Source organism: Rhizobium ruizarguesonis (assembly GCF_012349115.1).
Classification (GTDB): domain Bacteria; phylum Pseudomonadota; class Alphaproteobacteria; order Rhizobiales; family Rhizobiaceae; genus Rhizobium; species Rhizobium ruizarguesonis.
Genome location: NZ_PQIG01000093.1, coordinates 1 through 57671, shown reverse-complemented (window position 1 = coordinate 57671; position 57671 = coordinate 1). Strand labels below are relative to the sequence as shown.

50 protein-coding genes and 5 pseudogenes (1 of these 55 running past the window's edge) are annotated in these 57671 nt (G+C 59.4%); 27 read left to right on the top strand and 28 right to left on the bottom strand.

The window, feature by feature from the left end:
• From C3Y91_RS24140 to C3Y91_RS24095, 10 genes and pseudogenes are all read left to right on the top strand, one after another.
• On the top strand, positions 1-251 hold the end of the coding sequence (locus C3Y91_RS24140; protein WP_027689898.1) for a VOC family protein. It extends 682 nt beyond the left edge of the window; only the last 251 of its 933 coding nucleotides appear in the window; the start codon falls outside the window, past its left edge; the stop codon is at positions 249-251.
• Between the two features lie 95 nt (positions 252-346).
• Positions 347-1036 (top strand): hydrolase, encoded by a 690-nt coding sequence (locus C3Y91_RS24135; protein ID WP_024319941.1) that lies wholly within the window; start codon positions 347-349, stop codon positions 1034-1036.
• A gap of 67 nt (positions 1037-1103) precedes the next feature.
• Entirely contained in the window at positions 1104-1394 is a 291-nt protein-coding gene (locus C3Y91_RS24130; RefSeq protein WP_024319940.1) for a XapX domain-containing protein, read from the top strand.
• Positions 1394-3376 (top strand): amidohydrolase, encoded by a 1983-nt coding sequence (locus C3Y91_RS24125; RefSeq protein ID WP_168575884.1) that lies wholly within the window; start codon positions 1394-1396, stop codon positions 3374-3376. The genes C3Y91_RS24130 and C3Y91_RS24125 overlap by 1 nt, the downstream gene beginning before the upstream one ends.
• A gap of 103 nt (positions 3377-3479) precedes the next feature.
• Positions 3480-4106: a hydrolase gene (locus C3Y91_RS24120; RefSeq protein WP_024319938.1), complete on the top strand. Its 627-nt coding sequence runs from the start codon at positions 3480-3482 to the stop codon at positions 4104-4106.
• Between the two features lie 26 nt (positions 4107-4132).
• A complete protein-coding gene (locus C3Y91_RS24115; protein WP_027689901.1) occupies positions 4133-4564 on the top strand; it encodes a DoxX family protein in 432 nt (143 codons plus the stop codon).
• A gap of 342 nt (positions 4565-4906) precedes the next feature.
• Entirely contained in the window at positions 4907-5815 is a 909-nt protein-coding gene (locus tag C3Y91_RS24110; RefSeq protein ID WP_168575883.1) for a glyoxalase, read from the top strand.
• Between the two features lie 55 nt (positions 5816-5870).
• Positions 5871-5972, top strand: a pseudogene (locus tag C3Y91_RS38735) (alginate export family protein); the annotation flags it as partial.
• 176 nt (positions 5973-6148) lie between these two features.
• Positions 6149-6835 carry a YoaK family protein gene (locus C3Y91_RS24100; RefSeq protein ID WP_168575882.1) on the top strand — a complete coding sequence of 229 codons (687 nt, stop codon included), beginning with the start codon at positions 6149-6151 and terminating at the stop codon, positions 6833-6835.
• A 62-nt stretch (positions 6836-6897) separates the two neighbouring features.
• Positions 6898-7734 (top strand): alpha/beta fold hydrolase, encoded by an 837-nt coding sequence (locus C3Y91_RS24095; protein ID WP_024319934.1) that lies wholly within the window; start codon positions 6898-6900, stop codon positions 7732-7734.
• Positions 7735-7883: 149 nt separating this feature from the next.
• Here C3Y91_RS24095 and C3Y91_RS24090 read toward each other — a convergent pair whose 3' ends face one another.
• Positions 7884-8777 carry a helix-turn-helix domain-containing protein gene (locus C3Y91_RS24090; protein WP_168575890.1) on the bottom strand — a complete coding sequence of 298 codons (894 nt, stop codon included), beginning with the start codon at positions 8775-8777 and terminating at the stop codon, positions 7884-7886.
• 286 nt (positions 8778-9063) lie between these two features.
• On the opposite strand from C3Y91_RS24090, the gene C3Y91_RS24085 reads away from it, so the two are divergent.
• Positions 9064-9897 (top strand): helix-turn-helix domain-containing protein, encoded by an 834-nt coding sequence (locus C3Y91_RS24085; RefSeq protein ID WP_168575889.1) that lies wholly within the window; start codon positions 9064-9066, stop codon positions 9895-9897.
• Positions 9898-10173: 276 nt separating this feature from the next.
• Positions 10174-10965 carry an SDR family NAD(P)-dependent oxidoreductase gene (locus C3Y91_RS24080; protein ID WP_024319931.1) on the top strand — a complete coding sequence of 264 codons (792 nt, stop codon included), beginning with the start codon at positions 10174-10176 and terminating at the stop codon, positions 10963-10965.
• Between the two features lie 673 nt (positions 10966-11638).
• Here C3Y91_RS24080 and C3Y91_RS24075 read toward each other — a convergent pair.
• The 5 genes and pseudogenes from C3Y91_RS24075 to C3Y91_RS24055 form a co-directional block, all read right to left on the bottom strand.
• The gene (locus C3Y91_RS24075) at positions 11639-13933 is read right to left on the bottom strand and encodes a PBP1A family penicillin-binding protein (protein ID WP_168575881.1); all 2295 of its coding nucleotides are present in this window, start codon (positions 13931-13933) and stop codon (positions 11639-11641) included.
• Positions 13934-14825: 892 nt separating this feature from the next.
• Positions 14826-15064: pseudogene (locus C3Y91_RS38080) on the bottom strand (BON domain-containing protein).
• A gap of 230 nt (positions 15065-15294) precedes the next feature.
• Entirely contained in the window at positions 15295-17469 is a 2175-nt protein-coding gene (locus tag C3Y91_RS24060) for a putative bifunctional diguanylate cyclase/phosphodiesterase (RefSeq protein WP_168575880.1), read from the bottom strand.
• Between the two features lie 308 nt (positions 17470-17777).
• A pseudogene (locus C3Y91_RS38075) lies at positions 17778-17992 on the bottom strand (hypothetical protein).
• A 74-nt stretch (positions 17993-18066) separates the two neighbouring features.
• On the bottom strand, positions 18067-18315 hold the full coding sequence (locus tag C3Y91_RS24055; RefSeq protein WP_168575879.1) for a hypothetical protein: 249 nt from the start codon (positions 18313-18315) through the stop codon (positions 18067-18069).
• Positions 18316-18532: 217 nt separating this feature from the next.
• Here C3Y91_RS24055 and C3Y91_RS24050 point away from each other — a divergent pair, with 217 nt between their 5' ends.
• Entirely contained in the window at positions 18533-18772 is a 240-nt protein-coding gene (locus C3Y91_RS24050) for a DUF6894 family protein (RefSeq protein WP_168575888.1), read from the top strand.
• Position 18773: 1 nt separating this feature from the next.
• Here C3Y91_RS24050 and C3Y91_RS24045 read toward each other — a convergent pair whose 3' ends face one another.
• Positions 18774-19499: a Crp/Fnr family transcriptional regulator gene (locus C3Y91_RS24045; RefSeq protein WP_168575878.1), complete on the bottom strand. Its 726-nt coding sequence runs from the start codon at positions 19497-19499 to the stop codon at positions 18774-18776.
• Between the two features lie 1551 nt (positions 19500-21050).
• On the opposite strand from C3Y91_RS24045, the gene C3Y91_RS24035 reads away from it, so the two are divergent.
• A complete protein-coding gene (locus tag C3Y91_RS24035) occupies positions 21051-22952 on the top strand; it encodes a potassium transporter Kup (protein ID WP_168575877.1) in 1902 nt (633 codons plus the stop codon).
• A 227-nt stretch (positions 22953-23179) separates the two neighbouring features.
• Positions 23180-24271: a nucleotidyltransferase family protein gene (locus C3Y91_RS24030; protein ID WP_168575876.1), complete on the top strand. Its 1092-nt coding sequence runs from the start codon at positions 23180-23182 to the stop codon at positions 24269-24271.
• Between the two features lie 356 nt (positions 24272-24627).
• Here C3Y91_RS24030 and C3Y91_RS24025 read toward each other — a convergent pair.
• Positions 24628-24876: pseudogene (locus C3Y91_RS24025) on the bottom strand (SDR family oxidoreductase); the annotation flags it as partial.
• A gap of 230 nt (positions 24877-25106) precedes the next feature.
• Here C3Y91_RS24025 and C3Y91_RS24020 point away from each other — a divergent pair.
• Entirely contained in the window at positions 25107-25718 is a 612-nt protein-coding gene (locus C3Y91_RS24020; RefSeq protein ID WP_168575875.1) for a L,D-transpeptidase, read from the top strand.
• 265 nt (positions 25719-25983) lie between these two features.
• Here the strand turns inward: C3Y91_RS24020 and C3Y91_RS38890 are convergent, their stop codons facing one another.
• Positions 25984-26352 (bottom strand): hypothetical protein, encoded by a 369-nt coding sequence (locus C3Y91_RS38890; RefSeq protein ID WP_502362294.1) that lies wholly within the window; start codon positions 26350-26352, stop codon positions 25984-25986.
• A gap of 187 nt (positions 26353-26539) precedes the next feature.
• Here C3Y91_RS38890 and C3Y91_RS24015 point away from each other — a divergent pair, with 187 nt between their 5' ends.
• Complete coding sequence (locus C3Y91_RS24015) at positions 26540-27028, top strand: cupin (protein ID WP_168575874.1); 489 nt, start codon at positions 26540-26542, stop codon at positions 27026-27028.
• A gap of 671 nt (positions 27029-27699) precedes the next feature.
• Here C3Y91_RS24015 and C3Y91_RS24005 read toward each other — a convergent pair.
• On the bottom strand, positions 27700-28368 hold the full coding sequence (locus C3Y91_RS24005) for a hypothetical protein (RefSeq protein ID WP_130655404.1): 669 nt from the start codon (positions 28366-28368) through the stop codon (positions 27700-27702).
• Positions 28369-28879: 511 nt separating this feature from the next.
• Between C3Y91_RS24005 and C3Y91_RS24000 the strand changes: the two genes are divergently transcribed.
• Positions 28880-29176, top strand: a complete 297-nt coding sequence (locus tag C3Y91_RS24000) for a PRC-barrel domain-containing protein (RefSeq protein ID WP_168575873.1) — start codon at positions 28880-28882, stop codon at positions 29174-29176.
• A 638-nt stretch (positions 29177-29814) separates the two neighbouring features.
• Here the strand turns inward: C3Y91_RS24000 and C3Y91_RS23995 are convergent.
• The 9 genes from C3Y91_RS23995 to C3Y91_RS23955 form a co-directional block, all read right to left on the bottom strand.
• Complete coding sequence (locus tag C3Y91_RS23995; RefSeq protein WP_130655403.1) at positions 29815-30036, bottom strand: hypothetical protein; 222 nt, start codon at positions 30034-30036, stop codon at positions 29815-29817.
• A gap of 212 nt (positions 30037-30248) precedes the next feature.
• Entirely contained in the window at positions 30249-30455 is a 207-nt protein-coding gene (locus tag C3Y91_RS23990; protein WP_130666251.1) for a hypothetical protein, read from the bottom strand.
• 185 nt (positions 30456-30640) lie between these two features.
• Positions 30641-30880, bottom strand: a complete 240-nt coding sequence (locus C3Y91_RS23985; protein WP_017992211.1) for a DUF982 domain-containing protein — start codon at positions 30878-30880, stop codon at positions 30641-30643.
• Between the two features lie 357 nt (positions 30881-31237).
• The gene (locus tag C3Y91_RS23980; protein WP_128409943.1) at positions 31238-32608 is read right to left on the bottom strand and encodes an alpha-glucosidase/alpha-galactosidase; all 1371 of its coding nucleotides are present in this window, start codon (positions 32606-32608) and stop codon (positions 31238-31240) included.
• Positions 32609-32630: 22 nt separating this feature from the next.
• Positions 32631-34298 carry an ABC transporter ATP-binding protein gene (locus C3Y91_RS23975; RefSeq protein WP_130655402.1) on the bottom strand — a complete coding sequence of 556 codons (1668 nt, stop codon included), beginning with the start codon at positions 34296-34298 and terminating at the stop codon, positions 32631-32633.
• 10 nt (positions 34299-34308) lie between these two features.
• Positions 34309-35445, bottom strand: coding sequence for an ABC transporter permease (locus tag C3Y91_RS23970; RefSeq protein WP_168575872.1), 1137 nt, complete (start codon positions 35443-35445; stop codon positions 34309-34311).
• 1 nt (position 35446) lies between these two features.
• Positions 35447-36454, bottom strand: coding sequence for an ABC transporter permease (locus tag C3Y91_RS23965; RefSeq protein WP_024319918.1), 1008 nt, complete (start codon positions 36452-36454; stop codon positions 35447-35449).
• A gap of 117 nt (positions 36455-36571) precedes the next feature.
• Entirely contained in the window at positions 36572-38659 is a 2088-nt protein-coding gene (locus tag C3Y91_RS23960) for an ABC transporter substrate-binding protein (protein ID WP_027689924.1), read from the bottom strand.
• 122 nt (positions 38660-38781) lie between these two features.
• Complete coding sequence (locus C3Y91_RS23955) at positions 38782-40248, bottom strand: alpha-glucosidase/alpha-galactosidase (protein WP_130687842.1); 1467 nt, start codon at positions 40246-40248, stop codon at positions 38782-38784.
• A gap of 59 nt (positions 40249-40307) precedes the next feature.
• On the opposite strand from C3Y91_RS23955, the gene C3Y91_RS23950 reads away from it, so the two are divergent.
• Positions 40308-41333, top strand: a complete 1026-nt coding sequence (locus tag C3Y91_RS23950) for an AraC family transcriptional regulator (protein ID WP_018069891.1) — start codon at positions 40308-40310, stop codon at positions 41331-41333.
• A 77-nt stretch (positions 41334-41410) separates the two neighbouring features.
• On the opposite strand, the gene C3Y91_RS23945 is transcribed toward C3Y91_RS23950, so the two are convergent.
• From C3Y91_RS23945 to C3Y91_RS23915, 7 genes are all read right to left on the bottom strand, one after another.
• Positions 41411-41953, bottom strand: a complete 543-nt coding sequence (locus C3Y91_RS23945) for a two pore domain potassium channel family protein (protein ID WP_168575871.1) — start codon at positions 41951-41953, stop codon at positions 41411-41413.
• A 95-nt stretch (positions 41954-42048) separates the two neighbouring features.
• Positions 42049-42741 (bottom strand): hypothetical protein, encoded by a 693-nt coding sequence (locus C3Y91_RS23940; RefSeq protein ID WP_168575870.1) that lies wholly within the window; start codon positions 42739-42741, stop codon positions 42049-42051.
• 32 nt (positions 42742-42773) lie between these two features.
• A complete protein-coding gene (locus C3Y91_RS23935) occupies positions 42774-43343 on the bottom strand; it encodes an OmpA family protein (protein ID WP_130737211.1) in 570 nt (189 codons plus the stop codon).
• Between the two features lie 27 nt (positions 43344-43370).
• A complete protein-coding gene (locus tag C3Y91_RS23930; protein ID WP_168575869.1) occupies positions 43371-43799 on the bottom strand; it encodes a cysteine rich repeat-containing protein in 429 nt (142 codons plus the stop codon).
• Positions 43800-43850: 51 nt separating this feature from the next.
• Complete coding sequence (locus C3Y91_RS23925; RefSeq protein WP_018069886.1) at positions 43851-44120, bottom strand: hypothetical protein; 270 nt, start codon at positions 44118-44120, stop codon at positions 43851-43853.
• Positions 44121-44456: 336 nt separating this feature from the next.
• Complete coding sequence (locus tag C3Y91_RS23920) at positions 44457-45968, bottom strand: DUF1254 domain-containing protein (RefSeq protein WP_168575868.1); 1512 nt, start codon at positions 45966-45968, stop codon at positions 44457-44459.
• Positions 45969-46033: 65 nt separating this feature from the next.
• Positions 46034-47467 carry a DUF1254 domain-containing protein gene (locus tag C3Y91_RS23915; RefSeq protein WP_018069884.1) on the bottom strand — a complete coding sequence of 478 codons (1434 nt, stop codon included), beginning with the start codon at positions 47465-47467 and terminating at the stop codon, positions 46034-46036.
• 358 nt (positions 47468-47825) lie between these two features.
• Here C3Y91_RS23915 and C3Y91_RS23910 point away from each other — a divergent pair, with 358 nt between their 5' ends.
• Positions 47826-49634, top strand: coding sequence for an adenylate cyclase (locus C3Y91_RS23910; RefSeq protein WP_130655396.1), 1809 nt, complete (start codon positions 47826-47828; stop codon positions 49632-49634).
• 306 nt (positions 49635-49940) lie between these two features.
• A complete protein-coding gene (locus C3Y91_RS23905) occupies positions 49941-51176 on the top strand; it encodes an alpha/beta hydrolase (RefSeq protein WP_130769368.1) in 1236 nt (411 codons plus the stop codon).
• Between the two features lie 16 nt (positions 51177-51192).
• Here the strand turns inward: C3Y91_RS23905 and C3Y91_RS23900 are convergent.
• Positions 51193-51479 (bottom strand): annotated as a pseudogene (locus C3Y91_RS23900) (integrase core domain-containing protein); the annotation flags it as partial.
• Between the two features lie 157 nt (positions 51480-51636).
• Between C3Y91_RS23900 and C3Y91_RS23895 the strand changes: the two are divergent.
• Positions 51637-51975 (top strand): DUF2147 domain-containing protein, encoded by a 339-nt coding sequence (locus tag C3Y91_RS23895; protein ID WP_130688788.1) that lies wholly within the window; start codon positions 51637-51639, stop codon positions 51973-51975.
• A 492-nt stretch (positions 51976-52467) separates the two neighbouring features.
• Here the strand turns inward: C3Y91_RS23895 and C3Y91_RS23890 are convergent, their stop codons facing one another.
• The gene (locus tag C3Y91_RS23890) at positions 52468-53529 is read right to left on the bottom strand and encodes a class I SAM-dependent methyltransferase (protein WP_130690532.1); all 1062 of its coding nucleotides are present in this window, start codon (positions 53527-53529) and stop codon (positions 52468-52470) included.
• Between the two features lie 281 nt (positions 53530-53810).
• Here C3Y91_RS23890 and C3Y91_RS23885 point away from each other — a divergent pair, with 281 nt between their 5' ends.
• From C3Y91_RS23885 to C3Y91_RS23865, 5 genes are all read left to right on the top strand, one after another.
• Positions 53811-54131: a helix-turn-helix domain-containing protein gene (locus C3Y91_RS23885; RefSeq protein WP_018069877.1), complete on the top strand. Its 321-nt coding sequence runs from the start codon at positions 53811-53813 to the stop codon at positions 54129-54131.
• A gap of 3 nt (positions 54132-54134) precedes the next feature.
• The gene (locus tag C3Y91_RS23880; protein WP_025397793.1) at positions 54135-54395 is read left to right on the top strand and encodes a hypothetical protein; all 261 of its coding nucleotides are present in this window, start codon (positions 54135-54137) and stop codon (positions 54393-54395) included.
• Positions 54396-54404: 9 nt separating this feature from the next.
• Positions 54405-54644, top strand: coding sequence for a hypothetical protein (locus C3Y91_RS23875; RefSeq protein WP_168575867.1), 240 nt, complete (start codon positions 54405-54407; stop codon positions 54642-54644).
• A gap of 87 nt (positions 54645-54731) precedes the next feature.
• Positions 54732-54899 carry a hypothetical protein gene (locus C3Y91_RS38730; RefSeq protein ID WP_225510740.1) on the top strand — a complete coding sequence of 56 codons (168 nt, stop codon included), beginning with the start codon at positions 54732-54734 and terminating at the stop codon, positions 54897-54899.
• A gap of 103 nt (positions 54900-55002) precedes the next feature.
• Complete coding sequence (locus C3Y91_RS23865) at positions 55003-57564, top strand: GcvT family protein (RefSeq protein WP_168575866.1); 2562 nt, start codon at positions 55003-55005, stop codon at positions 57562-57564.
• Positions 57565-57671 lie beyond the last annotated feature (107 nt).

Sequence of the window (57671 nt, the reverse complement as noted above, 5' to 3'; positions counted from 1 at the left end):
CAAAGCAGCTCGAAGTCCGCAAGGCGCTGATGGATACGGGCTACCAGGTAACACCTGTCATCGACCGTGACTACTTCTGGGCCATCTACTTCCGGACACCCGGCGGCGTCCTGTTCGAAATCGCCACGAACGAGCCCGGTTTCGACCGCGACGAAGATACGGCACATCTCGGCGAGGTTTTGAAGCTGCCGGCACGCTACGAGCCCTATCGTGACCAGATCGAAGCCGGGCTGACACCGCTCGCCGCCTGACGTCGCTTTCCAACAATAAGGCGGCATAACTTTCAAGACGTGCCGCCTTCCCTGCCTCATTACCTACCTTCAACCTAGTCAAAGGAAGACACGAGATGTCCAGCAAGCTTCAGGTCCTCACCCCGCAGAACAGTCAGATCATCTTCATCGACCAGCAGCCGCAGATGGCCTTCGGTGTTCAGTCGATCGACCGCCAGGTCTTGAAGAACAACGTCGTCGGTCTTGCCAAGGCGGCGAGGATCTTCAACATCCCGACCACCATCACCACCGTCGAGACCGACAGCTTTTCGGGCAACACTTTCCCGGAACTGCTCGCTGTCGTCCCGGACAACGATATCCTTGAGCGCACGTCGATGAATTCCTGGGACGACCAGAACGTCCGCGACGCGCTTGCCAAGCACGCTGCCGATGGCCGCAAGAAGATTGTCGTCGCCGGCCTCTGGACGGAGGTATGCAACACGACCTTCGCGCTCTCCTGCATGAACGATACCGACTACGAAATCTACATGGTTGCGGATGCTTCCGGCGGCACGTCCGTCGATGCGCACAAATATGCGATGGACCGCATGGTGCAGGCCGGCGTCGTTCCTGTCACCTGGCAGCAGGTCCTGCTCGAATGGCAGCGCGACTGGGCCCGCAAGGAAACCTACGACGCGGTCACGTCGCTGGTGAAGGAGCATTCCGGCGCTTACGGCATGGGCATCGATTATGCTGTTACGCATGTCCACGGCGGCGCCGAACGCGTCGAGCACGGCAAGCGGATCGGCCCGAATCCTGCCAAGTAAACCGTCAATCACTCCGGCCGGCTGCGTCCTGCCGGAGTGATTTTCCTTCACCACGCGAGGTTCCCCCATGAAACTCTATCTTCTTTCACTCGCTGCCGGCCTGCTGGTGGGCGTGATCTACAGCCTGCTCAATGTCCGCTCGCCTGCCCCGCCTGTCGTCGCGCTCATCGGGCTGCTCGGCATTCTTGTCGGCGAGCAGCTTGTGCCACTGGCAAAGAGCATTTGGGCTCGCGAGCCAGCCGCCGTCTCCTGGCTTCATCAGATCAAGCCACACATGTTCGGTCACCTCCCGAAGGGCGGGAAAAACGTGGTGGCGGTGAACCCACCCCATGAAGCTTCAACATCGGGGAAAAGCTGATGACGACGCGCCGCACATTCCTGGGGGCAGCATCGAGCCTCGCCTTTTCAAACTTGTTTTCACCGGCCAATGCCGCCGATCCCAACAAGACCGGAGCCGCTTCCATGCACGCAGACATCGTTCTTCACAATGGATTGATCACGACGCTTGATCGCGCAAATCCGAACGCCACCGCAGTGGCCATCAAGGACGGCCTATTCACCGACGTGGGTACCGACCGCGACGTCATGGCACTCGCCGGACCGGATACAAAGATCATTGATCTCAAGGGCAAACGTGTACTGCCTGGTCTGATCGACAACCATACTCACGTTGTGCGGGGCGGTCTCAACTTCAACATGGAGCTCCGCTGGGACGGCGTCCGGTCGCTCGCCGATGCGATGGACATGCTCAAGCGGCAGGTGGCCATCACACCCGCCCCGCAATGGGTGCGCGTCGTCGGTGGCTTCACCGAGCACCAGTTCGCCGAAAAGCGCCTGCCGACGATCGAGGAGATCAATGCCGTCGCGCCCGACACGCCAGTCTTCCTGCTGCATCTCTACGACCGGGCCTTGCTGAACGGTGCTGCCCTTCGTGCCGTCGGCTATACCAAGGATACGCCGAACCCGCCCGGCGGCGAGATCACGCACGACGCCAACGGCAATCCGACGGGCCTGCTGCTGGCGAAGCCGAATGCGGGTATCCTCTATTCGACGCTTGCCAAGGGTCCGAAACTTCCTTTCGACTATCAGGTCAATTCGACCCGTCACTTCATGCGCGAGCTCAATCGGCTCGGCATCACCGGAGTCATCGATGCCGGCGGCGGATTTCAGAATTACCCGGACGACTATGCTGTGATCCAAAAATTATCGGACGAACATCAGCTGACCGTCCGGCTTGCCTACAATCTCTTCACCCAGAAGCCGAAGGGCGAGAAGGAAGACTTCCTCAACTGGACGCAGTCTGTGAAGTACAAACAGGGCAACGATTATTTCCGTCACAACGGCGCCGGCGAGATGCTGGTGTTTTCCGCCGCCGACTTCGAGGATTTTCGCCAGCCCCGCCCGGACATGCCGCCGGAAATGGAAGGCGAACTGGAAGACGTCGTTCGGGTGCTGGCCGAAAACCGCTGGCCGTGGCGTCTTCACGCCACCTATGACGAAACGATCAGCCGCTCTCTCGACGTTTTCGAGAAGGTCAACAAGGATATCCCGCTCGAGGGCCTGAACTGGTTCTTCGATCATGCCGAGACGATTTCCGATCGGTCGATCGATCGCATCGCAGCACTCGGCGGCGGCATCGCCACGCAGCATCGCATGGCCTATCAGGGCGAATATTTCGTCGAGCGCTATGGCCATGGTGTCGCCGAAGCCACCCCGCCGATCCGGCGCATGCTCGACAAGGGTGTCAACGTCTCGGCCGGCACGGATGCGACCCGCGTTGCCTCCTATAATCCCTGGGTCTCGCTGTCATGGATGGTTACCGGCAAGACTGTCGGCGGCATGCAGCTCTACCCGCGTGCCAATTGTCTCGACCGTGAGACGGCGCTGCGGATGTGGACCGAAAAGGTCACGTGGTTCTCCAACGAGGAGGGCAAGAAGGGACGCATCGAAAAGGGCCAGTTTGCCGATTTGATTGTCCCGGACAAGGACTTCTTCGCCTGCGCCGAGGACGAGATCTCGTTCCTGACGTCGGAACTCACCATGGTGGGCGGCAAGATCGTCTACGCTGCCGACAATTTTGCCACTCTGGATCAGAGCGATATTCCGCCCGCCATGCCGGACTGGTCACCGGTTCGCAAGTTCGGCGGTTATGCCGCCTGGGGCGAGCCCGACGGTGCAGGCAGACACTCGCTGCGCCGTACGGCGATCGCCTCCTGCGGCTGCGCCAGCGATTGCAGTGTCCATGGCCACGATCATGCCGGTGCGTGGACATCGAAGCTGCCTATCGCCGACCTGAAGGGCTTCTTTGGCGCCCTTGGCTGCTCCTGCTGGGCCGTCTGAGAACGCGGTCTATCAATACGAACTCCCTCTTCGGCACAACCTGTAGAGGGGCTTCCCGACGAACGATGAGGCCAGTTGAAAATGGCCGCAGCCCGGAGAAACCATGTCCGCTATTCCACTCCTTGAACCGGCTCAGCCAGCCGTGCTGATGATCGATCAGCAAGCCGGTCTCGCCTTTGGCGTCGGGTCGACGGATCGTCAGGTCCTTCTCAGCAACATGGTCGCGCTGGCAAAGACAGCGAAAGCATTCAAGCTCCCGGTGATCGCTTCGACGTCGGCCTCGAAGGTCTATAGCGGGCCCATGATGCCGGCAATTCAAAGCGTCATGCCCGAGGTGGCATCCATCGAGCGCCGCAACATGAACCTGTGGGAAGACGATGCAGCAAAGGCAGCGGTCGCACGCACTGGCCGCAAGACACTGCTTGTTTCGGGTCTTCTGACCGAAGCCTGCGTCTCGTTCCCCGTGCTTTCGGCACTCGCCGAAGGTTATGCGGTCTCCGTCATCGCCGACGCATGCGGTGGCGTGACATCCGATAGCCATAACCTTGCGTTGCGCAGAATGGAGGCAGCGGGTGCGACGATGACGTCCTGGCTGCAGGTCCTGCTCGAGCTTCAGCGCGATTGGACGAGAAAAGAAACCTACATTGACGCGCGAGCGATCGTCGAAGCGCATGCCGGCGGTTACGGCATTGGTCTTTCCTACGCCCGCGACATGATCCACCCGCTCTGATCACAGGTCTTTTGAGGATACTCATAATGACGTCCATACATACTCAAGATACCGGCAGCTCCGCCGGCAAGGCTTTCGGCGCCGACTTCCTGGCATTGCTCGCGCTCTGCTCCGCCTACATTCAGGGTCCGCTGACGAAGGTTTTCGACTTTCAGGGGGCCGTCGCCGAGATGAACCATTTCGGGCTGGCTCCGGCGCCACTCTTTGCAGTCGGGGTACCGATCTTTGAACTCGCCATGTCTGCCCTCATCCTTTCGGGGCGCTTGCGCTGGCTGGGGGCTCTTGCATTGGCGATATTCACCTTGATGGCGACATACCTTGCCCTGCGGTTCTGGGAGATCCCCGCCGGACCCGAGCATTCGGCCGCCATGAACGGCTTCTTCGAGCACATCGGTCTTAGCGGTGCCTTCGTCTTCGTCGCGCTTGTCGACCTGCGCAAACGCGCGAGCGGAAAATAGAGCGCGTCGTCCGGCGCCTGGGATCATGACATCAAATCCCGACATTTCGGAGCCGTCCTTGCGGCCAACAAAGCCGGTCGGGCTGAGATCTAGAAATCAGCGCTGGCGAGATCCACAGGACCGTCATGCGACAGACCGAGCGTGAACCCGACCTCCAGGAAATGGCGGCCCAAAATCGCCGGCACCAGCCATGTATCCGACCAAACTTCCGTGTCCCAATTATTGCAAAACCGGCAATTCAATCGGCAGTATTATTGCAATTGTTCACCTCTGACGCCTGAGCCACTATCCCTTCATAGACAGATGCCTGCCGGTCCCGACGTAACCATGAGGATTGTATCCATGACCTTTCCATCCGCTGGATTGAAATTCGCCGTCGCCATTGCCGTCGCTATGATCATGGCCTCTTCTGCTACAGCCGCCGGGGCTGCCGGCAATAACATGGCGGTTGGCGCGCAATACGACACCACTCATGTCTATGTTCCGGTGACCGACGTCGATGCCTTTTCGGCGAGTTTCGTCGCCACATTCGGCGGTGCATCGACCAAGCAGATCGTCGCCACGGTGACGCCGACACCGAGCAGCACGACCTCGCAACTGATCCAAACGCCCGCAGGCACGGTCTCGCTCTTCGGCTTCAAGACGCCGATCCCCTATCCCTTCGGCAGGGAACGGACAGGATATCTCGTGACGGACATGGACCGGGCGATCCGCGATGCTCGAAATGCCGGAGCCTCAGTCATCGTCGATGCCTTCGCTGATCCGATCGGGCGCGACGCCGTCATCCAATGGCCAGGCGGCGTCAACATGCAGCTCTACTGGCACACCAAGGCGCCGGACTATCCGAAGTTCGATACGGTCCCTGAAAACAGGATATATGTCTCAAAGGATTCCGTCGGCGCCTTCATTCATGATTTTCTGACCTTCTCAAAGGGCAAGATCGTCTCCGACGACAGAAGGGCGCCCGGCGTCGAGATCGGTCGCCCGAGCGACACCTACCGGCGCGTCCGTATCACGTCCGACTTCGGCAACATGTCGGTCCTCGTGACCGATGGCCACCTTCCTTACCCTTATGGCTATGAGACCACCGGTTATGCGGTGAAGGATCTCAATGCAACCGTCGCAAAGGCCACCGCTTCCGGCGCGACAGTGCTGGTTCAGCCCTACAAGTCGGAGAAGCGTCAGGCAGCCATCGTTCAGTTCCCCGGCGGATACATCGCCGAGATCCACGCACCACTTGTCTCAGAGTGACCACCGCTTGGAGAGCCTGCCATGATGACGCAGAACATCTCACACCCCTCGCCGCAAGGCGTCTTGCGGACGCCAGGACTTTGCCTTCGACTTGCAGCGCTTCGTTTCATCGCGCGACGGACCGAATGTCAGGCAGTCCTTCACCGTCTGGGCCGATTGCGCCTGTTGAGGCGCGCGGACTACGCCTTCAATGCAAACATGACGGGGGGCGCCCTAGCGGCCGTTCACTACCACGTTGGCGAAACGAATCCGCCGGGCCGGCGGCCACAATAGCAACGATCTCGGCGCCGAGCTGAAATTCTCCTGGTAACGCGACGGCAAGGAAAAGCACACATGAAAAAAATCTCTCTCGCAACAGTTTTGAGCTTCGATGCCGGATACGTCGACACAGCAGGCTTTCTGGCGCTTCAGGGACTGTTTACGGCGCATGTGACAGGAAATTTCGTGACATTCGGCGCAGCCGTTGTGCTCGGCACGTCCGGGATCATCGCCAAGCTTCTCGCTCTCCCGGTCTTCTGCGCCGTTATTCTCGTAACCAGACTGGCGAGCTTCTGGCTCGCCGGGCGCAAATACCCGGTTTTGAGCACGATGATGAGGGTGAAGCTCCTGTTGCTGATCGTAGCGGCAACCCTTGCGGTTTCCTATGGTCCTTTCCCGAAGGGGGACGGATGGCCGGCAATTTTGACCGGCATGGTGCTCGTGGCCGCGATGGCGATCCAGAATGCCGCACACAAGATCCATCTCGCGAAGGCACCACCGACGACGATGATGACCGGCAACACCACTCAGATCATGATCGATCTGGCTGATGTCATTCGCGGCGAAAGCCTGGAAGCGAAAAATGCCGCCAAGAAGCGGATGATCAAGATGCTGACCAGTGTCTGCGCATTCGCCATCGGCTGCGGTGCAGCCGCCACGGCCTTCATTTGGCTTGGCATCTGGTGCCTCGCGATCCCGCCGCTGCTCGGTCTCCTGGCCCTGATGGCCGAGGTCGAGACACCGGAAGGCGACGCAAAATAACTGCTCAACCGCGATCTGCGGTTAACATTTTCACCCCCCACTTCAATCAAGGAGACAAGAGAATGGGCTACATCACCACCAAGGACGGCGTCGAGATCTTTTATAAGGATTGGGGGCGCAAGGATGCCCAGCCGATCGTCTTCCACCATGGCTGGCCGCTCTCGTCGGACGATTGGGACGCACAGATGCTGTTCTTCCTGTCGAAGGGTTATCGCGTGGTCGCCCACGACCGTCGTGGTCACGGCCGCTCGGCACAGGTTTCCGACGGACACGACATGGACCACTATGCCGCCGACGCCTTCGCTGTCGTCGAAGCGCTCGATCTGAAGAATGCCGTTCATATCGGCCATTCGACCGGCGGGGGAGAAGTCGCCCGCTACGTCGCAAAATACGGCCAGCCGGCCGGGCGCGTTGCCAAGGCCGTTCTGGTTTCCGCCGTTCCGCCGTTGATGCTGAAGACCGAGACAAATCCGGGCGGCTTGCCGATGGAAGTCTTCGACGGCATCCGCAAGGGCGTCGCCGATAACCGCGCGCAGCTGTTCATCGACTTCCCCACCGGTCCGTTCTATGGCTTCAACCGCTCCGACGCGAAGGTCTATCCAGGCGTCATCCAGAATTGGTGGCGACAGGGAATGATGGGCAGCGCCAAGGCCCATTACGATGGGATCAAGGCCTTCTCCGAGACCGACCAGACCCAAGACCTGAAGGCGATCACCGTTCCGACCCTCGTCATGCACGGCGACGACGATCAGGTCGTGCCGATCGACAATGCCGGCCGGTTGTCCGCAACGCTGGTGCAGAATGGCACTTTGAAAGTCTACAAGGGCTATCCGCACGGCATGCTGACCACCCATGCCGATGTCCTGAACGCCGATCTCCTGGCGTTCGTCGAAGCCTGATTGGTCCGTCCGGGTGGGGCTTTAGTGCCGCATCCGGACCGCGCACAACGCGTCTGAAGCTGTTTTCACCAAGACGTTCTCGGCGCCTTTCCTTGAAACCGAGATCAGGGGAAAGATCGCGGTGCAGCGCGGCTCCAGCTTCAACTCTCCTAGTGCCGATTGCGTGAGCGCCACTCCGCCGGAGCCACTCCCACAGTCTTCGAGAAGGCGTCGATGAACGTGTCCTCATCAGCAAAACCGCACGTCGCAGCCACCTGCGCGATAGGATCACCGGTTCTGCTCAGCTGTGCTTGGGCCCTGGTCATCCGGTACGCCGACATCCATTCGGCGACAGACTGCCCGGTTGTATTCAAGAAGCCTGAACGCAGCTCATCCACTGAAAAACCGGTGGCCTCGGCAATCTGATCGACGGTCATGTTGGCCGACAGGTTTGCGGCCATGTACGTCTTTATGCGCTTTTCCTGCATGGGAGACAGCCGACCGCTGGCCGACAGTCGCTGTGCGGGTGAGCGTCCGTAACGATGCGCGAGATGGGCGTTTAACGCCAGCCCTATATGGGGAAGCAGCTGATCCCTGACTTCGTCCGGCATGTCGAACATCGGCATCAGTGCTCCACCAATATTGCGGATCACCTGATCGTCAATTCCTCGGCAGGTCGCAAGGTCATCGACGCGCGGTTCGCCTGCCTCCTCGGCGAGTTCGGCAAAGTGCGAGCTCGGGATATGAAAGGCAAGTGCTTCGAAATGACCGCCAATCGAGATTGCGGCGCCGTGCCTCAGACTGATGAGACAGACAGAACCTTTGGGATAGGTCTTCAAGGGTGCGACGGTCTGGTCCGGACGGATGTCGCGATGATCGACATCGACGAGATAGAGCATGAGCAGGAAGGCATCATCGGCCGGGAGGAAGACCGGATGCTCCGCATCTCCATAAACGTGGTCAAGATGAACGACAGAGAGCTTCGCCTCGCGAAGAGGCCTGATGACCAAGGCCCTCGCTGCACCGATGCCAAAACATGTTGCAATCCTGTCGCTGACCGCCAACGCTTCACTCAAATGTGTCTCGATCCTCCGGGCTGGGAACGGTATAGCCCGACCGTTGCGATGCCACGATTTGAGAGTTCCTATACATCTTCAAAGCATCTATCTTGCACAAAAGCATCCTCGTCGACGAGATTCGGCGAATTTCCAGAAGGCTGGGCTGAAGGGCTGAGCCGCGAGATTGGTCTTCCAAAAACGAAAGCTGGGCGTCTTGGTTCCTATGTCCGACAGTCACGTGAAATCACTCGGCGCAACGGCAACCGACACCTTCGGATGTCCTCTAAAACAGTTGTCGATCAACCAGGCACTGGCAGGTTTTGATATTGCGGTCTTTCGCAAGGGAACGAGCGTCGTGCGGCTTGATCAGGTCATGACATCGGCTAGCGACCGAGGGTTCGTTGTCGGTGTCTCTTCGATCGGCGGTCACACGCGGCGCATCCATCACCAACATCATGTGACGACCCACGACTTTGCGGAGAACTCGATCTACATTCGCGATCTGTCCGAGGCCTACAAAGCAGATCTCAGCGGTTCTTTCGATTTTCTCCTGTTCGAAATCTCGCCTGCGGCTCTCACCAGGATTGCCGATGGTGCGGAACTTTCGGGCATCACCTCGCTTGCAGCCGAAACCGCCTCGAAAGACATCGTGCTTGCCAACCTCGCTCGGGCGCTGATCCCGGCGCTCGAAAAACCGGAGGAGGCAAGCGCGCTGTTCATCGACCAGATGACCACAGCCATCGGGACTTACCTGGTTCAACGCTATGGCGGCCGATCCGTTGCAACCCCCAACAGATCACGAAGCCTGTCGCGGTCGCACGAGCATCTGGCGAAAGGTCTGCTTCTCGAAAACCTTGAAGGCGACATCTCGATCGAGCAAGTGGCGCAGGCCTGCAATCTGTCTCGCGGCTACTTCATTCGCGCCTTTCGCGAGACGACGGGCATGACGCCTTATCAATGGCTTCTCAGCCAACGAATAGACCGCGCCCGTGCACTGCTGCGCACCTCAAATGCTCCGCTCGCCGAAGTCGCCATCGCCTGCGGCTTCGCCGATCAAAGTCATTTCACAAGGGTTTTCGCAAGTGTCGTTGGCGCAACGCCTGGCAATTGGCGGCGTAACGTGTAGTCCATTTGAAACCGACCCGTCGGCCCGGGGATTACAGCTATCCGGCCAGAGCAGAAGGCAGAACAATCCAGCTTGCGCCCTGTTCGGTCCGCTAAGTCACAAACAAAATCCTTGCTTAGATCCCCACTTGGTCGGCGTCTTGGTGCTTGCAGGCCGATTCAAGGGCCGCGGGCACCCGCCGGGGTGTGACGATGCAAACCGCCTCGGATATTTGCCTGTTGCGAGACCGGTCGCCAATCCATAGGTTCCGTGATCGAGCCTCAACAGGAGCAGCAGATGCAGATCGACCTCACAGGCAAGACCGCTCTAGTTACCGGATCCACCGAAGGCATTGGCTACGCGATCGTCCGCCAGCTCGCGAGGGCGGGCGCGAACGTGGTGGTCAACGGCCGGTCCGAAGAAAAGACCGCGAAGGCGGCCGATCGCCTGAAAGGCGAAGGTGCCAAGGGAAGCGTAGCCGCCGTGGCAGCCGATCTCGCAACCGCTGAAGGATGTGACGCTCTCGTCGCCAAAGTTCCTCATGTAGACATCCTCATCAACAACGCGGGCATCTTTCAGCCCCTCGACTTCTTCGAGGCGGACGACGAAGTGTGGGACCGCCACTGGCAGGTGAACGTCATGTCCGCCGTCAGGCTGTCGCGCGCATATCTTCCCGGCATGCAGAAACTCGACTGGGGCCGCGTTATCTTCATCGCGTCGGAATCCGGCTTCAACATTCCGGTCGAGATGATCCACTACGGCGTCAGCAAGACGGCAGACATCGCGGTTGCCCGCGGCCTTGCCAAGCGCATGGCTGGCACGGGCGTCACGGTGAACTCCGTCCTCCCCGGCCCCACGCTGTCCGAAGGTGTCGAGGCGATGCTCGCCGATGAGCGGGCGAAGACGGGAAAGCCGATCGAGGAGGTCGCGGCGGACTTCGTCAAGAAGCACCGCAGCGGTTCGATCATCCAACGAGCTGCGAGCGTCGAGGAAGTCGCCAATCTCGTCACCTATCTGGCCTCACCTTTGGCATCCGCAACGACCGGCGCTTCGATGCGTGTGGACGGAGGACTGATCGACACGCTCTGACGTGACCCCTCGCCCTGCTCGTCTTCATCCCGCGCCGCCATTCTGTCGTCTCTTCCACGACGGCGGCGACCGGGTCCCGGATGGGCGTCGATGATCAACCCTCGATAATTTCGGCCGCCCTCCGGGCGTAAAGATGCCTCGCCGAGCTACTACCCCGTCAGGGAGACGCTTGAAGAGGCTGTGTCACTGCTTACCGCCAGTTGATCAGGCGCTTGCCAACGTAGACGATTTGGCGGAAAGTCCTCGACGTGGCCCTTGTGGTCTAAGCAGCCTGCCATGATCGGAGAACGCCGTGCCTCTCAGAAACATTTTGGCCGCAGCAGCAATCATGTTCCTGACACTATCAGGATGCGCAACCAGTGGATCGTACAACACAACCTACGCACAACCGCAGGGGATTGGCCCAGTTCGCGGCACTATGGGCGGTTACTAGCCCATCGAGGGCGTTTCGACCGCTTTAAAGCCACAACCAGCATGGTTGTTTACTTTCGCCTCGTCTAAAGACAGACCCAGGCGTTGAAACCTTCTCCGGTGATGTGGCGAGCGCTCGTCTCGAACACGGAGAGAACAATGAACCGGCAAGGTAAGGGTAAAAGGCGGTTGGGTTCGCGGCCGATCGGAAAACCGGGTCGTGGCGCGAGGACAGTCGGTGCTCGATCTCTGCCGAACCACATCACTTTTCACAAAGCCGTCGGCTGCCGGAATATGGCTGATAGGTGCAATCGGACGGTCGAAAGGAGCGGTAACTGCGCGAGCAGGCGGTGATATTGCACGATTGCGGTGCGCCTTGATCATCAGTTGCGTCTTCTGTCGATCGCACTCCGTTCAGCGTCGGTTCGGTCGCCGCCGCGCGCATGAAATCCCGCCAGATATGCGCTGGCAGGGCGCCGCCCGTCACCCCCTTCATCGGCGCGTCATCATCATTGCCAACCCAAACACCGACGACGAGCGCTTCCGTGAAACCGACGAACCAGGCATCGCGATTGTTCTGGCTCGTGCCGGTCTTACCTGCCGCGTACGTGCCAGGATCTGCTCCACGTCCAGTGCCGCGCTCGACCACCAACTGCAGGAGGGCGAGGAGGTCCGACTGGTAGGGCGAAAGATCGACATTCGGCTTTGATTGTGAGCCAACTCGAAACGTCTTGGGCTGCCCTGCCGCTTGAAAGTCGATAATGCCCCAGGGCCTAACAGGTGCCCTGCCGAGCTGGACGGACGCATAGGCGCTGGTGAGGTTGAGCAGGTTTACTTCGGATGTGCCAAGCGCCAAAGACGGCGTGTTGGCCAGCGGTGCATCGATGCCCAGTTCGCGCGCTGCGGCAATCACATTGTCTAGACCTACCTCCACGGCAAGCGCCACAGACGCGGCATTGAGCGATCGCGCGAACGCCTCGGCAAGCGTTACCCAACCGCGATAGTCGCCACCGGAATTTTCTGGCGCCCAGCCGTTTATGTCAATGGGCGCGTCCAGAACCCGATCAGACAAGGTGAGCCCAGCCTTCAATGCTGCGTAATAGACGAATAGCTTGAAGGTGGAACCCGGCTGACGCATCGCAGTGACGGCGCGGTTGAACTGGCTTGCCTTGTAGTCGTGGCCGCCAACCATTGCAACGACCGCGCCGTCGGGCGTCATAGCAACCAACGCGGCCTGCGATGCTCCGACCGTCTTTCCTTCGCTGTCCAGGGCACTTTTCACGACCTTTTCGGCGATCCGCTGCAACTGTGGCACCAGTGTGGTGCGCACCGAAGTCGAACCTGGCGAGGAGCCGGCGATTTCACTCGCTTGCGGCGAAATCCAGTCGGCAAACCAGCTTCCGGAGCGCGGCGTGGGCGTCGTTGGTTGCAGCCTGGCAAAGCTCGTCTTGGCCTCCGCCGCTTGTGGCTCGGTGATCTTGCCATTGGCCGCCATCGCGTCGAGAACGACCATCGTGCGCTGCCGGGCGCCTTCGAAATTGTCGATCGGATTCCATTGGCTCGGTGCCCGCAGCAACCCCGCCAGCATAGCCGACTCCGGCAGGTTAAGGGCGCCGATGTCCTTATTGAAATAGATGCGCGCGGCGGCAGGCATGCCGGTAGCGCCCGCGCCAAGATAGACGCTATTGAAATAGCGCGTCAGGATTTCCCGCTTGCCGAGTTTCCACTCCAGCCAGACTGCAATGACAACTTCCTGAATCTTTCGTTTTATTGTTCGGTCACTGTCGAGGTATTGCAGCTTGATGAGTTGCTGGGTGATCGTGCTGCCACCCTCCACCACCGATCCAGCCTCCAGGTTCCGCAGAAACGCCCTCCCGATGCCCTTGGGATCGATGCCGAAATGATCCATGAACCGGCGATCCTCAATTGAAAGGACCGCATCGATCAGATTGGGCGGAAACTGGTCGTATCGAGCATAGGGCCCTTGATAAGGTCCCTGTCTTACCAAGGGCGCACCGTCAGCGGTTTCCAGCACGACGACCGGCTTTAACGTTCCATCGCGGATTTCGCTCCAGGGCACGTCTTTTAGCGCCCACACCAGCACGCTTCCTGCGAGGAGGCAGACAAGAACGGCCAAACCCACAGCAAATTTCCACCAGCGCGCAATGAGCGATGCGCTCCGGCGACTTTCACGGGGCTTTGAACGCTGATCGCGAATACCGCGCCCGCCTCTGACCAGGGCAGTGGTCATCCATATGTGCGGAGATAACGTTATCCCCAATCGCGTCGACCTCAGCTTCGTCTTGGAAAACAAAGCGGCCGTCTTGATCTTTGCCGAAGCAGAGCTTGCCTGCAAATCTTGGCGCAGCGCACGCAAAAACGTCCTGGCGGCCAGTCGAGTTTGGCCGAAGGGTCCGCGGGGCGGTTGCGGGTCGTCGACTTGGGTGATTCCTGGCGAATCCGAGGTGGCCACTTGCGCTGCCGAATCCACCGTCTGATTGCCGCCCGTGCTTGAGCTGCCAACGCTTTTGCCTGAGGATTCGTCAGAATTGGGCATCGGTTACCGCTAAAATACAAACGCAGCCTGACCTTATAGCCGGGCGATACAGTGTGTTCTACCGCAAAAGGCGCCCATGGTTCCGAGAGTCTTGCGTCTGGCCATAAATGCCGAATTGATAGGGTTTCCCGCTGCCCATATCAGCAGCGGTAGAGGCTTGTGATACCGGTGATCTTCCGGCGGTCGGGCTGTCTACATACGACAGTGAAAGGCTCCCGAGGCGCCATTCGACAGGCATGCGCTTCCTTTTCCTGTCATCAAGGCACTCGTCCCGGCCGACGCGAAATCCGATAGGGTCCTCGAGCGGATGCAGATGCCGTGCAGATCGACTCGAACGATGCCGAATGTCGACGCTGGGGATCGAAGCAATGTCGGTGCCGATCATCTGGGACGCCGATTTTCTCTACGGGCCACCAGACGCTTCAGGCAACGGCACCTAGGTTCTCTGCGAGATCAACGTCAGTTCCGTCTTCGCCATTCCTGGCGAAGCCCCTGGGGAGATCGCGCGCGCCATGGCGTCGCGGCTGCGCCGCTCCGCAGTGTAACTCTGTCCCCGAAGGACTCGCGACACCTTAGACTTGGCGCGCGAAACCCACCTTGCCCTCCGCTGCCTCGCTTTACCTGCGAGGTTCGTGGATGCATGCCTTCAAAACCTGGCCATTCATGTCGAGTTAAGTTCCGTCGCACCCACCAGCAAATTGACAACGTTCCGCGCGACCTTGCAGCACTGGGCCGCTGCAACACCCATGTAACTATCGCGTATTTCAACTACGCGACAGTTACATATTGCGGCCGGCTGCATCGGTTGCCCAGTCGGGGCTCGCAACAGCCGATTCTCGCGATTAGTCGAGCGGCATATTCCTGGGCTCGCTGTTTAGTAGGTGCCGACAGCTTATCTCCAAAGAGAATGCGCTCCGCGAACGCCAGTCGCAGCAAGCGAGATGGCTTTCTGCCGGTCCGTGAATATAACCTTCGAGCAGGATGACGAGGCCGAGCATCCTGATCTCGATGGCACTGCTGTCGAGATCCGGATCGGCAGAAAGGGCTGCTTGGATTGTTGCAATCATGGACGCCGAACTGTGGCCTTGCGAGCAGCGGTCTTCGTAAATGTCGTTTGGGGCCGAACTTCATATTCTCCTCCTGTTCCGCCCCTCCCACGGAGCTTCACATTACCTCGCATGAGATATGAGCAGCGTGTCCTGGCGTGGCCTGTCGGAGTTAAGTCCGGCTTTCCCTCGGCACGATCGGGCTTAGATTCTCCTGATCCTTGTCGAAAGGAGCATCAGGGAGGTTTTAGCGAAGTTGCTGATTTCCAGTCAGAACCTCCCGGATGGCTCGTCAAGTTATCGACCGTTTGCGCGTTAACCTCGGTCTTTCTTGGCTTCCCCTGCGCCCAAGAGCGCCATGACCTCGCCTCGGCCGATTGGCCGCGACATCAGGAAGCCTTGGATGTTGTCGCATCCAAGCGACTTCAGTGCGTCTCTTTGTTCGTTGGTCTCGACCCCTTCGGCCGTGGTCCGCAGGCCTTGTGCTCGCGCCATGTTGATTATCGCCTCGACGATCGCGCTGTTCCGACCTTCGCGAATCCCTCCAATGAACGACTTATCGATCTTGAGCCGGTCCACGGTCACATTCTGCACCCTGGAGAATGAGGAGTATCCAGTGCCAAAGTCGTCGATCGCAAACCTGACGCCTGCGGCCCTGAGCATCATGATATTACGCTCAGCGTTCTCCTCGCCATTAATGGCCAAACTCTCCGTGATCTCGATTTCGAGCCGGGTCGGCTCGATCCCCCACTTGGCCAGGACAGAAAGAACGCGCAGAGGGTATCCTGGAGAGCTTAGTTCAGCGGCGGAGGCATTCACAGCAATGCTGATTGACGGCAAAAGCGCGATCAGGCTGCACGCGTCTTCCAGCACGAAGGCGCCGATCTTTTGGATCACGCCGATTTCCTCGGCGAGGGGAATGAACACGTCTGGAGCAATCGAGCCCAGCTCGGGGTGCCTCCACCGGCACAGCGCCTCCAATGAACAGGGAACTGAGCTGTCAGAGGAGTAGACCGGCTGGTAAGCGATCTCGATTTGCGTGCCGGTTGACAGTGCTTCACGAAGATCATGCTCAAGCTTTCGACGCGTACGAAGAAGTTCGTCCATATGCTCGCCGAACAGGGCATATGCATTCCGCCCGGCGGCCTTCGCGTGATAGAGAGCAATATCAGCCTGCCTTGTCAGCTCGATGGCATCGGCCTTTGCACCCTTCGCAATTGCAACGCCGACGCTCGCACCAATCGAAACATAAACCCCTTCGATTTCAAAAGGCTCATGCAGGCACGCCACGATCCTGTCCGCGATGACCGCAACTTCTTCGACTCCGATCCTCTCCAGGAAGACTGTAAACTCGTCGCCCCCGATCCGCCCGATCAGGGCGTTCGGAAGTATCTCCCTCACTCGCTTCGCAACAAGAGAAATCAGCCTGTCACCGGTCGGATGACCATAGGTATCGTTCACCGCTTTGAATCGGTCGAGATCAATGAAGAGCACGCTACAGACGTCCTCAGGCATTGCTTGCTGCAGCCGTGCCGCAAGTTCGCTCTTAAAATGAGCCCTGTTGGCCAGACCAGTCAGCGTATCATGCAGCGCCAGATGCTGAAGTTCCTGGTGATTGGACTTGAGCTTGACCGAACGTCGCCAGATCGCATGACCTGCCAGGCTAGCGACAATGAATATAGCAATGACGGAGAGGCCGACGACCGGTAGGGTCGCGTGCAGGACGCTCGTCCCCGGCTCGAAAGGATGCCAACTGAAATATCCGATCACCTGCCCCGACCTTGACGTGAGAGCGATCTGCGAGTGCCGTTTGTCGTGAGGCATCGTGGTCGTGAACTGCATCTCGGCGAACTGGTACTCGGTGCCGATATCGCTGGGAAAGTCGCCGTCAAGAAATCGCACCGCGACATGCAGGTTTTCGCCACCCGCCGACTGCTCGATTCTGCCCGTGTCGGAAGTTATAGGTTTGACGCTGACGACCGCCGGTCGGCTTCCGACGTATAGGAGATCGCTTTCGCCAATCGACAGGACCCTGTCCGATATACCGTCTTCGTCTCCCGCGATAAGCCGCTCATGAAGACGGTTCGCCAAAGGACTATAAGCGCTGCGAAGGTCCTCTGGCGACAACCCCTTGGCTGAATCCGCGACGAATTGATAGATCGTCTGGCCGTCTGCCGAGAGCACGATTGCGGCGTCATGGCCGAAGTAAGTATTCATCCACCGACCAAGATTGGCATCAAGCCAATCGAGATCGCGTTCCTTTGTCTTGACGACGGCATCGTCCCATACCGTAGCGCTTTCTTGATCATGAGCGACCGCGGATTGCATTTTCGAGACGATGAGAGAGACGAGACCCTTCTGCCGTACTGCAGCGACCTCATCGGTTCTGGCCGCGGCCCAATACAGGGTGCCCAAGAGCACCCCTCCCACCAACGCCGAAACGCTTGCCGGAACACCCCACTTCAAAAACCACTGCGACTGCCTGATCATGCGACATCTGCCTTCCAATTAGGCAGACGCTAAACCATTTTCGTTAAACCTGAGGGAAGGGACAGGGTTAATAGTTCTTTCGTTAGTAACGACTTTCAAGCCATCGACTATGGCCCAAGCTTGCGAGAATCCGGGCGCGGCGGGTAAACGAGACGCCGCGCAGGCAAAATGCGTCGCGCAATCGAAACAACCGAAACGATGGGCGCGCTTTCTTTTAGCCGACGCTCATGCACCGAGATGATTGCGCTGCTTGTCGATCGAGGGCGGCATGCCGACGCTCCAGCGGGGAAGCGTGTAGCATATATCGGTTATAGGGATTGGCCGTGACGCGGACCAAGGCGCTCTGTCAGGCTCTGGAGGAGCGTGTCTCGGGGGGAGTTTCGAACGAGACCGATGGCAAGGGTCAGGGCGTGGCGGCCTTTGTTGCTATCGATCTCACAGTGGTTCTTTGTCACCACTGCCGAACCGCAGTGCTGACAAGTTCGATGTCTTGATCGGACGATGTAATAAGGGATTGAAGCATTTCGATGCCTCCAAGATCCCATAAGTGCGCCTTTTCACCCGCTGGAGTCACGCCAAGAGAGAAGACCGACATCGCTAATGATGAGACGTAGACGACGGCGCTTTAACCTCCAGCGAGTCAGGGCTATCGAACTTTATGATCAGCAGCGTGACCAGTTCCTCGCGCGTCCTGTGTCCTTGATTATAGAGGTCGACCGCCGCGCTGCAAAGCAACTGTGTTGATTGTTCCGTTGGCGTTGCGTGATTATGCCGATACCAGGTCCGAACAGCCTCCGAAAGCACGCTCACGTCTTCTATCTGGAGCGAAGGACTGAACTCCATCATATCATCCTCCTACGCGCGCCACTCCGGATCCGTCTTGAGTTGGCGTTCACGCAAAATTTAATCCATTGATTTCTCGATGCCAACTATCAGTGCGATTGCGCACAGTGGCCGTAGGGGCATGGGAACCGATGACGAAAGCATGCCCAATGCTGTTGATCTGAACGCTGCGGAATGGCAAAATAAACGACTTATCCGGCCGGGCTTTGAAGGATTTCGAATGCCACGCTTCCACTTCAACATTCTGTCTGAAGCAGGATCGCTCGACGACTGGGAAGGAACCGAGCTTGCTGATTTGGCTGCCGCTCGCATTGAAGCGGTGCGTGATGCTCGCGCATTGATGAGCAGTGCCGTGCTGCTTGGATATGACATTGCGTCAAGAAGCGTCGAGATCAGAAACGAAACAGGTGATATCCTGCTCGTGTTGCCCTTTTCGGACGCGGTGAAGCGAGTGGGCTGATCTACCTTGGGCGGAGCGGAAGACCCAGCAACTTTTCATATTCGCGCTCTGGCACTCCATAGCAGCCACCGGCAATTTCGATCAATTTTTCCCTGTCCAATATTCGCACGTTTCCGCGGGTCGATCGGATCGCATGGACGCCCTCAAGGACGTGTAGTTCGTTGGTGACGCCCGAACGCCGGACACCGAGCATCAATGCCAGAAATTCATGGGTAATTGCCAGGTTGTTGCCTTCAAGGCGGTCGTGACACATCAGGATCCACCGAGCCAGCCGTTCATGCATATTGTAGCGGGCGTTTGCGAGCGCCGAATGGGCGAGCTGCAGCACGGTTGTGTGAACATAGCGAAGGAAGAAATCCTTCATCTCGGGATCATCGGTGAGCGCGCGCTGAAACGTCTCCATCGGCACCATAATTCCCGCCCCAGCGACTTGCATGAAGGTGCGTGTGGGGGTGGTCTCTACCGCCAGGACGACGTGCATGCCGGATGCGCCTTCGTGCCCGATGTGGCCAATCTCCACCACTTCTTCGTCGATGCTGCTGACAACCATGGATGCCAGGCCTCTTTCCAAGAAGCAGACATGCGTGGTTGGTACGTCGTTATCGACAAGAGCGTACCGTAGTGGCAGGTCGACGCGCTCCATTCCCTCTGAGAGGCGTGCGAAGCGGTCCGCGCTCAACATTTTCAGCAGGGCATTTTCGACAGTCGATTGGTCAATGCAAGTCATAGCGGCTCCGCATGGGAGCTTGGATGTCAAACCAAACGCCTGTGAGTTGGTGAAAACTACGGGACGGCCGTTGGTTTGACCATAGGTCCCCAGGAAGTGTGCGTTTATGACAAAACCACACATAAGCCGCTGAAATTGTTGACGATCAGCGACGAAAAATCGGTAGCGGCCTTTCGATACCTGCCGAAGACCTTAACACATTTTGCCTCTGCATGCGCGCTCATTGCGAAAGGACGAGCGATTCACACAGTGGAAATACCTGCCTTTTGTGTACCGCTGAGATCAGTCGCAATCAATCTCGTCAGCCACGTCGGCGGCAATGCAATTCGGCGGTCAGGACGGCCGCCTTTCGGTCAACATAGGGACCTGGCAGATAGACCGTGATTCCGCGGAAACTTACGATCACCGCCTTTGTCACGCTATCGAAGACGACAGCCATATCCGGCTCGTAGGCCATTTCCTGACGGCGCTTACTCCATCGAGATGTGCACTTATTCGAAGGAAACAAGGTGCCGACAGCAATCCTTCAGGCGCGCAGCGCATTCCACGGCTTGCGAGCGACGCGGCGGAAACGACTGCTGCGACTAGCGTTCAATCCAGCGATCGGTGCGGAACCGCACAGGAACTTTTCCGACCATGTATCGTTTGGCCACAAGGATCGCACAGGTACCCCCTCTTGTGACGGGGCCGTACGCCAACCTTTCCTTCCTGTGCGATCCGTCCGTTCCCAATTTGCCCCGTTTCGGCGAGGCCTCCTTTTTTGGTCCACGGCGCGCAAAGCGCCAATCAGTTGATCTGGAGCCAATGTCGCAGCGCGGCCACGGCCCCGTCGCTGGCATGGGCAATGATGCCGCCAATGGGAGACGGGCGAAGGCAATTAACCCTGATTAGCCGCGGAGGGTCTGCATTTTTTCCACTCCTCGAGAGTGATGCGACCGCACGATGTATCTTCTCGAGGGTCTCCTCGTCGATGTGACCATCGACGTTGCAGCTGACGGTAACCGTCATGTCGAGAAGATGGGCGGGCGCCTGGCACATGTGTCGGGCGGCGTGAAATTCAGTCGCAGTGCGGTACCATTTCACGCCTCCAAGTCACCAAGTCGGTCATGGTCTTGATGCGTTCAATCTTAACGGGGAAAGGCTGCTCTCAACGACTTGACGCGTTGGCACCCCATCGAGTTTCGGAAGGTTGATCTTTGACCTCACTCCGCTTTCGATGTTTTCGATACTTGGCGTCGATGCTAGCGCTCCTCCTTACCCGCGATCCCGTGTTCCTCGCGGCCGGCGTTTAGGCAATATGTGTTTGTGCATACAAATGGGGTAATCTCCACGCGCGGGACTACAAGAACTTCTCGTAAAATTTCGTCTTCGCCAGATGCACGTTTCGCCTTGTCAACTTGAAAAGCGACAGGTTTCAAGAGAAGCCATGGCCTCCCACGGCGATGTTCGCGACACAGCCGTGTAGGTCTTTTCACGTTCGCCTGGCGTTGCAAAGACGTTAAGCCGGTGGCAACTTCCAGCGTGCACCGCTTGCCCAACAGGACATGCCATTTGACCGAGACCAAGCTGCGATCGGCAGATCCGGAACTGGAACACCTGACCCGGCAAGGATGGCCATCGCTCGTTCTCGCCGCTCTGGGCGTCGTCTATGGCGACATCGGGACAAGTCCTCTCTACGCGTTTAGGGAAGCCCTCCACGCCACCGGAGGATCGGGAGCGGATTATGCCAACGTGCTCGGCATCCTTTCGCTGATCGTCTGGGCGCTGACGATCGTGGTCACGTTGAAGTACGTGACCTTCGTGCTGAAGGCGGACAACCGCGGCGAAGGCGGCACGCTGTCTCTCATGACTCTCGCTCGCGAAGGCCTGACCGGGCGCCCCAGGTGGGTGCTTGTCCTGGGTGTAATCGGCGCCTCGCTGTTTCTCGGCGATGCAATCATCACGCCGGCGATCTCCGTCCTGTCTGCCGTCGAGGGTATCGAGGTGGTGGCGCCGGCTCTCTCCACCTGGGTCGTGCCCATCACTCTGACGATCATCGCCGTGCTGTTTTTCGTCCAGCGGTTCGGCACGAGTGGTGTCGCCTCGGTATTCGGTCCCGTAACAGCTCTGTGGTTCGTTGTCCTGGGCGTCAGCGGAGCGATCCACATCTTTGACGACCCGTCGGTGCTAGGCGCAGTCAACCCGATCCATGCGGTCCGGTATATTGCAAACAACATCGGCTCGGCCATCGCGGTGCTTGGGGCGGTCTTCCTTGCTGTGACCGGCGCCGAGGCTCTCTATGTCGACCTTGGACATTTCGGCCGGCGGCCGATCGTCACGGCGTGGTTTTCGCTCGTCTTCCCGAGCCTGCTTCTGAACTACTTCGGACAGGGAGCATTCGTGCTCGCCAATCCCGAGATGGCCGAGCATCCCTTTTTTAGCATGCATCCAGAATGGGCGAGATTCCCCATGGTCTGTCTGGCGACCGCGGCAACGGTCATCGCCAGCCAGGCCGTCATCTCCGGCGCCTACTCGCTCGTCCGTCAGGCGATGCACCTCAACCTGCTTCCGCGCCTGCGCATCCTTCACACCTCCGAAACGCAATCCGGGCAGATCTTCATGCCGCAGGTGAACAACCTGCTGTTCATATTCGTGGCTGCTCTGGTGCTCTTCTTTCGAAGCTCAAGCGGCCTATCCGCCGCCTATGGTATCGCTGTGACAGGCGAAATGTTCATCACTTCGATCCTCCTGTTCATCGTGATGCGGCGGATCTGGAGTTGGAAGCTGGCGACGGCCCTTGCTGTTATTGTGCCGATGTCACTGATCGACGCCGGGTTTTTAGCCGCCAACATCGCGAAGTTCGCAGATGGCGGATGGGTTCCCGTTGCGGTGGCGTCGACGATGGCGCTGATGATGCAAACATGGACGGCCGGCCGCCGCGTGCTTGCCGCTCGCACCAAGGCCGACGAAATCCCACTCGCGGCGATCATCGACAACCTGGCCCGGAAGAAGCCGCTGACGGTGCCTGGGACTGCGATGTTCCTGACAAGCGACATCGAAGGCGCGCCAACCGCACTTCTCCATAGCTTGAAGCACTACAAGGTCCTCCATGAGAGGAACGTCATTCTCAGCGTCGTCACCTCGACCACGCCGTTCGTCCCCGACGATGAGAAAATCTTCCTTGAAAGCTTCAATCCCCAATTCAGCCGGCTGGTAATTACGTTCGGCTACATGGAGACGCCCAACATCCCTCGTGCGCTCGTCCTCGCTCGCAAGCTCGGCCTGAAGTTCGACATAATGTCGACCTCCTTCTTCCTGTCCCGCCGAACGATCCTGCCGTCAAAGAAAGGTGGCCTGCCGTTCTGGCAGGACCGGCTGTTCATCTCTCTTGCGCAAAATGCCAGCAATGCGACAGACTATTTCGGGCTGCCGTCCGGGCGAGTGGTCGAACTCGGGCTGCAGACATCCATTTAGCGGCGAGAGACCCCACCCAGCCGCTCGATCCCATTGGTGACCGGCGGAGAGACCTAACATTTGCTGTGTGCGGATCCGCGAAGCGATCAACGCCTTGAAGGAGACGGTGGACAAGAACGCCGCAGCCGCAGTCCGTACAATAGTCCATGAGACAACCCTGTTCCTCTCCGGTGCTACGTCGGTTATTACCATTCTTGTTGAAATGGTCATAATAAGCGAGAGCTGCCATGAAGACTGTCGATCTGATGTACCAGACCATGCTGGCCGAGCTGGCGCAGCGGACCATGGACGCTGCATGGACAGCAGACTTCCCCTCGGAAGGCCGCTTCATCACAATGGAGGTCAAGGGCAAACGGTATTGGTATTTCGACCTGCCGGATGGATCAGGCGGCAAGAAGCGTCGCTACGTCGGCCCTGCAGACGATCCGGAGATCGCGCAGCGCGTCGAGGACTTTAAGCGCGACAAGGAGAGTCTGCGCGACCGCAGGCGCATGGTCGCGAGCTTGACGCGACAGGGAGGCATGGTCGCGCCCGACCCAATGTCAGGCGACATCGTCGAGGCGCTTTCGGTCGCTGGCCTGTTCCGGCTCCGCGCCGTCCTAATCGGCACGGTCGCCTTCCAGACCTACGCCGGACTCCTCGGCGTCCGCCTGCCTCTGGCTGCGATCCTCACGGGGGATGCGGACATCGCCCAGGACTATACGATCTCCCGTGAAGTTGAAGACACCTTGCCCCCGATCCTCGATCTGCTGCAGGCGGTGGATCCGACATTCCGTCCGGTTCCTCATCGATCGGGCGCCGCAGCTTCGACCGCTTTCCAAACCAAGGGCGGCTACCGGGTCCAGTTCCTAACATCGCACCGTGCCTCGGACGATTACATCGACCAACCCGCCAAGATGCCTGCTCCCGGCGGCGCCAGCTCAGATCCGCTCCGGTTCTTGGATTTCCTCATTCGAGAGCCAATGAGGACCGTGCTGCTTCACAAGAGCGGTGTGCCGGTTAACGTCCCGGAGCCGTCCCGGTACGCTGTCCACAAGCTGATCATTGCTACCAAACGGCGTACAGACGGGCACTTCGTCCTGAAGCGCGACAAAGATCTCCGGCAAGCGGAACTCCTGTTCGAGGCGCTCTACGAGACACGGAGATCGTCTGACTTCGCCCTCGCCTATGACGAGGCTGAGGAGCGCGGCCCTGCATGGCGTGAGGCCCTGCAGGAGGGCAAGGACATGCTTTCGAAGGACGGCCAGCGGATGCTCTCGCAGATCCTGCGGCTGGGCAACCAGCAAATCGGCAAAGAGAAGACGGACGATCCACAGTAAGGAAAAAGAGCAAGGGGCAGCTATCGGACTGTCCATGCGAGTCTCATAGGACGAGGGATGAGAATGGTCACAGCAGGAATGGCGGAAAAATGGCGCCGAGGAACGCCGCCGTGCGCCCATGGCAAGGGCGCCCCTCCAAACAATGAGCATACCAGGCAAAGGCGCTCCCGCGCCGGCGCCAGTTCGCGCACGGCTTGACCGGTTAAAAGGGCAGCCGCAGGAGGGTTAGCATCGCGCCGCTCGGAACGAGCGGAACCCGGGACGACTGCCCCCGGCAAGCTGTTCCGCTTGGGGCGCACCACCCCAGGCTGTGCGAAAACTGGCGGAGGAGATCGCCACCACTGCGCTCGGAATTCTCAAGCGGTGGGAACGGTCCCGCCGTCGATGACATATTCGGTACCGGTTATGGCCGCGGCGCGTGGGGACGCCAGGAAGGTTATCAGATCGGCCACCTCGCCGGGTTTCGCCGGTCGCCCGAGCGGAATTCCGCCGAGAGAGTTCATGATGATCTTCTTGCCGCCTTCATAATCGGTGCCGACCTCCCTCGCGAGCCGTTGTGCCAGGGCTACGGCGGCGTCGGTCTCGATCCCGCCCGGCGACCTGACGGACTGGGGCCAGGCCCTGTGTCCCGCTTAGACGCGCTGCTCACATGGGCTGCCCAACGGGAGGGCGCGGACGGCGGCGATCAGGAGGGCATAAAACGGGGGCGTAGGACATGAGCTTCATCGAAGTGACGGTAGCGACGAAGATCACGGTGAAATCCAGACCGACCCCGCCATAGTGCCGCCACAGAATTCCGCCCAATCATGCCTGTATAACAAGCGGATGGCGAAGAATGAGATTGCTGATTTTCCTTGCTGCGGCCCTCTTTGCGACAGCGATGCATGCCCAAGCCCAAGTTTACGCACCGTATGATGGATACGATGAATACGACGGCTATGGCTATGATGACCCTTACAGCCCCTATCCCCCTCCTCCCTACTACGAGCCAGAGCCCAGCTATCGGGAACCTTTGCAAGAACGTCAGGAGCCATCAACGCGAATTGGGAGGGGAACCATCGTCATCGCCACGAGTGAGCATAGCCTTATCTACACAACACCATGGGGTGAGCAGTTCGCTTACCCCATTGCCGTCGGCCGTGAGGGCAAGCAGTGGTACGGAAAAACTCGGGTCGTATCGAAACGATTGCATCCTGAATGGCGGCCGACGGCCAGCATGCGGCAGAAGAATCCAAGGCTTCCGGCAGTCGTGAAACCCGGTCCCGCCAATCCGCTTGGAACCCGCGCGATCTATCTTGCCGACGGACTGCTCCGCATCCACGGCACCAACGATCCCTCCTCCATCGGCACCAATGCATCGAGCGGCTGCTTTCGGATGTACCGTCAGGACGTGGAGGAGCTTTACGAGATGGTTCAGCCGGGAACGCAGGTCGTCGTCCAACGGTGACTGTTCGTCAAACGGTCTCCAGCTCGGGCTTCAGCGATCCCGGGAAGTCATCTGGTCGGACCTGCTGTCGTCCTAGTCCATTTAGCCGCCACTGACGAAGTTCCGCCTTCGCCTTTTTACGCCATATTTCACGTCGGGATTCACCTTGATCTTCTCCCCGGACGGCTTCCAAGCGAGATGACAGTTCTCGAAGCTCGGTCTGCAACGACAACGACTTCCTGATCCGTGGACATTTGCCGGGGCCAACGCTTTGTCGGCACACCTGCTAGGCGGTCGATCTCAGGGGCCACCTCCGCATAATCCAGCGGCCTACGGGATGCGTAACCGAAGGCTCTCTCAGTTGGACCCGGCCCTTTGACGTATCAGCAACGAAGGTATCGCCCTGGACTTCTTTGACACCAATGCTGGCCGTCCACTGCCATTTCTGACCAGGTTGGTTCGGCGTCGCAGGCGTTGAGAGCGTGAGTTCGCCCTCCGGCGCTTTGACGGCAACCGGGAAGCAACTACCGAGCGGAGCATCAATCCGTGGATTTTGTCCCCTCGGGAAGGAGACGACGAAAGGCGATTCCTCACACGTATTCCCGCCCGTCGATGAGGTTCCGACAACTACCGCCATTCCGCCGATGACGTCCATCTCGTCGGAGTGCGCCTTTCCGAAACTAGGGCATGTCAGGGAACCGCTGGTGACCCCCAAAGTTTAGCTTTGAGAACATCGTCGCAGATGAGCTCAATGGAAACGCGGCGTAAGATTTGGGCGAACAACGTCGACGGATCGATGGCCGTCGCGTCGCGGCAATCGACAACGACCTTGGGAATTCAGCATGAACACCGAGACAATATTTTTCAAGCCGAGCGACTGGGTCCCGAACAATCCGCATTTTCCTGTATTGATTTACAGAGGCCTTTTTGCTGACGGTGGAGCTACCGATTTCGACCGTCGTTTCGCTGCAAATGGTTGGACAGGCATCTGGACAAACGGTGTCTTCGATTATCAGCATTACCATTCCGGCGCCCATGAAGTGCTGGGAATTGCGCTTGGTAGCGCCACGCTGTTGATCGGCGGTCCGGGCGGTCAACAGTTGGATGTGATAGCGGGAGACTGCCTGGTACTTCCAGCCGGGACAGGGCACCGAAATCTCGGGTGCACGTCGGACTTCCAAGTGATAGGCGCTTATCCTAAGGGACAGCATGCCGACATTCAGACGTGCGCTCCTTCAAGCGAAATGCTGGCGAAAATCTCGTCAGTCCCCCTGCCCCACACCGACCCCGTCCAAGGATCGTCGGGATTTCTCACCGAGAAATGGCGGTAGTCATTGGCGCACCGCGACCGATTTCCTGAAGATGCGCAATTTGCGAGCCCAGCCTAATGGGTCCTTGAGAATTCGAGCCGTACTTTTCGACAGTTTTGTTGTTGTCCGGCGAAATGAGCCAGTCAATCGCGCCCGCATCTGGTCACAATGCGATGTCATACGCAGCGTCCGAAAGGCTGGTTTGCACTCTATGCTTTCAAAACTGATCGTGATTGCCATCTTGTCCCCTGCGCTGGTGCTGACCGCTTGCTCACATCCCGAGCCCCTGCAGACGTCCACGGTCGCTCCGGGCGCTGCGACGGCAGTTCCGATCACTGACCAAGCGGTGATTGCCGAGACGGTGGGACGGGCCACGGTCGGTTCTGATCCGCTTGCCTGGGCCAATCCGTCAACTGGCAGCGCCGGGGTTATCGAGCAGGTCCGGCCGGGCACAGACAATCCAAACGGATGCCGCGACTTCGTCACAAGCAAGCAAAGTCTTGAGGGCGTGACACGGTTCAATGGTGTCGCTTGTCCGGCAGATGGGTCTTGGAAGATAAACGGCTCACCGGGCTTGCACTAGCAACGTGGCAAGTTAAATCGGGTTCAGCGCTTGCTCTTGCATTTCAACTCCCTATTGCAGATCTCAATCGAAATTTCCTGCCGTCAGCAGAGCGATTCATTGCGTTAGATCAGTCGGCTTCATCACCTGTCTTTGGAAATAGTTGCAGGACATTCGATCCGTTCGATTGCGTGACAGTCCCAGTCGCTCGACGGCCGGAGCTTCGTTCTCCCACGCTCTGGATCGCCGATACGAGGCCCTCACGCTGGCGATAGTAGTCAGGCTTGGTAGGCAGCGTCAGACCGAACTCTTCGAGCATACGCTCAATCAGGTCCATGGCCTCGGCTGCAAGACCCGCATAACCTTCCTGACGCTTCTCAAAGAATCCATCGAACCCGGCCCGAGACAGATCGAGGCTATCCAACGCATAGTTGAGGTTCTTGACCCGGTTCGACAGCCACAAGATTTCGTCTGACAACTCGGTGGTGAAAAGCTTCCAATCGGCGTCCTTCGGAAGCGAAAGGACAGGATCCGGAACGTGAAACGCGAATTCGCCTTCGTCCATCGGATTGAATTCGGGGGTGTCCCGGACTGCCGCATAGCTCGCTCCGACGAAGTCGTCGAGCGCCAACACCGTCATCATTGCCAGATTTCTCGCCTCGCTTCGTGGGCGCCGATTGATCTGCTTTCTTGCAAGCTGAATCACGGTGGGGAAGCAGGCGCCAACAGTAAAGCCACCGGCAGCAATCAGCGCTCCCATTGCCATTATCCCTTGAGTGGTTTCGAAGAACTGCGTCAAAAGTCACCTCATTCGATTGGAGATGCGGGCCGCGTCAAAAGCACGCGCAGACGGAATCAGAACTTTCCGTTCCAATGTGCCGCGAACTGAGAAGATAAGGAACACTGTTTCCTCGCCCATCCGCCCACTATTGAGCGACCGGAGGAGACAAAAATTTGGTCAATGATAGCCATGCTGGTTTCCCTGACGTCACCAGGCGTCTTTGCTGAACACCGGCGGCAGCTTCTTTGGCAAGGAGCTGTCAGTTCAAAATGAAGTCAGCATATAAAGTGAGATCGAACGGTATCGCTTTCAAGGACCGTTTGTTGATTGAGTGGGGCGGCTTGTAGCAAAACTACCCCGCCTTCTTGTTTGATATTTGCCCCACAGTCAAAGCATCTTGCATCCCCGGCCAGGGCATCGGCATTGATCAATCTGGTGAGAAAGATGTGCGGATCCTGATTATTCGCCTACTGCCGGAACATTCGGTTTGCGTTCCGATTACCCCTCCTCCACAAAGGAGGAAACGATCATGGATCATACCAACCACGTACGCTTGACGACTTCGGAACTTACCCCTGCCGTCCTCGAGGGCGCCACCATCTATGGAGCCGACGATCACAAGATCGGCAAGGTCGATCATATCCACGGCGCGGGCGCGGGCGGCTCCGCAGTCATCGACGTCGGAGGCTTTCTGGGTATCGGCGCGAAGCCTGTTGCCGTTCCGATCTCGGATCTTGAGTTCATGCGCGATGAAGACGGCGAAGTTCATGCCGTCACGAGCTGGACCAAGGACGAGCTCAAGCAGACGCCCGAGCACCGCGACTGAGCATAATCAGATGATGCGTTCTGTCCTGGGGTAGTCGTTGACGCTGCAGGGCGCATACTGGCGCAAAAGCTGCCGAGGCTCGTCGGCGATCGGTCCCAAGCAGCAAGCGGCTGGTCATCGAGAATGCTGCGTTTTCATCGTCGCGGGTCCCCCCGGGGCTGGAGGTCGTCCTCAATAGACGAAGTGCCGCGCCTTCATCTGCAGCGCACGGGACCTGCGGCATAACCGGGACATGCCTGTGAATCGTCGCGGGCGCGTCCTGTTTCAGCCTCTATACCGTCCTGCTCCGCCGGGCGAAATTCGATGTGAATCGCCTTATCTGGCTTTGCCGTGGCCTACGCAGCGGATCGGGCGATTTCGAAAGGAACTCGTCGAGTGCAAGCGGCATCCTTGCCGCAACGGTACGGCCTCCCTGAACGTCGCGACAGGCCCGCCAGCGTTCCGGAGCATCGATCCCATTCAACCGAATCCGCTCGTCATGGGCGAAGCCAGCGCCGAGTTATGGCGGGAGTGTCTATGCGGGTGGCTATTATCGTAAGAATGGCACCTATGTGCGCGGGTATAGCTGACGACGATAATCACTCGCAAAAGGGTGGGGAGTTTATGACAATTTCCCTGCGACGGTCGGGCTTTAAGCCTCAATATTGTCGAGCATCGAACTCTTCAATCGTTTCGGGGTCCTGCTGATATTCCCATTTCACACCGTTCAGCCGGCGCCAGATTTGTCCCGACGGGTTTCGGGCGCCGCCGTCGACGAGTGGCACCGGCAAGAGTGTCTCGTATTTGTGCCAGAGTGTGACGTCAGCGACCTTGGCCTGCTTGGGCTTGCGGAACAGGTTGAAAAGGAGTGCGAAGTCCATTGGCCGATTTTTCTCCAAGGGACTCAACTATAGGGACATTTTGGGTACTTTCAAGTACCCAAATTTGAGGAATTCGCCGCGCGGAAAATATCGGCGCCACTGCTCACGAGTAGCATGCGTCATAGATCGAACAAAGGTTAGCTAGGGGCCCGATTGCGAACGCCGCCCAGAGGCCTCTGAGCTAGCACAGACGCCTCCAATTATAGAAGCGCCTACACTTCCGCGTTGTCGTTGAACGGCAGTCCGCGAGTTCTCCATTCGTCCCTCAGTATATCTTCCAGTTCCTCGACCGTGAATTCGTCGAAGTTTGCCCAGAGCTGCACGGCCAGCGCCTTCAAATTCGACGTTGTTTCTGGGTCAGCATCGGCCGCCGCGGCAAGCCGATAGATTTCCTGGCGGAGTGCATCACTCTCTGTCATGTCGCTCCTCATGGCACTGCGCCAGCGCCTCCTATTCGATGGCAGGTAACGAACAAGGTAATCCCTAAAGGCCTCCCACAGTTCCGATGAAGCTCCCGATTTCAGTTGAGGCCGGCGAGCGCGTTGCTCACGGGACGTCGAGGGCGGGAGGCATGATCCAATTTCTCACTTGGAACGAAGCGACGTTACGTTTGTCGCAGGATGCCGGCCTCCTTCGCCGCAGCCTCAAATGCAGCTCGCGCTTCCGCACCGGGAACAACGCCATTCGCCGCGTCCAGACATACCTTCCGCGCTGTCGCGTAGCTTGCGCTCCTGTTATCGGGCCAGGATTTCTTCAAAAATGCGACCGCCTCTCGAGCGCTCCTGATGACGTGATGACGATCATCTATCTTCAATTCGACGTTCGCATCCCAGATGCTGATCATGGCGTCCTCCGTGGGGCAGGCTTCCCACAAACGTATATTAGGAAGATCTGTTCCAAGGGGACGATCCGGTCGGAATTTTGGCAGCAGCATGAGGCTCTTTCGTTTTAACCCAACAACCGCTCGCGATAGCCGTCGCTGTTGCGCTGCGTCCTACCGCCGTGCTTCGAAAGCTTCGCCTTATTTTCGGTTAAGCGCCTTCGATTCGGCTCTGCAGGCGCATTCAAGAAAGTGGTGACAGGATGCCGATCCGGCCATGCGAGTCACGTCCCCAAATCGCAAAACGCCCCATCCTCACGCAAAGAGCCCCGCGGTTGTTGCGACCGCGGGGCTCCTTGACGCCTTACCCGGGAGAGGGGGTCAGGCGGCCTGTACCTTGCGGGTCGTGCGCGCCCATTCGGGCAGCCAGTCACCGTGGGTGGCGAGCAGATCGTCGACCAGCGACCAGATCTGGTCGAGGTCGAGTTCGGCTGCCGTATGCGGGTCCATCATCGCGGCGTGGTAGATGTGCTCGCGATTTTCCGTCATCAGCGCCTGCACCGTCAGCTCCTGCACGTTGATATTGGTGCGGATCAGCGCCGTCAGCTGCGGCGGCAGGTCACCGATGAAGGTCGGCTGGATGCCGGAGGCATCGACGAGGCAGGGCACCTCGGCGGCGCAATTGGTCGGCAGCGAGGTGATGCAGCCATTATTGCGGACATTGCCGTAGATCACCGAGGGTTCGCCCGTCCAGACCGAGTTGATGATCGAGGATGCATATTCCTTCGACGGCTGAACCTCGATCTTGTCGGCCGAACGAAAGGCCTCCGCCTGCCCTTTCCAGCGCTCGATCTGCTCGATGCAACGCTTCGGATATTCATCGAGCGGAATGCCGAATTTCTCGATCAGGTCCTCACGGCCTTCCTTGATGAAATAGGGCGTGTATTCGGCGAAATGCTCCGAGCTTTCGGTGACGAAATAGCCAAGCCGCGTCAGCATCTCGTAGCGCACCTTGTTCGGGCAGCGCGGGTTCCAGCCGGGCTTCGGCGCCCTGCCCTCGCGATAGGCGCGCAAGAGGTCGGGATAGAGGTTGCGGTAGGAACCGTCCGGTTGGCGATGCTCGAATTTGAGATAGAAGGCCATGTGGTTGATGCCGGCCGCGCGGTAACGGATTTCCTCGTAGGGAATGTCGAGGTCATGGGCCAATTCCATCGCCGTGCCCTGCACCGAATGGCAGAGGCCGACCTGGCGGATGGTCGGATATTTCTCCGATATCGCCCAGGTGTTGATCGCCATCGGGTTGACATATTGCAGCATGATCGCCTCGGGGCAGACGGCGAGCATGTCCTCGCAGACTTTCCAGAGATGCGGCACGGTGCGAAGCCCGCGCATGATGCCGCCGACGCCGAGCGTATCGGCGATCGTCTGGCGCAGCCCATATTTCTTCGGCACTTCGAAATCGGTCACCGTGCAGGGCTCATAGCCGCCGATCTGGAAGGCGACGACGACGAAATCGGCGCCCGAAAGCGCCTTGCGCTGGTCGGAATAGGTTTCCGCCTTCGCCTTCACGCCGAGCGTCGAGATCAGCTTGTTGACGACGATGGCGCTTTCTTCCAGCCGCTGCGGGTTGAGATCCATCAAGGCGATCGTCGCGCCTGACAGGGCCGGACGCTGCAGCACGTCGCCGACGATGTTCTTCATGAACACGGTGGAGCCAGCTCCGATGAAAGTGATTTTGGGATTTCTTGCCATTATAACCTCCGGCATTCGGCAATCATGCTACCTCGAAAGCGGCCTTGACGAGCCGTTCGGTGTAGGCGGTCTTGGGATGGGTGAGAACTTCGTTGACAGGGCCCTCTTCGACGATCTTGCCATGCTGCATGACGATGACGCGATGGCAGAGCGCCCTGACGACCTTGAGATCGTGGGAGATGAATAGGTAACTTAAGCCGCGCTCGTCCTGCAGCTTGCGCAGGAGTTCGATGATCTGCGCCTGGACGGAAAGGTCGAGCGCCGATGTCGGCTCGTCGAGCAGGATAAATTCCGGCTCCAGCGCGATGGCGCGGGCAATCGCGATACGCTGGCGCTGGCCGCCGGAAAATTCGTGCGGGAAACGCGACAGGATATTTCCCGGCATGCCGGCGGCGACAAGCGCCTCGCGCACCCGGTCCTGGCGTTCGCCCTTGGTCGCGCCCAGCCTGTTGACGACGAGCCCCTCCTCGATGATCTGGCCGATCGTCATGCGCGGATTGAGCGATGAGAAAGGATCCTGGAACACCACCTGCATGCGGGCGCGCAAAGGCCGCATCTCGGCTCTGGAAAGGCCGTGGATCGGTTGATGGTCGAAATGGATCTCGCCGCTGTCCGGCGTGTTCAGCCGCAGGATCGCCTGGCCGAACGTCGTCTTGCCGGAGCCGGATTCGCCGACGAGACCGAGCGTCTCGTGACGGCGCAGCGTCAGGTCGAGGCTGTCGACGGCGACAAGTTCACGCATTGCCGGCCTGAGAAAGGTGCCGTGACGCATCATGAAGGAGACGCGCACACCCTTGGCATCGAGGATGACATCCGACCCTTCGGGCAGCGGATTGGCCTGGCCACGCGGCTCGGAGGCAAGCAGATGCCTGGTATAGGCGTCCTGCGGATTGGCAAACAGCGCTTCGGTGGTGTTGTGCTCGCGCACTTCGCCAAGCTGCATCACATAGACGTAATCGGAGAACTGCCGCACCACGGTCAGATCGTGGGTGATGAGGATGACGGCCATCCCCAGTTCCTTCTGCAGGTTGCGGATCAGGTTCAGGATCTGCGCCTGCACGGTGACGTCGAGCGCCGTCGTCGGCTCGTCGGCGATCAGCACGTCCGGATCGTTGGCAAGCGCCATGGCGATCATCACGCGCTGGCGCTGGCCGCCGGAAAGCTGATGCGGATATTGCATGAGCCGCGCGGCAGGATCGGGGATCTGCACATGTTCGAGCAGTTCAAGCGCGCGCTTTTGCGCATCCCTCCTGCTGATCCGGCGATGGACGCGGATCGCTTCGACGATCTGGCTGCCGATCGTATAGATCGGGTTCAGCGAGCTCATCGGCTCCTGGAAGATCATCGAGATGCGGTCGCCGCGCAGCTTGCGGCGCGCCCGCTCGGAAAATTTCAGGATATTGCTGCCGTCATAGGCGACCGTCGATTTCTCGGAGACGACGGCGCGTTTCGACAACAGTCCCATCACCGTTCGCGCCGTTACCGATTTGCCCGAACCGGATTCGCCGACGATCGCGATGGTCTCGCCGCGATAGAGCTGAAAGGAGACGTCCTTGACGGCTTCGACCATGCCGTCCTCGACCTTGAAATTTACCGCCACATTGCGGGCGTCGATGATTGGCGTGTCCGAACGGCCATCATGGTCGTGGCGGACGGGCGGGGCGAAGGAATTGACCAGTGCAAGAGCCATCTTCATCACCTCAATAAGGATCGACCGCGTCGCGCAATCCGTCGCCGAGCGCATTGAATGCGAAGACGGTGACGAGCACGAAGCCGACGGGGGAGAGAATCCAGGGATAGGAGCCGATCACCGAATAGGTCGCCGTATCCTGCAGCATCAGCCCCCAGGAGATCAGCGGCGGCTTGACCGCAAAGCCGAGGAAACCGAGGAAGGATTCCAAGAGCACGACGCTCGGTATATGCAGCGTCACCGCGACGATGACGTGGCTCATCACGTTCGGGAAGATGTGCTGCATGATGATGCGCGTGTCGGTGGCGCCGACGGCCATTGCCGCCCTGACATAATCGATGCGGGCAAGTGCTAAGGTCTTGCCGCGCACCTCGCGCGACATCTGCGCCCAGCCGAGCGCCGACATCACGGCAATGACGAAGGCCAGGAAGACGTTGGTCGGCGCCGTCACCGGGATCAGCGAGGTCAGCGCCAGATAGAGCGGCAGCTGCGGGAAGGCGAGCACCAGTTCGACGAAACGCTGCAACCAGATATCGAATGTGCCGCCGAAATAGCCCGACACCATGCCGACGGTCGTGCCGATGATGGTGACGATGAAGACCACCGTCAGCGCAATGGTCAGCGAAATGCGCGAGCCGATGACGGCGCGCGACAGCACGTCGCGGCCGAACTTGTCGGTGCCGAGGAAATGCACCGGCTGGCCGTCGGTCGAGCCGAAGAAGTGCCGGCTGGCCGGGATCAGCCCGAAGAGTTGGTATTCAGCGCCCTTGACGAAGAAGCCGAGCAACCGCGGGTTGTCGTAGTCGATGCCGACGATCGGCTGGAAGGTGACGGGGTCGAGCTCTTCGGAATCCGACAGCGCATAGACGCGCGGCTGGAAGACGAAATTGCCGTCCTTGTCGTGGAAACTCATCACCTGCGGTGGCGCGAAGCCGACATCGGTCGCTTTCGGGTCCATCGGCGCAAAGAAATCGGCAAAGATCGCCATGACGATCAAGAGCACGACGAGCACCAGCCCAGCCATGCCGGTCCAGGAGCGCCTTAGCCGGCGCCAGACAAGGGCGATATAGCTTTCATGCCCACGCGATGGCTTGTTGATGGAAAGTTCTGTCGTCGGCGGAGGTGGCGCGGAGTCGAAAGCCAGCATCTCAGGCTCCTCCATATTGGCGGACACGGGGATCGAGCAGGGCGAGCAGCATGTCGGCGATGATGTTGCCGACGATCAGCGTCGCCGACAGCACCATCATGAAGGTGGCGGTGACATAGACGTCGCCGACCGCCATCGAGCCGACGATCGCCGGGCCGACGGTCGGCAATGCGAAAATGATCGCGGTTTCGATCTCGCCGGTCAGCATGTAGGGCAATACGACACCCTGGTACATCACCAGCGGGTGCAGCGCGTTCGGCACCGCATGGCGCATCACCACGGCTGCGCCGGAAAGCCCTTTGGCCTTGGCCGTTTCGACATATTGGGCATTCAGCGTATCGAGCAGATTGCCGCGCATGACGCGCATATTGTAGGCGAGCCCGCCGAAGGTGGCGATCGCCACGACAGGCCAGACATGGTGGACGAGATCGGCGAACTTCGCCCACGACCAGGGCGCCCCGCCATATTGCGGCGAGAAGAAGCTGCCGATTTCGGAGACGTTAAGCTGGAAGACCAGGAGATAGACGATGATCAGCGCCATCAGGAAACGCGGCACCGTCATGCCGAGGAAGGAAATTCCCGAAAGCAGGCTGTCGATCCAGCTATATTGTCGCGTCGCCGCCCAGATGCCGAAGCCGATGCCGAGCACCGAGGCAAAGAGATGGCAGACGAGCGCCAGAAGCAATGTCCGCGGCAGGCGTTCACCGACGACATCGGCGACCGGCTTGTTGTAAAACATGCTGTAGCCGAAATCACCGCGGGTCACGATCCCGCCGATCCAGTTGACGTATTGGACGACCATCGGCTTATCGAGGCCGTGCTCGACCCGGTAGAGCTGCGCCTGCGCTTCAGCCTGGGCATAGGACGCGCCGCCCTGGTTGATCAGCTGGGATCTTATGTAATCGGCGTAGTCGCCGGGTGGTGCCTGGATGATCGCGAAGGTCACCACGCTCAGGATGAAGAGAATGGGAATCGCGGAGGCTATGCGCACGAGCAGGAATCGTAACATCGAACGGTTCGCTTCTCCTTGCCGCCAGTCGCTCCTTGCCAGCGCGGCCGGCTTGTTGGTCATGTCAGGCCGCGCGCGGCACGCGCGGCCTGGAGCTCACTTCAGCTGGGAGGGAGCTTAGTTTATCGGGCCCTTTTCGCCGGGCTTGCCGGGCAGTTGTTCGGAGAACAGCTCGTATTTGCCCTGCTTGTCCGCAGCCACCCACAGGCGTTCGCGGATCACCGAATCTTCAGCCCAGTTGAACATCATGATCGGCGTACCCTGGGGCACGTTGGAGAACCGCTTGTTGACGATCAGGGCGCCGGGATATTCCGTCAGGCCGACGGTATTGACGTGCTCCGTCGAGATCTTCTGATACTGCTTCATCAGATCGACGCGCTCGTCGTTGTTCTGGCTCGTCCTGAACTTGTTGACGACATCGACAAGCTCCTTTTCGAAGGGCATCAGATCAAGCTGGTCATCCTTGCCGGCGCGATGGTGCCAACTGGTGCGCGGACCGACAGGGGCGAGCTGCTCGGTGTTCTGCACCACCGACGACAGCTCCGTCGTGTTGCGCTGGATCAGCCAGTCGAAGCGGCCGGCATAATGGGCGTCGTCACGCTTGGCGCCGTCGAGCGCATTGATGACGATCTTCAGCCCGAGCTTCTCCATCTGGCCGACGACACCTTCGGCAAGGCTCTTGTCGGTCGTGTACTGATTGTTGATCAGCATAACGATTTCGACATCCTTGCCACCCGCCGTGCCGGCCGGGAAGTTGACGACGCCATCGCCATCCGTGTCCTTCAGACCGGCCTTGGCGAGCTCCGCCTTGGCGCCCTTCAAATCAAAGGGATAGTAGACGGTGGAGTTGCGGTCGTAGAAGCTGGTGCCGGAGGACAGCCCGCCTGGATAGATCGCCGTGAACGGCCCCTTGACCAGCGAGTCGCCGATCGCCTTGCGGTCGAGCGCCATGGTGACGGCCTTGCGGAAGTCCTCGTTGCGGTTCAATTCGCGGATCGCCTCGCCGCGCTCGTCCGGGTTGCCCCAGCCATTGGCGGAGAAATTCATGCGCAAGTTATAGCCGATCAGGCGCGGGCCGAAGGCAAGCCGGGCGGGCGCGGTCTTCTCGGCGGCGCGCTTCAGCGACGCGACGAAGTTTTCCGGCTGCTCGAGGTTGGAGAAATCGGCGGAGCCTGCCACGGCCTGAACGTCACGGTCGGCCCAGGTCGAGAGCTTGTAGTGCAGCTCGTTCAGATAAGGCAGCTGATCGCCCTTCTCGTCGACCTTCCAGTAATAGGGGTTGCGCCGCATGACGATGATGTCGTCCGGGCGATATTCGACCGGTACCCAGGCGCCCATGACCGGCATGTTCATGAACTCGGGCGGGAAGGCGTTCTTGAACTGGTCGTAGGTGTTCTTCGAATATTTCGGATGCTTCGACTTCAGGATGTGCGACGGACCCGGGCAGAAATTCGGGTAGGACATGGTGTAGAGATATTGCTTCGGGAAGGCCTCCTTGAAGGTCCATTCGACGGTGTAATCGTCGACCTTCTTCAGCGTCGTCCCGGCGCCGAAGGCTTCCGGCGATGCGCCGCCACCGAGCGGCGAGACGTTCGGGTCGATGACTTCGTCGTCCCAGTAGAACATGATGTCGTCGGCGTTGAACGGCGCGCCGTCAGACCATTTGGCGCCTTCGATCAGGTGCATGGTCAGCTTGTGGCCGTCTTCGGACCAATCCCAGCTCTTGGCGAGGTTCGGTAGCGGCTCGGTGTCTGAGGCCTGCACCTGGAACAGCGGCGCAGTGCGCGTCAGGCATTCGGAAAGGCCGATATCGATGCCGCCCCAGCCCTGCGTCTGGCCGGCGCCGTAGTTCCAGCCTTCCGGCCGGCCGCCGATGACGTGGCGCATGGTATCGCCGTAGACGCCGATGCCGTCGGGCATATTGCCGGTCTTGAAGACCAAAGGCTCCTTCGGCAGGCGGTCCTTGACCGGCGGCAGCTTGCCGGTGGCGACGAAATTCTTCGTGACCCAGTCGGGCTCGTGATATTCGGGCAGCGCCTTGAACTCCAGAATGGAGTCGCGCGCGACATAGTTGATCTTGCCTTCGGCGGGGAAGTCCGCCGGTGCCGGCGGAACGGTTGCCTCGGAGGCATAGGCATTCAGCGCCGCGGCTGAGACGCTGAGCGCCAGTCCGGCCAGAATGCCTGCGTTACGGAAATTCATCATCGTTTCTCCCTCTTGTTCCGGAGCGCGATCAAGCGGCTCCTTTTCCTCGAACGACATGAAAGCGGGTCTGATGTCATGGATTTCCCTCCCGGAAACCCATGACGACCCATCCTTCACAAAAATCAGACGGCCTTTTTCAGTGCCGCCTTTTCCGCGCGCAGCTCCTCGATCGAGCGAACGTTGCGGCGTGCGGCCCCCGCCCAGTCGCGGGTCTGCACCTTCGATTTCGACAGCCGCTCCTTGGCGGCCGGCACGGCATGGGCATATTGCGGCAGCCAGGCGGCCTGGGCAACGACCATCTCGTCGACCATCTGCCAGACTTCCTCAGGCGTCGAGACGGCGCCGACCAGCGGGTCGTGCAGGACGGCAAGCTTCAGAAGGTCGATATCGCCTGATATGGCCGCGTGCACCGACATGCGCTGGACGTTGATCGATGAAATGCAGGTGGCGGCACAGGCTTCCGGCAGGGTGACGCCGGAGACCATATTGATGCCGAAGCGATCGACGAAGCCCGGCGATTCGATGATCGCATCCGAAGGCAGGTTGGTGATGACACCATTGTTCTTGACGTTGAAATGGCCGCGATAGACCCGGTTCGTCTCCAGCGCCTCCAGGATATGGCTTGCATGTTCGTTCGAGCGCTTGGCAGGATCGATCGGCTGCGAGGCGGATTCCAGGAATTGCGGATATTCCGTCTCGAACCAGTTGCGCGTTTCCGTCGAATGACGGAGGTAGCCGCCGGTCTCGCCGTGGATCCAGTCGGACATGTCGATCCAGCGGGTGATCTCGTCCGGCCGCTTGCGATACCAGGGCAGGTATTCCGAGAGATGGCCGTTGCTTTCGGTGGAATAGACGCCGAAACGCTTCAGCACGTCGATGCGCAGTTTCTCCTGCTGCGAATAGACCGGATGCGCCTCGAAGGCGGCAATCAGCTCGTCCTTGCCGATCCTGCGGCCGTTGAGGCGAAGGTCGATGAACCAGGTCTGGTGGTTGATGCCGGAGCAGATATAGTCGAGCTCGCTTACCGACTTCGCGCCAAGCACCTCGGCGATCTGTTCGGCGCCATGCTGGACGCCGTGGCAGAGGCCGACGGTATCGACCTTGCCATATTCGATCGCCGCCCAGGTGTTCATCGCCATCGGGTTGGCATAGTTCAGGAATTTCGCGCCGGGCGCCGCCACTTCGCGGATATCCTTGCAGAAGTCGAGAATGACGGGGATGTTGCGCTGGCCATAGAGGATGCCGCCAGCGCAGATGGTATCGCCGACGCACTGATCAATGCCGTATTTCAGCGGGATTCTGATATCGTCGGCATAGGCCTCGAGCCCACCGACCCGGACGCAGCTGATGATGTAGCGTGCGCCTTCCAGCGCCTGGCGCCGGTTGGTCGTCGCCGTCACTTTCGTCGGCAGCCCGTTCGCCTTAACGACGCGGTCGAGGATCGCCTTGATCATCTCGAGATTATGTTCGCTGACATCGGTCAGCGCGAATTCGATGTCGCGAAACTCGGGAACGCACAATATGTCGGTGAACAGCTTCTTGGTGAAACCGACGCTGCCCGCACCGATGATAGCGATTTTGAAACTCATGATCTTCACCTCGACCCATTCGAATGCTAAGGAAAAGAAGTTATGGAGGATCGGGCCGCATGCTGACGCATGTGGCTGAAAACGCCGTAAAATCTGCCTTTTTCCTCCCGGCCGCTCTGTCGACCGTGGTCTCTTCCTCTTGTCGAGCGGGATTATGCCCGAAATCGGCAGGGCGACCAGAGAAGGATTATGCTTTCAGGGGTAATTTTGTGCTGCAGGATTTGATCGCCAACGGACAGTCGATGAGGACGGTTTCGCTGCCCCGCGGCCGCCAGCGGCTGCACGCGATGCCGACCAGCGCCGGCTATGAAGTGCGCGAGAACGAGACCTATGACTGGGACGGCCGCCGGCGCGGCCAGACCCCCTTCACCGTGCTGCAGCACACGATCAGCGGCAGCGGCAAGCTGCGTTACCAGAACCGCAACTATCGGCTTCAGGGCGGCGACACGCTGCTCGTCCTGGTGCCGCACAATCATCGCTACTGGCTGGAGAAGGGCGACCGCTGGGAATATTTCTGGATTTCGATGAATGGCGAGGAAACGCTGCGCATCCACCAGATGGTGCTGTCGACCGCCGGCCCGGTGCTGAAGCTGCAGCCCTCGACCATCGATCATCTTGCCGATTGCAGCCTGCGCCTGGTCAAGGGCGCGACATCGCCGGGTGCCGCCTCGGCGATTGCCTATGAAGCGGCGATGGCGCTCTACGACGACGTCTTCGGCTCGCCGGCCTTTGCCGCCGAGCTCAGCCTCATGCAGCCGGTGATCGACCATATCAATGCCAATCTCGAAAAGCCGCTGCCGGTCAGCGAGCTTGCCGGCATCGTCGGTCTCAGCCGCGCGCATTTCTCGCGCAGCTTTGCCGAGAGCGAGGGCATGCCGCCAGCCGAATTCGTGCTGCAGCAGCGCCTGCAGCGCGCCGTCAAGCTTCTGACCAAGGCAGACTTCCTGCCGGTCAAGGAAGTCGCCATCATGTGCGGCTTCGAAGACCCCAACTATTTCTCCAAGGTCTTCCGCCGCGTCTACGGCACCAACCCCACCGAATTCCGCACGACGGGCATGTATGCCAGCATCGGAAAACTGAGATAGCCGGCCAGCTGCTAAACCAGTTGCGTCAGGCCGGCACCTCGAACACCATGTTGAACGGGGTTTCCGTCGCGGTAGATTTACCCGCCTTCTGGAAATCTCGCGACTTCGTGGTCGAGAGGGCGAGCATCCTGATACTCCGCTTTTGCCTCTATCACGCGCTCCTGCCTCGCCCGCAGGCGGTCGAACTTGCCGAAGTCGGTCATGACGCTGACCAGGACGCTACCCGTCCAACCGAAGGTGAAGAGGCCCGACATGCCAATGATCGGGCCGAGCAGACGCCACCGATCCGGGAGAGTGACGGTTCCCTCGCCCAGCGTCGTATAGCTCTCAAGCACGTAGTAGTAGCTGTCACGCATCGAGGGTATGACGGCCCTGACATAGAGAGGCATCGCCCAGATCAGCGTTTCTGCAAAATGCAGAATCGCCAGCGCGGCGATCGTTGCGGCCAGCATCAAGTTCAGACGCCAGTGCGGCGTGGCCTTCGTGACGCCTGCCCATGACTTGCTGAACTGAAGGCTGATGCTCCGGATACCCGCGCCGTGTACGAAGATGACCACAACGAGAAACACAGTGCCGACGAGTATTTCCAGAACTGGATCAGGATTCGATAGATGGTCCAATCGCTATGTCCTCGGTCTTGCAACGCCCGCTGGAAGGGCAGTTAGCCTTCCAACGCGCCGAAACCAGCACTGGCATGTTGCTATATAGCCTGGCGCTAGTAGCAGGGTGGATAGGGGTAATATCCGCAAGCCGGAGGCGGATAATAGCGACGATCCTCTGCGACTGCGGCACCGATTGCCGCCCCCGCAACAACGCCCGCTCCGTAATAGGCGCCCGGATGGGCATACCATCCGCCACGCCAGACGGGGGCGCGAAAACCAGCGCCTCCGACGGCGACGCCCCCGTAAGGACCACGTGCCGCAAACCAGTCGATGAACAGCGATGCGGGGCCGTCGGCTCCGGCGAGATCACCTTCGAGCACGGCCACGTCGAAGGTGAGGTTTGCTCCCTCGAGCTTTGGCGTCTTCAGGACGACCACCGCATCGGCGACCGAATCTCCCTTTCCGCTCAGGACCGATATCGTCGCATTGGGAGGATCCTTGGCAAAGCTATCTGCCCCCTCGCCCCACTGCCTGATGAACTCGGAGGTCAGTACGTGACCTGCAGAGCGCACCGGGCGATCGGCAAACACGATAGACACGGCCGAGATGCCGCTCATCGTCAGTTTGCCGTTCTCGAGCCTCGCCCCTCCGGAATTGAGGACGGCCAGCGACGGCACCATTTTTGACTTAGGTGCGCCGATGGTCTTCTGCGCGGGCGCCGAGATGGCGTCCTGCGCGAGAACCGGCGTTGACGACAGAAGACCTGCTGCGATTGCAATCAGGCACATATCGGAAATTTTAAGCATCTGCTTCCTCCCGTTTTTTCCACTGAGTGGCGTTATTTCAACAGTCCCAAGTTGATCAGTTGAACCCGTCGATTGTCTGCCGACTCCGGGTGACCTGGATCGATCGGCCATTCCTCGCCGGCTCCCACTGAAAAAAGGCGATCTGGCGAAACCGCAAAGGTGGTCGAGAGCGCTTCGTTGATCGCGTCGGCGCGCTTCTGGCTGAGTTCGAGATTGCGCTTGGCGGTTCCCGTCGCGCTCGAGTGTCCGACGATCAGGAACTTGTACCGGAACAGGTCCGGATGGTGCAGGGCGTCGGCGATGAGCCCGACGGTGCGGTAGGATTTTGGCTCGATGGCAGTCGAGTTGTTTTCGAAGTCGATCTCGACGATCAACTGCGAGAGCTCTGACAACTTGTTCCAGTTGGGCAGGGTGGCGACGCCCTTCCCGACATTGGCGTTGGCTTCCTCCACAAGCAGAGCGACGTCGACGGCGGGAGCCGCCGCCTTGACCTGTCCGAGAGTGGTCATGATTTGCGTGTTGTCGAGTTGCTGGGCAAAGCCGATGCATGGAGCCATTAGCAGGCCGAGTACCAGCGAAATGCGATGGCAATGAACGTTCATCGTGTTCTTCCTTTTTCCGGTCATGGTTCACCGCCATCCAGCGTCGGTGATTGCCTGGTTGCAACCCTTGTTGTCCACGCGCTTCGTCTCGACGAGGCAGGAGAGGATGTTCCCGTCGCCCTTCACGCTGTTGCAGTATTGGGAGATGTCATGCTGGCAGACCTTGAACACCGACGCCTGCGCCTCCTGGCGCTGGGCAATCGATGACATGACGCTGCCAAGGGTCGCCGTGCAGGTCGGGGAGACCTTAGACGCGTTCTTCTCGAGGCAAGCCTGGATGCGGCCGTTCCCGAGGTTTTCGCCGTTGCAGAGCTTCTTGATGTCGGAGCCGCACTCTTTGGCAAGCGTCGTGACCGCATCGGCGTAGCTCATGGTGTCGGCGCGCCCGACGGCGGTTAGAGCGAGGAAGCCGGCGAGCGCCGCGCCTGCGAAGATGCCAAGTCTGTCTATCATCATTGTCCCTCCTGGAGCGATTGATCTGATCTGGTGTGCGTCGAATGCCTGGTGTTATCGTCGTGGCGGTTTGAAAGGGACGACCGCGGCTCTGTCCAGGGTCTGCTCGATCTCGGCCCGCATGCTGTCGATCAGTTCCCTATATTCGGCGAGGCGCTCGTCACGCTCGGGAGCGGTTGACCGTTCCCATCGCACTTTTTCGTTGTTCGCGATCTCGAAGTCGTCGCAAAGGTCGCGAAACCCCTCGCTGCGCAATGCGAACTCCTCGATCGCATCAGCACGGTCCTTGAGGCAGCTCTTTACGAAACCAACACCGTTTGCCATCCGGTTTCATCCATTCGCGTGCATCGCCTGACAGCAGGCGATCTCAGGACATGATGGTACAAATCTCTCCTATCGGAGCGACCGGCCATGATTGCGCCCCCTCGCCCTGCCGCTCTTTCCTTGTCGCCGTCCCTGCTCTGTTGGCGTTCGCTTCGAACGCCGCCCCCACGAGATACGGCCTGCCTATCTCCGGATCGACGAGATGGGCGCCGGCCGATACACGCAACTCGTCGTCTGAATCGATACTTGGCCGCCCCCCGGAAGTTGACGCCGTCAGTGGCGCCTAGAATCTCCCCTTGCTCTTACTCGATGGCCTCAATGGCAGGAGGGATCCGATCACTGCACCAGTTCGATCTCGTCCGGCTTCCAGGTCTTGTCGAACCACGGTTCCAGCGGACCGTAGAGGCGAAGGATCATGAACCAGCCCTTGCCCGGAATCGTCTGCACCCAGTTGTTCTCCATTCCCGCCGGCGCCTTGGCTCCGAAGAAGACGTCAGTCGAACCATCCGCATTGACCTTGACCCCTTTGTTTTGGCTACTGACGCTTGGGGCTTGCTGGTCGGTTTGGACCATCGAGCGGGTCTGGTTGTCGTAGACGATGACCGACCAAAAATCCTTGACCGGGATATTTGGCGGAAGGCGCAGCTTGTAAGTCTTGCCGCCATCGAAAGGATCGCCCTTCGAATCCTGTACCGACCAGGGATATTGCGAGCCCTGGCCCACCATCTTCTCTTCCATCGCCGGCGTGACGCCGATGGCGAAGTAATAGTAGAAGACAGCGCCATCCAAGTTGCTGACACCGGGCGCCGCCTCGAACTTGTAGCCGCCGAAAAACGGCAGGCGCCAGGTGCTGTCCGGATAGAAATACGCATCCTTCGCGCGAACCTTGAAGGCGATCGTCCTCGCCGTCACGGCGCCGATGTTGGCGGCGTCGGCGAGAATTTTCTTCATCCGCTCGTCGGGATTGAAGGGCCGACCCTTGACGATGCCGATCGAGGCGAACAGGCCCAAGGTGGTGGGATCGGAACCGTCCGCCGGCTCCTCCTGGATGACCTGGTTCAACAGGTTCCAGAACGAGTAGTCACCCGGCGCGATGAAGTTCGACGGAGTTCCCGAGGCATTGACGAATTTCATCGGCGGCGGATTATCGGCCTCGTCAAGGGGATAGATCCGCAGGTTCTTCTTGACTGAGTCAACACCGGGTTGCGTGGATCCGTCCACAACGAAAGCGCGAAAAACGAGGTAATTGCCGAAGGTGCTCGGCCGCAAAACGTGATATCCCGGTGGTATGTCGCCCTTGAATCCAGGCGGCAATAGGAGGTACTTGCCACCCGCGCCCTTGTCGGCCCCGGTAATGCCGATGTCGCCCACCCACTTGTACCAGAAGTCGTCGACCATCCCCAGCACTTTGGGTGGAATCTCGGCGACCAGCGGTCCCTTGCTCGTGTCGACCCAAACGTAGTTGTAGATCGTGTTGTCGTTGGCCGTCAGCTCTACGGACCTCGGATCGACCAGATTTTCCCAGATCACGTCAGTCTGGTTATCTGGTCCGAACTTGCGCAGCGAATCGCGCATGCCGGCCTGATTGACGATCGGGATCGCCAGCAGATAAGCCTGCAGTGCCCGCGAGCGGTCTAGGTTGTCGTAGATTTTGTCGACGGTATCGACCGTCGGGTAGCCGTAATTGAGATTCAATGTTCCGATCGAAGACTCGATTTTGTCTGGCATGGCCACGCCCGATGCGAAAGGCGTCGTCATCTTGTAGGTCGGTGTATCGGCGGAAGCGATACCCAGACTCATGAGTGCCGACACAGCGGTGGCGCAGAGCAGTCTCGTCGAACGTATCATTGCTTTCTCCTATTGACCTCCAAAGCCAGGCATCAGGATGGTCGGGATGATTTATCGTCGGACAATTATTTCGCTACATGGATGCCGGGCGGCTGCCAGGTGCCTTTGCCAGCAGGCAGGATCGAAGGCGCTTCCGTCTTCGGCCAGTACAGACGCATTACCAGGTAGATCGTGTCATTTGGCGCAGGCAGCCAATTTGCCGCCTTTTCCACGCCGGGGCTGTCCTTCTGGATGTAGAGGGTGAGCGAACCATCCTTGTTCTTCTTCATGCCGTGCAGCATCGGAGAGTTGATGAGGTAGCGGTTGATCGGGTTCTTGATCAGGAGCTGGCTCTTGCCGTCATAAATCGTCACCGACCAGAAGGAGTTCACCGGCGGGAGTTGCCCGGCCGGAAAGGTGAGAGTGTAGTTGTGCTTGCTGCCGTCGAGCGCTTCCCCCGTCGCATCCGTTCTGGTGAAAGGATACATGGCCTCTGCTGCATCGTTGCCATAGAGGCCTGCCTTTGCGGCTCCGGCCCGCAGCAACCAATCGCCGTTGTAGAAGGCTTCGTCGCCAAGAAGCGAGCTGACGTTCCAGCCGTTGATGGGTTTGTTTCCGCTGGCCAGCCATTTGTCGATTTTATCGTCGCCTTGCTTCATGCCCACCAGGATTTCGGCTTTATGTTCGAGCGATAGATCCTTCAACTCGAAGGTCTTGCCCGGACCGATGCCGATCTTCGTCAGTTTCGCACGGATTTCCTTGTCCCGTGGCGTCTCGGGGACGTATTGCAGTGCCGCGTCGAGATATTGGAAGAAGTTGTCCTTGATTCCGGAAGTGGTGGCCGGCAGGAAATCGATCTTCGGCGCGGCCGGCGGGGCGGGTTGCTTCAGGAAAGCGGAAAGCGGCTGCGCCTTGTAGCCGGCCTGTACCTTTTCCACGTTCGGCATATCTTCGACGTTGATAAGCTGAGTCCGAAAATTGGCGAACACGAACGGGGTGGTCGAGGAAAAGACTTGGCTGATGCCGGCCGGTTTCTCGCCTTTCCAGTCGGGTCCGACAACCAGATAGGAACCCGGAACGTTTCCCGTAGCGCGGCTGCCGATATAGCCAAAGTTATAGGTGTTGCCGTCAATCAACTGCACCGAATAATAGCGCTCCTTTTCCACCGCCGACACGGAGATCACCATCGGCTCGGCGCGCAGATCCAGCCACAGAATGGAGTACGGCGTGTCGCTGTTGGGCGTGACGACCGCCGTGTCTTCGTAGGTCGCCACGTGGTTGAGGTTGTCGATCTTATTGAACGGCGCCTTGAACTGGCTGGACTTCGGGTCGACGGCGAACTCGTGCATGACCGCATAGTTCATCACCAGCGGCAGACCGTAGATGAAGCCTTCCTCGGCGATGTCCTTGGCCTCGATGATGCCGGGATAGCTTTGCGCCATCAGCCTGCTTGGCCTTGCAATCGCGGCGCCGGCAGCGATCGCCGCGGCGGAGCGAAATAGATCCCGCTTCGTCAACATTTGCCGTACTCCTGTCTTATTCGATGAGTTATCGAATCCCCTGCGGCAGCACTTCCGGCCCATCCAACCGGGAGACACGGGGTTGCTTGCGACCGCGATGGTGGCCGAGCACTGTAAAAGCGCAAGTATGTAACTGTAACATACGAGTATGGCGCCCGGCGCCGCGGACACATGGTGCGGGTGATCAGGGCAGCACTACACAATACCTACCTGGATAGATCGGTTCGACGTGGAGCGATTACACCCGAAGATCTTACCTTTGTGGACGACATTCAATTTCTAGTGTAGGTTACAGTCCGTTGGGGAAATAAAGCTACTTCGTGCATACGCGGCCTCAAGAGCGGGTGAGGAGAAGGCCATGCAGAACCAATCGCCACCGGCGCGCGATGCAGCGCTGGGTTTGTCGCGTGCTCCACCGAACCAGGACGAGATTCGCGCGCAGCTCGAACATATCCTTTGCAGTCATGAATTTCCGAAGGTAGGTCGAAGCGCTGCCTTCCTGACCTATGTCACGGAGGAGGCGCTTGCCGGTCGGGCCAACCGCATAAAGGGCTACTCGATTGCCATCGAAGTGTTCAAGCGGGGCGAAGGGTTCAGGCAGGACGATCCCGTAGTCCGAATAGAGGCTGGACGGCTGCGGCGCACGCTGGAGCGCTACTATTTGATCGCCGGACAACATGATCCGATCAGAATCGACATCCCCAAAGGCGGTTACGCGCCGTCTTTCGTCTGGAACGAAGAGGCCCCGGCGTCTTCTGACGATCGGCTTTCGATACTGCGCCGACGATTTCAGAAATTGACGCCATTCGGTCTAGGAGCTGGCATCATGCTCGGCGTGGTCATGGCGGCGGTGGCCGCTTCTGCCTACTTGCTACCGATAGGGTTGGGCTCTACATCCCACGAATCCATCGAGGAGGGTCCGACGCTCGTCGTCGCCCCGTTCGCCAATCTCGGAGACGGGCCGCAGGCTGCCCTTTATACGGCGGGCCTGACCGAGGAGCTTCTGACCGCCCTTCCTCGCTTCAAGGAAATCAGGGTTTTCGGTCGCGAGACATCGAAGTCCTTGCCCTCCGGCGTCGAGGCGTCCCAGGTGCGTGGCGAGCTGGGCGCCCGCTTCCTCCTTGCGGGCGGCGTTCGTGTTTCGGGTGACCGCATTCGCGTGACGGCGCGCCTGCTTGATACCGATAACGACGAAATCCTGTGGTCGCAGACCTACGACGACGACATCAAGAGTGGCGATCTGTTCAACATTCAGTCTGATGTAGCGAACAAGGTGGCGAGCGCAGTGGCCCAGCCCTATGGCATCATGGCTCAGGCGGACGTCTCCAATCCGCCCCCCGACGATCTTGGCGCCTACGCCTGCACGCTGAGCTTCTATGGATACCGAGCGGAATTGAGCGCCAAGCGGCACTTGGACGTGCGGCAGTGCCTCGAAAGCGCCGTCGCCCGTTATCCATCCTTTGCCACCGCATGGGCGATGCTCTCCATCATCTATCTCGATGAGGACCGGTTCCGGTTCAATCCGAACACCAACGGGTCGCCTCCGATTGATCGCAGCCTGCAGGCGGCCCGTCGCGCCGTGCAGCTGGATCCGGACAACACGCGCGCCCATCAGGCGCTGATGACGGCGTTGTTCTTCCATCAGGAGGTTTCCGAAGCCCTCCACGTTGGCGAACAGGCATTGGCGACCAATCCAAACGATACCGAACTGCTCGGAGAGTTTGGTACGCGTGTCGCGATGAGTGGGGATTGGCAACGTGGTGCTGAACTGCTCGACCGCGCTCTTGCCCTCAACCCAGGTGGCGGCGGCTACTACCATGGCACCCGCGCGCTCGCCGCCTACATGCTGCATGACGACGAGACTGCGGTCATCGAGATCAAGCAGGCAAATCTACAGAAGTTTCCGCTCTACCATGCCGTCGCCGCGGTCATCTACGCGAATGCGGGGATGATGGATGACGCCCGCCGCGAGGCTTCCAGTTTCAACGCGATGCGGCCGGATTTCATTCCCAACGTGGTGGCCGAACTCAAGGCGAGAAACTTCCGACCCGCCGACAGGGCAAGACTGATCGCGGACATCAGAAAGGCTGGCCTTGCCGCGTCTGACGAGGTGGAGGCTTCTATGCTCTGGCGGCCTCAAGGATCGGCTGTGCTTGTCCCGCGGTAGCGCCGCGGGGCCAGTGAACCAAGCCGTTACGGCACAGATGCTACCAGATGTTACGGGCTTTTGCCGTCGTGCGACTGTAGCGTTGCCCGCATTGCAATGATCGATCTAGAGGGGCACGTGTCGTTGGCCAGGCAATCACGAAGGTTTGGCGCTGCACCGTCGGGGTCTACTACTGTTAGGACGAGGCAGTCGAGGGGCTGTCAAGAGATTGTTGGATGAGGGCGATGCGTGGGCAGAAATAGTAGCGTTGCGCGGGCGTCGGCTCCTGCGGGCTGGTTTCGTTGGGTTCTTGTATGTGCGGCCGCCATGGCACTTGCGGGATGTGGCGGCCATCCAAAGGACGTGCTGACACCCGTGGCCGACACGTCGCCGCAGTCGCCGAAGGTCGACATGCTGATCGCGACGACCCGCACTCGGTCGACCGTTCCAGGGGAGATGTTCAACGGAGAACGTGCGCTGGCCCCGGCCTTCGCCGACATGACGATCTCGATTCCGCCCAGCAAGGTTCGCAAGGAAGGACAGGTCGCCTGGCCGAAGAGATTACCGTCCAATCCGGCGACGGACTTCGCGACCGTGAAGGCCGACGATCTCAACGTCGACGAGGCCAAGAAGTGGCTGAGCGCGAGCGTCAGGAAGACGCCCGACGGTAGTGTCCTTGTCTTCATCCACGGTTTCAACAACCGGTTCGAGGATGCGGTCTACCGTTTCGCGCAGATCGTTCACGACTCCGGCGTCCATAGTGCGCCCATCCTGGTGACATGGCCGTCGCGCGGCAGCCTGCTCGCCTACGGCTATGACCGTGAGAGCACCAACTATACCCGCAACGCCCTGGAGACGCTTTTTCAGTATCTGGCAAAGGATCCCGAGGTGAAGGAAGTCTCGATCCTCGCGCACTCGATGGGCAATTGGCTGGCTCTGGAATCCTTGCGCCAGATGGCTATCCGCAATGGCCGGCTGCCGGAGAAGTTCAAGAACGTCATGCTGGCGGCTCCCGACGTCGACGTGGACGTGTTCCGGCAGCAGATCGCGGATATGGGAAAGAAGCACCCACAGTTCACGCTGTTTGTCTCCCGTGACGACAAGGCGCTTGCGTTTTCGCGCCGGGTCTGGGGCGACGTCTCCCGGCTCGGCGCCATCGACCCGGAGCAGGCCCCGTATAAGAAGGAGCTCGAGGACAACAAGATCATGGTGATCGACCTTACCAAGATCAAATCCGGCGACAGCATGAACCACGGCAAGTTCGCGGAATCGCCACAAATCGTGCAGCTCATTGGCCAGCGTATATCCGAGGGGCAGACGCTGACCGACAGCCACGTCGGAATTGGCGACCAGATTTTGGTGGCGACCACCGGAGCGGCGACGGCTGCTGGGAACGTTGCCGGCCTGGTTCTGGCAGCACCCGTTGCCGTAATCGATCAGGACACTCGCGACAACTACGCCACCCATGTCGGAACCCTGGCGGGCACGAGTAGGACGCAGCCGGCCGCAGCAGCGGTGAAGCACTGCGCGGAAGGACGACCGACGCCGAACTGCACACGCTAATATTCGAGGTTCTGGCCTAGCCGTTCAGTCCCGGCATTTTATGGATTGGATTTAATCTGAATCGTTTCGGCTCGGATATCCACTGCTTGCAGATGAACTCGTAGGGCGTGAGCCCTTTGAGGGTCCTCAATCTTCGCCCGAAGTTGTAGGCGTCGATGAAGTCGGCAAGACACTTTTTCAGTTGCGCGGATCGTCGTAGTGGAAGCGCTTGACAGTGGCTTCCTTGATGGTCCGGTTCATACGCTCGACCTGTCCGTTGGTCCAGGGGTGCTTCGCCTTCGTCAGACGATGCTCAATGCTGTTACCGGCAATGCTTCTCCGGATTGGCTTTGGGCGTTCGTTTCCACGATCAGAAGTTTCGCAAAATTGCAGGTCCCAACCGGACAGAGCATACCAGAAGCTACGAGCCTCCGATGGCGTAAGCAGGTAGTCTCCGGGCAATTCAACCGAGGAGGACATCATGAACCGCGTAATATTCGCTGCCGCCGCCCTCGCAGCCTCCGCCGCCATCGCCTATGCACAAGACCCGATCGTCGGGAACTGGAAGACCGAACTTGGCGATACCGCCGCGATCGCTCCCTGTGGCAGTGGCTACTGCATCACGTTGAAGTCCGGTAAACATGCCGGCGAGCAGATCGGGAACTTCAATGGCAAGGACGGGAGCTACGAGGGCAAGATCACCGATCCAGATGCGAAAAAGACCTACGACGGCTCCCTGACGGTCTCCGGCAATGCGCTGAAGATGAAGGGCTGCGTCCTCAAGGTAGTCTGTGAGTCGCAGACCTGGCCCCGCCTTTGACGGCTGCACTAGGATAATATCGACGAAGCCAGCCTCAACTGACGGTTGGTGAAGCCGTGGATTTGCACGTGTTTCTCGCGGGCCAGCAGAGCGAAATTCTCCGTCGTTTCGTCATCACCTGCCTCAATGTCGACCCGGTTCCGCCAACAGTTCCAGGAGGCCTCCCAACCCGATCACTATGAAGACGCCCTCCCCTTGGACGGCTACCATGAGCGGGAGCGAGCTTCGCAAGGTGCGGTTTCCGTGGGCCTTCAAAAGTCGGACGAGTAGCGTCTCAGGATCAGGCCCCATGACCATGATCCTGTCCTCCTTCATGATCGCTCCGAAACCTGGCTTGGAAAGCCAATGCGGGAGATGGAATCGGTCTGGTCGACCCTTTGGCAGAACTTCGTCCGGATGGGGCCGGAGAACTGCCCGTCTTTCATCATCGTCAAATGCCGGGGGATGGTCTGTTTGCCGGCATCGGAAAACTGAGATAGCCGGCCAGCTGCGTCAGGCCCGCACCTCGAACACCATGTTGAACGGCGTTTCCGTCGCACGACGGAAATGCGTGAATCCCGCGTCGAGCGCGACCTTTCGAAGCTTCATTTCTCCCGCCTGCGCGCCAAGCCCGAGCCCCACCTCCTGGGAGAGCGATGCCGGCGTGCAGATCATTGTCGACGCGCCGTAATAGACGCGGCCGACCGGGTTGAGATTGTCCTTGAGATGGTCATGAGCGAAAGGCTCGACGATCAGCCACGTCCCGTTCGGCCCAAGCGTCTCCTTGACATGCCGGCCGGCGCCGACCGGATCGCCCATGTCGTGAAGGCAGTCGAACATGGCGACCATGTCGTAGCCGCGCCCCGGAAATTCCGCCGCCGAACCTTGCTGGAACGTCACACGGTCGGCGACGCCCGCATCTTTTGCGGCGGCCTTTGCTCTTTCGATCGAGGCGCCGTGATAGTCGAAGCCGGTAAAGCGGGAAGCCGGATAGGCCTGCGCCATCAGGATGGTCGAGGCCCCATGACCGCAGCCGACATCGGCGACACTGGCGCCGGCCTTGAGCTTTTCTTCGACCCCGGCAAGAGCCGGTATCCATTCGGCGACGAGATGGCTGTTGTAGCCTGGGCGAAAGAACCGTTCGGTGCCTCGGAAAAGGCAGGTGCTGTGCTCATGCCAGCCGAGACCCTTGCCGGTGCGGAAGGCGTCGGCGACCTTGGGCTCGTCCATCCACATGGATTGGACGACCTCGAAGGCGCCGACGAAAAAGGCGGGGCTGTTTTCCTCGGCAAACACCATCGCCTGTTCCGGCGTCAGGCTGAAACGATCCGTCTTTTCATCGTAGGCGACATAGTCCGCGGCCGCCTGGGCGCTCAGCCATTCCCTGAGATAACGCTCCTTGATCCCTGTCTTCTTGGCAAGATCCTGGACCCTCATCGGCGTTCCGTCGGCCATCGCCTTGAAGATTCCGACCTTGTCGCCAAGCACGACCAAGGCACCTGACATGGCGGCGCCGACGTCTCCGACGAGACGACCGACAAGCGCATCGAGTTTTTGCATATCTGGTTCGCGCATTATTGCCTCCCCGCGCGTGATAAGTATGATCTAAATTAGCAATTAATAATATTCAGTCAATCAATCTTCCCTTTCGCCAGATGAGCGTGGAGTATTAATAGTCTAAAGAATGGAATAGGCAGACCACTCCAGGGAGATCGCAATTCTCGGATTGGCGAATGTCAAACGGCTCAAAATGCCTTATTCCGCCATGCGCTTTCTCGTCGTGTCTTGTCTGGAGATTACATTTTTTATATAATCTATCGGAGGCAGAATCACACTTTTGATGCAAGGTTATTGTTTTGTGTCTATCTTCCGCTCAATGCCGCGCTGCTCGCGCCCTTTTGGCATGGTCTCAGGACGATCTCTCATCTGCCTCGAAAGTCGCCAAAGCGACGATTGCTAATTTCGAGGCTGGAAAACGCTCTCCCTATGAACGAACCCTTCAGGATATGAAGCACGCCCTGGAAGGCGCGGGCGTTGTTTTCATCCCGGAAAATGGTGGCGGTGCGGGCGTTCGCCTGGCAAAACGCGCAGATGCCTCGATCGACACGAATGAAACCGAGACGGTTCAATATGAAGAATATCTCAAAAACGACGCACCGCCCGGTGCAGGTGGCTGAATGATGGCAAAGAAAGAAAAGCTCGAACACTCCGAACTGGCGGGAGAATTCACCGACGACGGGATCACCGTGCTCGTCGATATCTTCCGCACATCGGGCAGCAATGAAGACTGGACGATGGAAGTGGTCACGCAAGCGGAGGATCTGATCCGCTGGGACGAGCCATTTGCGACTGACCGGGATGCCTTCGACGAATTCCTGGCGGTCGTCGCCCGCGACGGCATTCGATCGTTTCTCGAAGATGAAGAGCCATCCGTGCATTGAGGGTATCCCGTGAAAAGCATCAATGATCTCGTCGCATCAGCGAAAACCGTCTGCGATCGATACCGGGCCGGGCGGATGGAGCGCGAGACCGTACGGGAATGGGTTCTCGGACTCGGCGCCTATCCATCGCCGCATGGAGAGCGCGTGCGCGAAGCGGCAGAATGGTTCCGCTTGCACAATCGCGAGCCTGTTTCCGAAGACATCGTGCTCGCGGACATCGACCGGCTCAAGGCGATATCAGCGCCCTGAGCCCCGGACAAGCTAGCCGCAAGGGCTCGCCATATCCGATCGTCGCCGGTCATTGCCAGACCGTTCGATGCGGGACGGATCGCAGCAGTGCCGGCGCTGTTTTGCGGTTGCCTCGCGGCCTCGATCCGGACTGGCGCAATTACGCCGTTACGAGACGGCGTAGGACCAATGACGATCATGAGCCTTATGCATAATACCCTCATCGCAGCTGCCATGCGGAGCGGTCTGGGGGTTCCGCAGCTTCGGCAAATGTGACACTCCTTACGAGGCTGGCGTGGCTCCTGCATCTCACGCGCGAAGCGTACGTCAAGCGCGGCTAGGGTATTTTAATTCGTGCGATAAGTAGAAGGAACAGCACGTGGCAGCATTTCCGGAAAAGGCAAAGGTCGTCATCATCGGGCTCGGCGGTATCGTCGGCGCCTCCATCGCGCATCATCTCGTCGAGCGGGGATGGGACGATATTGTCGGCATCGATAAGTCGGGCATACCGACCGATATCGGCTCGACAGCCCATGCCTCGGACTTCTGTTACACCACGAGCCATGACTATCTGTCGGTCTGGACCACGCAATATTCGATCGATTTCTACGAGAAGATGGGCCATTACGCCCGCATCGGCGGCCTCGAAGTGGCGCGCACCGGCGACGATGCCTGGATGGAGGAAATCAAGCGCAAGCTATCCTCGGCCCGCGCTTTCGGCACCCGCGCTCACTTTGTCAGCCCTTCCGAGATCAAGGAGAAGTTCCCGCTGATCGAGGAAGATCAGGTGATGGGCGGCCTTTACGATCCGGATGCCGGCCTCGTCATTCCGCGCTCGCAGACCGTTGCCGGCAAGCTGGTCGATGCCGCCGAAAAGGCCGGCAAGCTGCAGGTGTTCGGCAACACACCGGCGAAGTCGCTGATCGTCGAAGGCGGTCGCATCAAGGGCGTCGTCACCCATCGCGGCACGATCATGGCCGACCACGTCATCGTCTGTGCCGGCCTCTGGGGGCGCCTGATCGCGGAGATGGTCGGCGAAGACCTGCCGGTCATGCCGGTCGACCACCCGCTCACCTTCTTCGGTCCGTATAACGAGTTTGAAGGCACCGGCAAGGAAATTGGCTTCCCGCTGCTGCGCGACCAGGGCAACTCCGCCTATATGCGCGATACCGGCGACCCGGCGACGACGGAGGGCGGTCAGATCGAGTGGGGCTACTACGAAGCCACCAATCCGCGCATGTGCCATCCGCGCGATATTCTCGAAAAACACGAAGCGCGCCTTTCGCCCTCGCAGCGTGATCTCGAGATGGAACAGATCATCGAGCCGCTCGAGCGCGCCATGGAACTGACGCCGATCCTCGGCGAACTCGGCTATAACGAAGGTCACTCCTTCAACGGTCTGCTGCAAGTATCGGCCGGCGGCGGCGCCTCCTGCGGCGAGAGCCAGAAGGTGCGCGGTCTCTGGTATTGCGTTGCCATCTGGGTCAAGGACGGCCCGGGCTACGGCAAGCTGATCGCCGACTGGATGACCGATGGCCGTACTGAAATCGATCACAACAGCATCGACTACGCCCGCTTCTACCCGCATCAGTTGACGGAGGAGTTCATCGAGGGCCGCTGCTACGAAGCCGCCCAGAAGATCTATTTCCCGGCTGTTCACACCCGCGAACCCTATGCATCCGGCCGCAACGCCAAGCGCTCGCCCTTCTACGAGCGCGAAAAGGAGCTTGGCGGCTACTTCATGGAACTTGGCGGCTGGGAGCGTGCGCACGGCTACGCCGCCAACGAGCACCTTCTGGAGAAATACGCCGACCGCGTCCCGGTTCGCGAGAACGAATGGGACAGTCGCCATTTCTGGCGCGTATCGAATGCCGAGCATCTGGCGATGAGCGAGGATTGCGGCATCGTCAACCTCAGCCACTTCCACATGGTCGATATCGAGGGACCTGACCATGTCGAACTGATGGAATGGCTTTGCGCCGCCAAGATCGGCGGCGATGCAAACATCGGCAAGGGCGTTTACACCCACTTCCTCGACGACGAAGGCATGGTGCGCGCTGACTTCACCGTCTTCCGCATGGCCGACCGGTGCCGTCTCGTCAACGGCGCCGATGCCGGCCCGCGCGACCTGCACTATATGAAGCGCGTCGCCGAAGACCGCGGCCTTGACGTGATCATCTCAGACGTCTCGGAAAAATTCGTGACGATCGGCATCTGGGGTCCGAACGCGCGCGACACGCTGAAGAAGGCTGTGGCCGATCCGGCCGGGCTCGATCAGGAAAACTTCGCCTTTGCGGCGATCAAGCCGATCGAAATCGCAGGCAAGCCCGTCACCGCCTTCCGCATCTCCTATGTCGGCGAGCAGGGCTGGGAACTGCACATGAAGTACGAAGACGGCCTCGCTGTCTGGGATGCGCTGCGCTCGACCGGCGTGATGGCTTTCGGCGTCGAGACCTATGCAAACTCGCGCCGGATGGAAAAGAGCCTGCGCCTTCAGAACGCCGACCTCCTGACCCAGTACAACCTGATCGAAGCCGATCTCGCCCGTCCGAAGGTCAAGGAAGCCGATTTCCGCGGCAAGACAAAACATCTGGAATACAAGGCGCGTGAGCACCAGCCGGCGATGCTCTGCACCCTTGTGATGACCGAGAATACCGACAAATCGGGCGTGAAACGTTATCCCGTCGGCAACATGCCGGTTGTCGATCCCGCCACGGGAGAGGTTCTGGTCGACGAGCTTGGCCGCCGGTCCTACACGACCTCGGTCGCCTACGGCCCGACGGTCGGAAAGAACATTGCTTTGGCCTATTTACCCTGGTCGCATTGCCAGGTCGGACGCAGGCTGAATGTCGAGTATTTTGCCGAAAGCTATCCGGTGGAGGTTGTCGGCGTCGGGTACAAGCCGATCTATGACCCAGAAAATCTGAAGCCGCGCACCTAAAGCACGTCGCGCAAAAGTGTGCAGCGGTTTTGCGGCAACGGCATGCGTAAAAACAAAGACTCGAAAATCGGAATCGATTTTCGGAAAGGACGATGCGAGGATTGAAA

What these genes read in the sequence shown, in the direction of transcription:
- C3Y91_RS24120 (WP_024319938.1), top strand. Translation starts at nt 3,480, where the DNA reads ATGTCCGCTATTCCACTCCTTGAACCGGCTCAGCCAGCCGTGCTGATG.
- C3Y91_RS23915 (WP_018069884.1), bottom strand. Translation starts at nt 47,467, where the DNA reads ATGTTGACGAAGCGGGATCTATTTCGCTCCGCCGCGGCGATCGCTGCC.
- C3Y91_RS23965 (WP_024319918.1), bottom strand. Translation starts at nt 36,454, where the DNA reads ATGTTACGATTCCTGCTCGTGCGCATAGCCTCCGCGATTCCCATTCTC.
- C3Y91_RS23930 (WP_168575869.1), bottom strand. Translation starts at nt 43,799, where the DNA reads ATGATGATAGACAGACTTGGCATCTTCGCAGGCGCGGCGCTCGCCGGC.
- C3Y91_RS23955 (WP_130687842.1), bottom strand. Translation starts at nt 40,248, where the DNA reads ATGAGTTTCAAAATCGCTATCATCGGTGCGGGCAGCGTCGGTTTCACC.
- C3Y91_RS23960 (WP_027689924.1), bottom strand. Translation starts at nt 38,659, where the DNA reads ATGATGAATTTCCGTAACGCAGGCATTCTGGCCGGACTGGCGCTCAGC.
- C3Y91_RS24135 (WP_024319941.1), top strand. Translation starts at nt 347, where the DNA reads ATGTCCAGCAAGCTTCAGGTCCTCACCCCGCAGAACAGTCAGATCATC.
- C3Y91_RS24095 (WP_024319934.1), top strand. Translation starts at nt 6,898, where the DNA reads ATGGGCTACATCACCACCAAGGACGGCGTCGAGATCTTTTATAAGGAT.
- C3Y91_RS24110 (WP_168575883.1), top strand. Translation starts at nt 4,907, where the DNA reads ATGACCTTTCCATCCGCTGGATTGAAATTCGCCGTCGCCATTGCCGTC.
- C3Y91_RS23935 (WP_130737211.1), bottom strand. Translation starts at nt 43,343, where the DNA reads ATGAACGTTCATTGCCATCGCATTTCGCTGGTACTCGGCCTGCTAATG.
- C3Y91_RS23985 (WP_017992211.1), bottom strand. Translation starts at nt 30,880, where the DNA reads ATGATCAGCATCTGGGATGCGAACGTCGAATTGAAGATAGATGATCGT.
- C3Y91_RS24115 (WP_027689901.1), top strand. Translation starts at nt 4,133, where the DNA reads ATGACGTCCATACATACTCAAGATACCGGCAGCTCCGCCGGCAAGGCT.
- C3Y91_RS24020 (WP_168575875.1), top strand. Translation starts at nt 25,107, where the DNA reads ATGAGATTGCTGATTTTCCTTGCTGCGGCCCTCTTTGCGACAGCGATG.
- C3Y91_RS24130 (WP_024319940.1), top strand. Translation starts at nt 1,104, where the DNA reads ATGAAACTCTATCTTCTTTCACTCGCTGCCGGCCTGCTGGTGGGCGTG.
- C3Y91_RS23990 (WP_130666251.1), bottom strand. Translation starts at nt 30,455, where the DNA reads ATGACAGAGAGTGATGCACTCCGCCAGGAAATCTATCGGCTTGCCGCG.
- C3Y91_RS24030 (WP_168575876.1), top strand. Translation starts at nt 23,180, where the DNA reads ATGAAGACTGTCGATCTGATGTACCAGACCATGCTGGCCGAGCTGGCG.
- C3Y91_RS23950 (WP_018069891.1), top strand. Translation starts at nt 40,308, where the DNA reads ATGCTGACGCATGTGGCTGAAAACGCCGTAAAATCTGCCTTTTTCCTC.
- C3Y91_RS23910 (WP_130655396.1), top strand. Translation starts at nt 47,826, where the DNA reads ATGCAGAACCAATCGCCACCGGCGCGCGATGCAGCGCTGGGTTTGTCG.
- C3Y91_RS24000 (WP_168575873.1), top strand. Translation starts at nt 28,880, where the DNA reads ATGGATCATACCAACCACGTACGCTTGACGACTTCGGAACTTACCCCT.
- C3Y91_RS24015 (WP_168575874.1), top strand. Translation starts at nt 26,540, where the DNA reads ATGAACACCGAGACAATATTTTTCAAGCCGAGCGACTGGGTCCCGAAC.
- C3Y91_RS24080 (WP_024319931.1), top strand. Translation starts at nt 10,174, where the DNA reads ATGCAGATCGACCTCACAGGCAAGACCGCTCTAGTTACCGGATCCACC.
- C3Y91_RS23970 (WP_168575872.1), bottom strand. Translation starts at nt 35,445, where the DNA reads ATGCTGGCTTTCGACTCCGCGCCACCTCCGCCGACGACAGAACTTTCC.
- C3Y91_RS24075 (WP_168575881.1), bottom strand. Translation starts at nt 13,933, where the DNA reads ATGCCCAATTCTGACGAATCCTCAGGCAAAAGCGTTGGCAGCTCAAGC.
- C3Y91_RS24060 (WP_168575880.1), bottom strand. Translation starts at nt 17,469, where the DNA reads ATGATCAGGCAGTCGCAGTGGTTTTTGAAGTGGGGTGTTCCGGCAAGC.
- C3Y91_RS23940 (WP_168575870.1), bottom strand. Translation starts at nt 42,741, where the DNA reads ATGCTTAAAATTTCCGATATGTGCCTGATTGCAATCGCAGCAGGTCTT.
- C3Y91_RS24055 (WP_168575879.1), bottom strand. Translation starts at nt 18,315, where the DNA reads ATGATGGAGTTCAGTCCTTCGCTCCAGATAGAAGACGTGAGCGTGCTT.
- C3Y91_RS24100 (WP_168575882.1), top strand. Translation starts at nt 6,149, where the DNA reads ATGAAAAAAATCTCTCTCGCAACAGTTTTGAGCTTCGATGCCGGATAC.
- C3Y91_RS23920 (WP_168575868.1), bottom strand. Translation starts at nt 45,968, where the DNA reads ATGATACGTTCGACGAGACTGCTCTGCGCCACCGCTGTGTCGGCACTC.
- C3Y91_RS23880 (WP_025397793.1), top strand. Translation starts at nt 54,135, where the DNA reads ATGGCAAAGAAAGAAAAGCTCGAACACTCCGAACTGGCGGGAGAATTC.
- C3Y91_RS23995 (WP_130655403.1), bottom strand. Translation starts at nt 30,036, where the DNA reads ATGGACTTCGCACTCCTTTTCAACCTGTTCCGCAAGCCCAAGCAGGCC.
- C3Y91_RS23975 (WP_130655402.1), bottom strand. Translation starts at nt 34,298, where the DNA reads ATGGCTCTTGCACTGGTCAATTCCTTCGCCCCGCCCGTCCGCCACGAC.
- C3Y91_RS24050 (WP_168575888.1), top strand. Translation starts at nt 18,533, where the DNA reads ATGCCACGCTTCCACTTCAACATTCTGTCTGAAGCAGGATCGCTCGAC.
- C3Y91_RS24125 (WP_168575884.1), top strand. Translation starts at nt 1,394, where the DNA reads ATGACGACGCGCCGCACATTCCTGGGGGCAGCATCGAGCCTCGCCTTT.
- C3Y91_RS23925 (WP_018069886.1), bottom strand. Translation starts at nt 44,120, where the DNA reads ATGGCAAACGGTGTTGGTTTCGTAAAGAGCTGCCTCAAGGACCGTGCT.
- C3Y91_RS23890 (WP_130690532.1), bottom strand. Translation starts at nt 53,529, where the DNA reads ATGCGCGAACCAGATATGCAAAAACTCGATGCGCTTGTCGGTCGTCTC.
- C3Y91_RS38890 (WP_502362294.1), bottom strand. Translation starts at nt 26,352, where the DNA reads ATGGACGTCATCGGCGGAATGGCGGTAGTTGTCGGAACCTCATCGACG.
- C3Y91_RS23895 (WP_130688788.1), top strand. Translation starts at nt 51,637, where the DNA reads ATGAACCGCGTAATATTCGCTGCCGCCGCCCTCGCAGCCTCCGCCGCC.
- C3Y91_RS24045 (WP_168575878.1), bottom strand. Translation starts at nt 19,499, where the DNA reads ATGACTTGCATTGACCAATCGACTGTCGAAAATGCCCTGCTGAAAATG.
- C3Y91_RS23980 (WP_128409943.1), bottom strand. Translation starts at nt 32,608, where the DNA reads ATGGCAAGAAATCCCAAAATCACTTTCATCGGAGCTGGCTCCACCGTG.
- C3Y91_RS23905 (WP_130769368.1), top strand. Translation starts at nt 49,941, where the DNA reads ATGGCACTTGCGGGATGTGGCGGCCATCCAAAGGACGTGCTGACACCC.